Raw genomic sequence first — 46885 nt, 5'->3', positions numbered from 1 at the left:
AGTCAGTTACCACGTTGTCTAGTGATGTATAAGTGATAGACAGCCCGGCCACTGGTTTTCCTCCGAACTGACTGTCCAGCGTTGCTAGGTTAATGTCTTCTTTTGGCTCATAACTAGGAATCTCACTGTAAGAAGTAGCCCGTATACTGCTAATAGCCTCAGACACGGTGTACTTCTCTGTGTATCCCACTACCCAGGCCTGAACATCGTCCGTAACGGTGCCGTATGCCGAGTCAGCTACAGTTATCGGATCGCGGGGTTCCATTATTGGGATCAAAGTGTGAGTAAATTCAGGTGCCGGAGCTGGCGCACACTGGCGTACCAACAGCGTCTGTGCTACCCAGTCAGCGTAGTCTTGATCAGCAATTTTATCGTCCACTATGATGGTTGACAGTTTGGTTCCTACGTAATTGTCGGTAGTAGGGTCCCAAATACTGCCGGGATCGGCTCCCACTGCTACTGCGAACTCGCTCGAAGGGTTGTTTGGGTTACGAAACTTCGCACTGTCGGTCACTGCGGACTTGCGCTTACCTATAACCACAACTCTATTGCGAGCGTCTGTTGCTTGAGAGTCGGTAACCAAGCTCAGTGCAGCCTTGTTGGTCTTAAAGGACTCCGCGTACTGGCTTGTTGCTGGGTCATGATCGTACAGCAACAGTGTATCCAGCCACCACTGCGTTCCCTCGCCTTCAGATAACTCTACAACGTAACAACGCCAATCACCTGTATGCAGCGTCACAATGGCAGCGTTGTCGCCGCTCAAAGTGAAACGATCATCGTACAAGAAGGTGCCTGTGGTGTCTCCAGCTAGAGATATGTCCATTGTACCTGCACTGGCCACCGTTCCAGAATTTACACCATCTCCGTAGTACACTGTATAGTCTACTTCACCCAGATCTTCGTGTCTACCTACAACCAAGTCGATTCGTGACGCATATACTTTGTTGGTCGCAGTGAAAGAACTGGTCAGATTCTGGTAAAATCCTCCATATGCACCAGCATTGAAAACTGATGAGCCTTCAGTGATTTCAGACGCACGGTGAGGATTGTTTCGTGAGCTCAACACAAAGTCACCAGACCCATTTACTCGGAAATCATAGCCCAACCCATCCGCCAAAGCCCGCACCCAATCAATCACCGTTTTAGCAGTATCGGGACCGTAAATGTAGGCTTCGTCAGCAGACTTATGCTCATTGAAGCCCAAGCCTGAGTTGCCGTATCGTGACTGTCGTTGAAGAGTGATCAGATCTCCACTCACACTGGTAGCGTTGAACAATTTGGACTTGGTTCCGGCGAATAAGTCTTCTTTATCAGTCAGCGTACCAGCATTGTTGTATTGTCGTACAGCAGCGAAGCGCTTTGGGTCCACGCCTGCTTTGTAACACAAATCTTTGATAGCATGTTCTAAAGGCCAGGCGTCATATGCTGGAATGTCTTGTACAGGCTCCGAAGAAGTCTCTTTCTTGAAGTAACCAAAGGTAAGATAGCTCATGCGATCTGGGTAGTTCTCAACTTGGGCCATCGCAAGACGACGATCTGTAGAGAAGCACTCAACTGTAATTTTGCCATCACTCTCTTGGAAGTTGTTCAAGTACCCCGTGAATCGGTCATACAGCTCACCCTGAAATCCCCCACTCAAAGTGACTAAGTTGTACCTTCTTAGTGTGTGCGTATCAGTGCCGTCGTAGTGTTGTATAACCCGAGGTGAATTGCTTACTGACCAACCCAGTGTCTCATCACTGGAGGCCAATGGTACAGTAAACTTCATGGTTGAAGCGTCGTTAGGACTGTTTACCGACAAGTCGGCCGACGTCACGCGCGGCAGTGTGACACCAGGCGTCTCTGCCTCGTAAGGCAACAAGGAAGCCGAGATAACCGGAGCTTCACGGTACATAGCTGTGGTAGGGGTAGTGTCAGTCACAGTTGGTTGTGGAATATACTTACCTACGATGCCGCCCCATGCTTCGTTTAGCTGCCAGTAATAGATCTCTATGACATCGTCTTCAGTTACGTCGAGAAGAGAGGTGTACCGGATCGAATCAGTATCCAAAGGAGCCCCAGCAAGTACGATGGTACCGTCATGGATCACTTTGACAGAACCGCTACCGGCGAAGCCCAGCCATATGTCGCCTGTTCCTTCTAACCAGGAGGAATCCGCTGCTATCTTGCCCCTCCAGTAGAGTACTGCTCGTCGGGCCGTAGTGATACCTATAGGTGCACCAGATTCCCAGTACTCTGACACTAACGGAGCTCGTCCCCAGCCATCAAAGACTGGAGTAACGTTGTCAGTAAAGTACGTATCAGCACTGATCGCTGGCTCAGCCACCATATCTGCATGTGTAAAGGACGCATCAGGAGCTCCTAGTTTGAAGCCAATACCGTCCTCAGTGACAGTGGTGCTGGAGTTTGTCCAATCCACCTGCCAGTCTATTAATTGATAGGTATTATATGTTCCCGAATCAAGTAGCGCTAGCATAAAATTCCACCTCTAGAAAACATTCCAGGTATTATCGTCTATCACAAACGACAAACGAGTTTCGTCGTACTTGACATTCCCACCCTCATGCGCTACATTCTGCGTGACGTCTACTACTTTGACACGAATGTAATCTTCATTCAACGTCCATACTCCAGCTGCAAATTCCAGTTTGCCGAAGTTGTTGCTGACATCCTCTTTGAGGAATACCCACGGGGATTTGGGGGTATCTTCCTGTAAGCGCAGCTTGTAATGCAGCTGTAATAGCTGACTAAACAATGCTGGATACCTATTGACCGTATAACGGTAATTTTTCCAGACCCAATGGCGAATACGCTCGTCTTTTAGGGGTGCCTGAACTACCACATTTCCGTCTTGGGAAACGTGTGTAGTAGTTTCAAATCTATTGGGGTAATCAGGGTAGGTAGGGCCCGGAGTCAGCAGACTCGCAGTTCCAAGATTAATCAAACCGGCCGAATCGGCCTCAGCAACATAAAATCCCACAGCTACCTCCTAACACTGCAGGCAGGCAGGATACGCTCTAAAATGCCTGTTCCCGCAACCGCGTAGTAACTACTTCCTGTGAGAGCGCCCTATAAATAAGTCCTCTTGACCGAGGGTTTTACGCAAAGAAAAAGCGTACTTTGTTCAAGTACGCTCATTCTCCAGGCAGTTTCCAATTATTTAGTCTCCAGGTAGCCAAAAACGCTGTCGCTAAGCGGTCATAGATGTTCTTGCCTGAAGGTTCATCGTCAATGTCCTTGTCAATCAAGGTTAGATCGGCATCATCCTCTAGTTTGTGCAGTAATTCGTGAATAAAGACCTGCCACTGGGCATGAGTTGGCAGCCAGTTGCCGACATAAATCACCGGCGGCTCTTGGCTTGCATCATACAGTCCTCGTACTTCGAAAGCATCAGCATCGAAGCCTGGAGGTGCTACTTTTACTGTGGTATCAGTTATTACGCCTTTTATCTTGGAAGGAATCTTGGGCCAGGGAGCGTTCATTCAATCTCCTATGCATGCATACCCAATATTTCCTCAGCCAGCTGTAGCTGCTCCGCAGATAGCTTATTCTTGCCCCGAATGACCCACGTTGATGGTGCGGTCGGTCGTGTTAGTAGTTTCAAACCGGCCTCGGCTGGGGTACGGTTGTTTTTGTCGTGATTACACGTTGAACAAGCAGTAGTTACGTTAGTCCAGACGTCAGGACCTCCACGATCGCGCGGGATTATGTGGTCCCTGGTCAGTTTTTCCCAACTCTCGAGATCAGACTTATACCTGCCGCAGTACTGGCAGCGATGGTTGTCTCTTCGGAAGAGGTTCGGGTTGGCCAGCTTCTCTGACTTGAACTGAAGACTGTCAGGCTTGACGTAGTGGTACAGTATTGCTACTAGAGGAGCGTTAATGGTTTGGTGCACCGAACGATAAGGTCTTGAGTCATCTTCCACCCACACCCACGCCTTTTCTTGGTACACCAACGCGATAGCTTCTTCAGGTGTGATTACCCCTAGAGGTTGGTACGCCGAATTTAGTACTAAAGTACTCCTGGACATCGTTCATCCATTCTGTCAAATATTTTAGGATTTGCGTCCCTGTCTGCGACCTTTTCCTAGGCCTCGTCCTTTATTACTAGCGCCTTTACAGTTTCCTTCTTTTCTTCCGGTCTTTGGGCCCTTTCCTTCTGGACCTGTTCCGTCTTTCTTGGGCATACTGCCTCCTTTTAGAGTCAACGGAAACAGTGGGAGTCGAACCCACAAGGCCTGTTAGGACCGGCGCCTTTCCAGGGCGCTGCCGTCTCCGATCGGCTGGTGCTTCCAAGACCGGAAGAGGCAGAGGGCTGTCTGTTTATCCTCTAGTGTCACCTTTGTATCAGTATTACGCCGTCGCGCAACCCGTTACAAGGTCTACCAACCTGCCGGTTTACGGAGAATGAGGGAGTCGAACCCCCAAACCTTTCGGCTGTCTGGTTTCAAACCAGGTGAGCCCACCTATGCTCAGATTCTCCAAGAGGAAGTGACAGGACTTGAACCTGCAAAGCCCGTAGGCCGTACCCGCGTTCGAAACGGGCCCCTCAACCATTCGGATCACTTCCGTACGGATGGTGCAGGATTCGAACCTGCAAAGGGCGGTAGCCCTGACGGTTTAGCAAACCGCTCCAATACCATTATGGGAACCATCCAAAGATTCCGCAAGTCAGACTCACGGAACCCGTGATCTTAACTTACAAGTACTAACTGTTTCATCTGCTGCGACAAGATCTTACCTTGACGCCGTGCTTGCAATAACACCCGCAGATGCATTTTGTTCACATATCGTTGTCCCTGTAGCCAACCTGATTTCGCATCGTGCGGCTTAGACAACGTAATACGTAACTTCTTCTGCTCTTCACTTCGTAGTTTCCAAACACGTTTCCATTCGGCTCGCCATAATAGGTATGAGCTTTTACTATCGAATTGTAACAACTGTCCTCCAGCTGCCATCTCACCAGTCTTAGTATTCACAGCCCTCCAAACACTATTACGGTACACTTCTCTTAGCCGTTCATCTGAAAACAAATCCTTCTACGTCATGTTCCCTCCTGGTTTGGTTTATACTGCACTGCCAATGCCCCGATGGGAGTCGAACCCATGATTCACCGAGTTAGAAACGGCTGCCACCCTCGTGGACGGGGCAGTGTCGCTACAGTTTCTTAACAATCCAAGCCTTTAGTCGGTGCCACCAGTACCAACGTTTCATGTACCCATCAAACCTGACGTTTCCGCATTTAGGACACCCTCCTACTATCTGAGACGGCCGGTACACTTTGCCGCACAACACACATTTCATCCTCATTACGAATCGTGCCATCTTTACTCCCCTTTTCAGGTAAGCCGATGAAGGGATTCGAACCCTTGACCTTTCGCTTACGAAACGAATGCTCTTCCAGTTGAGCTACACCGGCAAAGGGATGCGGAACACGCCGCTGCCTGGCCTTTAGGTCAGTTATTCAGCATTGTATCGTTGGGGATCGGTCCAACGCCCGCATCCCAAGCCTTCCGAGGGATTCGAACCCCCATCTAATGCCTTACAAGGGCATCGCTTTAGCCATTAAGCTAGGAAGGCTAAAAACTCTTTCCTTCTTTTCGTCGTAACCGACGCATATATCGACCGTTACCTTTATTCATAATTCCTCGTATAAACCAGCGCTCTGCCATTGAGCTACGTCGGCAAATGTCTCTGGAGGGAGTCGAACCCTCACCCCCGAAAGGACTAGCTTTTGAAACTAGCGCGGCTGCCGTTACGCCACAGAGACATTACTTCTATGAAAACTGCATTTTCTTAGCGTTCTTCAACTTCTGTACGCCGTCATGAGTTAAGGCTACCTCACCAGACTTGGGCGGCTTTCCTGCTGAGGCTTTGAACAGCTTATCAAACTGCTTACCTACATTCTCCCATTTGTATTCAGGTCTCTGCGTAACAGCCAAACAATCCGCTCCGACCTTCGCAAGTTTGAGCCTATCTTCGTACAGCTCATTCAACAACGAAGCAGCATGCGAAGAGTCGATCACTGCTTGCATGGTGTTGATCATCGACATCTCATGTCGCACTTCAGCAACATCAATCAGCAGGCCGGTACCTTCCCAGATCTCTTTTGTTGCTGACCAATCCGGTACGATCTGTGCTGTTCCGCAAGCTGCGCCTTCGAAGTTCGTCAATCCCCAACCCTCACCACCACACGTATTAATCTGAACATCAAAGCTGTTGTAGATATAGTTAAGCTCTTCTTCTGTGGCCCGTGCACCATCGAACAACGCATGCGTCATTATAATCTTATCATCCACACCGTAGTATACGCCTAATTGATGTAGATCCCATCCGCGAGGATCATTTCGCACACAATGTAAGATCAATCGGGCATCAGGTTTGTCTTCCGCAAATTTAGCAAAAGCTCTGATAGTCAGATCTTGACGTTTCCGGGACTGGTTGCGGTTTACATTGCCCACAACAAACCAATCTTTTTGTATCTTCAATTTCTCTCTAGCGTCAGCTGTCGGCACTGGGTGGAAAATTGATACGTCCACTCCGTGAGGTATGACCGTGTATCCTTCTGGTTTGCACAGCTGACGTAATCGTTTCACCGGCACAATCACCTGGCCTCCACCAACTTTGTCACCAACTTTATCATTCATTCCGCCGATCTCCACAGTTATGAAGTTCAGCAGATCCAAATCAGATTGAGCAGCCTGCTCCTGCACTGTCTTCCAGGCTTCTTTAGCTGCCCTCATTGACTCTTGTACGCCGAACTCTGTGTAGCATGCTGTCGCTGTTGTAGCGCCCATACCTAGCATGTACTGTCCTTTAATATTCGGCGCATCTACTGGGTAATATGCAACTACACCTGGAGCGTTCTGAGGAAGTCTCGGTAGATATTGTGAAATGTTCCAAAAGTCTTGAAACAAAAACAACACGTCCGGTTTCACTTCTTCGTAGAACTGACTGACATAGCCTATTCCAAGAAAGTCTCCGCCCAAACGTGCTGGCCACATTGACAACTTCTTTGACCATTCATTTGGTTTGCCGTCGAAGTTGATTCCTAAAATTTCTATGTCGTACTCACCGGATTCTTGCAGTGCCCACGCTATGTTATGTGTGACTGTTGAAAATCCTGTCGGCGATCCTGCATCCGCCACTATTCCTAGCTTCAACTTCGCCATGTTCTTCCCCTTGCAAAAGGTATTGTGTACCATGCCCCTGGAGGGATTCGAACCCACACGCCCGAAAGCAGCAGGGCTTAAGCCTGCCGTGCCTACCAATTACACCACAGAGGCGCAAGCTACCGATGGGAGTCGAACCCATATCCTTCCGCTTACCAAGCGAACGCTTTACCGTTAAGCTACAGCAGCGATAATGCCCCTGGAGGGAGTCGAACCCCCACACCCTTGCGAGCAACAGGGCCTAAACCTGTCGTGTCTACCATTTCCACCACAGAGGCATAGTCCGTCTGGAGGGACCCGAACCCTCTATTCCGGTTTATAAGACTTATCTTACTAAAATACGCCGAGTAGGAATTGAACCTACGACCTGAGCCTTATAAGGACCCTGCTCTCACCACTGAGCTACCGGCGCGCGTTCCTAATCCGTAACTTACGGCCCACTTCTTGACTGCGTTCCCACTGACGTCGAACATTCTACCCAGTTGCGACCAACCATTTACTGTCATCAGTAACGCTAAATTGTGCTTCGAAGGTCTTTCTACTTTTCGTGCCGCTTTGCCCGAGCACTGCGTGCTACAGTATTTAGCATCGACACGTCTAGCATGAAATAATTTGCCACAAGTCAAACACTCTTTGTTAGGCAATCTTGCTCTTTCTTGGTACAGGTGTTCTTCTTTGTCTAACTGTTCGTGAACCTCCATATGACAGTTCATACATAGTAAATCGCACTTGTCCACTTCAGCGCAGAAGCTCTTCCACGAACGACAATGGCCTCCGCTTATGGAGAAAGACTTTTCTTCTGGGTTGCGATGATGAAACGTTAATGCCCTCTCGCATTTGTCATACCCACACAGCTCACACTTACCGCCTTTGTAGGCTATAGCTCGTCTTTTATAGACATAACGTCGTATGTTAGACATTTCTAAATCCTCTCGGCGTGTATAACCACGTTCACCACAGACGGTTAGCTATTCCATGTACCTTCGAGCTCAGCTGCTTTTCGGGCTGCTGATCTGCGTCTGAATACAACAAAAGAACCAACCGGTATACCAATAGCTACTAGAACCATTAACACTTTTAATGCAGTCTCTAGCATACATACTCCTTGTTTGTGGTTTACTTATAGTCCATAGGAGAATCGAACTCCTGTCTTCAGGTTGAAAACCTGATGTCCTCGGCCACTAGACGAATGGACCTTAAAGGAACCGAACCCGCATTACTGGTAAGAAGAGCTACGCTACGACGACTTACAAACTTTCTTACCGACCGACACTGTGAGCCTATTGTAGCGGGCACCGGGGTGCAATCGGCCACATGCAGTGGTGTGACTTGGGGCCACAGGCCATATTGACTCACCTTATGGTGCTGCATCACTTCGGTTCCTAACTAGTAATATAACACATTGTACTACGTTTGTCAACCCCTGAGTTTAGGCAATTTCCTAGGTTCGTAGGGACTGCGTACCGTCGGCTGGGATCCAACCGTTCGCAACAGTTGGTCTACCGTAGCTTCCAATTCTATGATTCGCATCTCTAGCTCGCGTATCCTGTCTTCCACATTCCCTCCTAAGAGTAGTACAATGGAGGCGGCGGGATTCGAACCCGCGTCCAAGCGACTGTTCCACGACGACGTCTACTATGCATAGTCAGTTTGGGCTACTGACAGCCGTGCCTATCTACGTGTTAGGCCAACGCTGCAGTGGTTTTTCTTGTAGCCGATCTGCAAAGCGACTCCGAACCCGTTACAAAGCTGCGGGAAGCTCCCTTAATCGACACGAAACGGAACGTAGGGCGAACCGCGCGTGTGCCAAGGCATGTAGCCTCAACAGTTTCTTTCGTGTTTGCACTTATGGTTTTTGCGCTTTAACGATGCAGCCTTCGGCATAGCAATCATTGTTTCTGATGTTCACCTGTCGATTCCAAAGTTCGCCCCCAAAACCTTACTTACATGCCACGTCACCAGGTCCTAGTTTGAACGTGGTCGGCAAGTTGTATTTCGTTATCAAACGTCTAGCATTCCAATATGTGAATCCACCAAAAACCACTATGAAAGGGACGGTCAACCATGTGTTAACAAAAGCTAATCCTAACATACCTAAGAAACCACCAACCCACCATAGTCCTGCGTATCTCACAAAGGCCGGCCAATGTGTGTCCTCTACCCATTTACCATCCACATACACCATACGCTTTCCGTCTACTACTGATCGTGCTGCCATGTTGTCTCCTTTGTTAATGCGTCCGGAAGGACTCGAACCTTCTACTCAACTGTATCAGAGTTGTGTGATAACCGCGTTCACCACGGAGGCGTATAAGTGATCCTACCACCCGATATTTTGCCAAGCGCGCCAAGTTGCGTCGGAGCCGTACTGTTTGCCAGACATCCTCGGATCACTACTGCCTTACTAGGATTCGAACCTAGAGTCTTCTGGTCCAGAGCCAGACGTGTTGCCGTTACACTATAAGGCATTGCTTACGAACAAGGGGTCCACCAACGTGGACCTATGGCGTCAAACGTAATTCGTTATTCCTTTGGATAATCAAGTTAGACACCTTACTAGCTTCATTCAACAACCAGCTGTGGTAGAGGCACCAATTCTTCAGTTGCTTGTCGGCAAATTGTTCGTCCGAAATAGTGCCATCGTTATTAGCACAACATAGACACCACAACTCGTCTATTAAGATAAACTGATCCAGTAATAGCCCGCAGTGCTCACAAAAGATAGGCTCACTCATTTCCTCGATCTTCATGGTCACTCCTCTATGAATTATAGCACCGGTCAGATTCGAACTGACGCCCCCACGGTTCCAAACCGTGTGCTCTTGCCTCTAAGCTACGGCGCTATGATACTCCCGGATGGATTCGAACCACCGTCCCTCTGCGTGTAAAGCAGTCACTCTGGCCAGCCTGAGTTACGGGAGCATAAGATGTGGGGCTCATACGCTTCTTGTGCCGTTAGGGTTTCCACCGGTCCGGTACCACCGTCACGATGCCCCCACATCTAAGGTTTACGTCTAAGTCGTATTGGTCGTCGTGCTCTACTACGTACGTTAGCAGGACGTCGCCTGACCGCTGGTCGTGCTTGTCGGACAACGGGCTGTCGAACTACTACCGTCGGTGTTCGATACATGTACGGGCTGTATATCCACTGATCGTAGTACGACGCATTTCGATATACCGGGACATACACCACTCGCGGCCCAACAACACGAGCTCGTGCTGCAGTGTATGGAGCCATACAACCGAACGAAAACACTGCGACGAATAAAAGTAACAACATACGAAACTTTTTCATGTGTTCTCCTAGTTAGCGTATGGAGCATGTGGGAATCGAACCCACCACGAGGACCTTGCAAGGGTCCATCACTCCCCAGAGCTTACATACCCCATGTGACGCCGATTTTAATTAAAGGCTCGACGCCGGGCCCTGTCCTCAGGAGATCGTTATGCACTCCCTTAATATAACACCTTTAGGTCTGTTTGTCAACCCCTACATTGGTAATCGTTGTTGCGTCTGTTACTATAGAGTCGCCTGTGATAGTGGGCGAAAAATAGCACGACTTAGACGTCTCACCGGCCGCTCTAGCACCTAAATATGCTGATGTACTTGTGCACATAACATCATACACATATTCAGTACCTTTGGGCGTGTATTCCCAACTCAACACGTTGTTCTGACCGAAGAACTGCGTTACCTCGAACAGATTTTGATTAGCTCCAACATAAGCAAACGTCCATCGACCTGTATTTTTGAGTGCATTGATGCGATTCGCAATGCCAGGCTGATTCCACAATCTAGAAGCATTCTCTTGACCGTCGCTAATAACCAACACCAAGAAACCTACATCAGCTTCCTCCACGTCGAACTCTGCTAGCTCGTCTATAAGCCTTCCTACTCCATCGTACATCGGTGTATTGCCGCTAGGACGATAAGCACCTTTGTGTAGTGAGCGAACTTTCTTCGGATCGAGATTCAAAAACTCAGTGGTTACAGTGTTGTTACCGAACGTCACCAACGACATCTTGGTAGTTCCACCTTTGAGAGCGTCTGATTGTATCGTCTCCAGATGCTCGTTAAACCCACTCACAGTGGAGCCCAACAACTGCTGCATAGATCCACTTCGGTCTAGCGCGATGCCGATGTACGTGCGCTTGCCCATGCTCTTACGAGCTTTACACAGATTTCCGTCTCTACTATATAGTCTCTTAGCCATGATACTATCCTTTCATCATTCATCATTTCCCGTTCCCTTTCATCACAACCCATGACTGGAGAGGGAATCGAACCCCCGACGCCTAGGTCTTCAACCTAGCGCTCTACCCGCTGAGCTACCCAGTCCTACAGGTGGTGGAGGAATCGAACCCCCGTTGATCGGGTTGGAGCCGATCGTGTTACCACTACACCAACCACCCTTACGCCCTTACGCCCTTGGTAGGATTCGGACCTACGCATTTCGGCTTAGGAAACCGGAGCTCTGTCCACTGAGCTACAAGGGCACTGTCTTATTCGCGCATGAAGCCAGGAGGTGGCGGAGTTTTCACTTTAGGCTGCTCAACAGGCGCCTCCTCAACTACCTCTTCGTCTGGGACGAATGTGTTAACTTCGTCTATGATTATGCTGTTAGCTTGTTTACCGCGAAGCTCGTCGTCTTCAAGAGCTTCAATCTCACCAGCCTCGGCAGTGACATCTTCTTCAGACTTAAACCAGTTCATCATGCTATCTCCTGTTTCTCACCTAGAAACTGTTTACGTAACTGAGGTATATCTATTTCATCTGGCAACGAGCCGAAGATCTCCACAAACTTCTGTCTATTCGCCTCGAACCGCGCACCGGTGCATACGCCACCAGGTACCTGATTTTGTGACACAGAGCCAAAATGGATATACGGCGCCGCAGTAGTGCTAACTGCAACTAGGTCATGTATCTTTAGCATCGTGTGAAAGTGGTTATCCTCGAAGTAACAAGGAATAAACGCTTCTGAGAATCCTCCCACCTGCTCCCACGCTGCTGTACGCAACAACATACAAGAAAAATCAGGGTGGGGTGCCTCTGATGCCTCCTCCAGGGAGGGCAGAACCAACCCATTCAACATCGCTACTTGCATACTATCACGAACGTTGTGTGCTGTGACCAGCGCTTCGTCTCCCGCATGCAACCGTTCAACCAAGACATCTACCGTCTTTGGGTGGAACACAATATCGTTGTTGCAGAGTAGCACCGCTTCACACTCCAGATCCTTGAAATACTCCATCGCTAGGTTCCATCGGGCACCTAAACTAGGAACTGGAGGATCTAAGATCATAGAGAAACCCTGCATATTTCGATCTTCGGCAGGTACGTCAGCTGCAAAACCTGAAAACGCTTCGGCTGTCTCTGCTAAGAACGACTTTGTTCCATCGGAAGAGAAATCGTCCACTACTAGCACGTGATATTTGCTACTCACTTGCAAGGAGGCTAAGCACTCCTGTGTGTAATGAAGACAGTTTTTCACAAAGAATGCTACTCCTATGGTCATACGTCCTCCTTTATATAAGTCCCTTTATACCAGGCATTTACGCAACTATTAAATATAACACATTCTCACTCATTTGTCAACCCCCCAAAATACGGCATTTAGGAGCTCTTCCTGAAATCTTGGTGCTCGTGTTTCTTCGTGTGAACACGGCGGCGGATACGCAATCTCCAAGGTATTGGGCAGATGTAGACCGTGCTGCTCTCCGCACCCCTTTGACGTAAGTGTAACGATACGTTGGAGTTCCGGAAAGCCATTTGCCAATACCAATAGCCCAGAATAAAACCCTACAAACAGCTTAGCATGTGCCAGCAGAGGCAACACATCAAGCAGGTCGAGCTCTGCCATGTTATCTGAGGGGCTGTCAATATAATCTGCCATCGTACCCGTTTGCACTACCTGTATAGGACAATTCTCAATCATATATCTGTATGCGTCCCACATCGGTGGGTACCCTCTGGAGGCACAGTACCCCACTACTACGTAAGGATCGCTGTAGAACTTCTTATTTGGATACTTGTATACAGGATCAGGTACAGTCTCCAATCCTGCACAGCGTGCTGAGAACTTGTGTAAAGGCCCGCGCGGACATTGTGCATACCCCAGTTGGTATACTTTATCGTACTCCCCCACGACTGGCATCTCCCAAGGCTGTACTCCCTGCCCCTCTCCCATGATAATATACTCAGGAGGAACTACAAAGTCAACTATGTAATCTTGGTACAACAACAAACGCTCTAGAGGACGACACATCTCACTGGTGATGAAGGTAGCTTCAGCATCGTCCCGTTCACATATAGTCTGGATTGTGGGCAATGTGTACAGAGCGTCCCCTATCTTTCCAGGCATGCAGAATGCGTATTGCTTACTCATGATCGCGACCATTCATGTATGTCTTAAAAGACACAGAGTCATCCGAAAAATCTAATAATGTGTCGATACTACGCATTAGTTTATTGCGTTTACCATTCAATAGTTGAGTTTCTACGCCTAATGTGGCTTTGTCACTGTCCGATTTTGCCGACATCAAACGTTCCTGCAGATACCACAACTTCATGTTAGTTGTAATCAGCTCATCCAGCAAAACCCCTGGAGTCTTGTCGGACACTTTATGAAACTGATTCCAATAGATACGTTTGATCCAATCCCTGAACTGGGTTTCAGTTAGTGCCTTTTTTGCCGAGTTACATACAAAACAACACGGAACAAGGTTGTCTTGCACGTACCCTACGGTGTTATCCACCCTATCAAACCCAGAATACATAAACACTCGATCTTCGTCAGCGTCCGGCCTGTATCTTGGTGGTTTAGCTATGTTTGCGGGTTCTGAACCGCAGTAATGACAGGGCAGCACTATATTATCAAAAAACCACGGTTCTGGCACTGTAAACAATAATCCTTTGTGAGCGGCTGTGCTTTTATACTGACGTAGAACAGAATTCTTCGCAGCTTGATTGCCTTTCAGTTTACGAAACTCCTTAACAAAACAACCACAACTTTTTACTTTACCAGCAGTTAGGGTGTTTGAAAGATGATAAACCACTCCACCACAATCACAAACACACTCCCATAAGCGAATGTTTTGTATTTTGTGTTTCTTATTAGACAGACGCACAACCACTAACTTGCCGAACCGATGGCCTTGTATATTAGCCCTTTTCATAGCCACTCCGTCAAATCATCACTGCATACCCCAGCCACGCCAGCAATATTCGGTCGAGGTCCGATAGTCTGCTCTGGCATCACTGCTATTGAGTTTTCAGTTAGTTGTTGATTGGGTGATGTCCAGATGTAGCCCTTAGAAGTCAATGTACATGCACTACTAGTGTCTATGTAAAAACAATGTACACCCATACGTTGTAAAACATACAAAGTCTGAACGTCTTTAGCATGACACCATAGATTGTTGTGCTCAAAAAAATCATCAAACACCAAGTATTGGGAACCATAGTGCCCCAACCACAGGCCTCCGTCTGGACCTTTGAACCACACATCCACCTCTACATGTATCCCGAGTTGCAGCAATCCATATACTCTATTCGGATCGTTCTCGGTTCTTTCGTCTCGTCCTTTGATGTTACCTCTATGTGCAATCAGGATCATAGTAGTATTTATCCTTTGGTAGTGAGGGAACTTTGACCACGATTACCTGTGTGTCTCTTAGTATGATCGGTTCTACTATCTCGTTCGGCTCGACCACGAAGATATCTCCAGGGCCGAACATATGTATATTGTGCGTTGTGTAGTTGTACATCACAATCAAACCGCTTATCACTGCTGTGATTTCCGGAGCCTCTTTATGAAAATGGGCCTGTGGATTTTCACCGGCCTTATGTGTAGCGAAGCATACCTCAGCTTCGGAGGTGCGAAACGCCGTTGGCGCAAAGTCTCCTACGAACCATCCATTTTTCATGTCACCCATATGATAGGTTTTCACTGAGACCCCTGCAGTCTGTTCTGATGGCGCCCGCCGTCGAATGTATTTTGCTGCCAAGCACGAATAATATCTCCGACGTTGTCTGTGTACTTTGAGGACACGCTAAAGAAGTTTGCACAGTTATGACGGATAGCATGCTCCGCTGTGTACTCATCAAATACCAGTGCTGCTCGTATGCCCGGCACACTGTTAGCTGTGATGTTCACTCCTTGTCCTGTGCGACAAAAGCCCATCCCGAATAAGGTAGGATCACGAAGCACAAACTGACAGGCTGATCGTACAAATGCACTGTAGTCACAGTCTCTGAACGAGAACGTACCACAATCAATGGTTGATATGGACCACTCGGCTAGTAGCTCTTTGGTTCGTTCCTTGAGCTCGTATCCTGAATGATCTGCACATAGTACCACACGCTGCTCTGCGTTCGACATCGTACGTGTGCTCGCTGTCACAAAGAAGTCCATCTCCTCTGGAGTACCGAACAGGTGAATCTTAGGTACCTCCGAAGTGGTGATGAAGTGTCCTTGCGCCATTAGCTCATTGTACACAGGGCAGATGTAGAACTCGCCATTTGTACGAGTGTCTTCCTCTATCATCTTGGTAGCTGCTGCCACGAACGACTTCCCTCTAGCAAAAGCGTACACACCAGCTGCAGCGTTGGTACTGATCACACGCTTTTCGCGCGTTGTTGTCACTCGACCAACAGGGTCCTTTGCTACGTAGCTGTACGCAGGGTTGTTGGCCTTGAACGTTACTATGTGACCGTCCGCATCCCCACATATATCCTCCGACACTCGTAGGTGCGGCTCAAAATATGTATCAGGTGTGTATATGACTAGAGGATCGTCGTTGTCTATAAAACTCTTTGCAGCTAACACTGTCTCAGCTGCTCCACGAGTGAGCTCAGGTACGATAACCACTCTGCAATCTGCTCCGAACTTGTTCCTCAGCACTTCATCCATTGCGAAGTTTAGCCGCTGGTCTTCTCGCATGATAAAGATTGTACGAACGCCTGGTCCACGTTTGAGACAGCTCATAGACCACTCGATGTTGGTCTTGTCTCCTACCATAATCAACTGCTTGGGCATGTCGTAGCCTACTTCTTTGAAACGACTACCAGCTCCTGCAACAGGGACGACTAGATTAAGCATTGTTCCTCCAGCAATAGGTCCTCAGTAATACTGCATAGCTCATCTAGAGGTAATTCGCCATCCAACTCGATAAGATGTTTGATGGCTACGGCAGCTAATATGTCGCCTGCCCCTAGGGTGAATTTGATGTGCGGATTCTGCGGAACGGTGTAACTAGCGTTGTTCCATGTTGTGTAAACTCTGTCTGGTCTATGTACAATAGCCTTAAGGCCGTCTACGTTATAGTTGTCTTCTTCTGACACGAACACGTAATCAAACAACTCAAGCGGTGTATTAGGTGCGCGCACTCCAGCTAGATCGGCCGACAAGATACATCCAGCATCCTTCAGCTCATGAAGACTTCGAGGTAGTGGTTCCAGCGCGTCGATGTAGGCAAAGTGATGCCAGTGTGTATTGCCTGCATACATGCCGACATTAAACAGCTTGTTGCTGCCCTTCCAGTCGACGATGCTGGTACGAGTACTGTTAGCTGTGTTGATCAGTATCACTATCTTGTTTATAGCGATCGCCGGATTCAGTACCACCTCGCACTGAGGCATACCCAAGCGACATAACGCTCTCTCTAGATTGTGTATTCCTCCAGGTCTCGAGAACGCCTTGCTAGCTAGATTGTTAGCGCCCTCTACTGGGTAATCTTCTACTACATAGATATAATCCTTCGTCGCGTTACCGTGCAGCGTGACTCCATCCCTCATGGCTGTCTATCTCCACTAGAAGTTTAATGTCTTGTTTGGTTATCGGCAACATAAAACGTTCAACTATCTCTTGCACTAGTCCTTCTCCGCCATACGACTCTAGTACCACTGACACAGAGCTCTGTACTAGAGCGGCCGCGTCTACAGGACAAAAAGACTTGTCACATAGCTCTAGCCATTCAATGTCAAAAACATCGTCCCCGACTCCCCACACCACATCATTAGCACTAAGACCGTAATGCTTACGTACTACCTGAAAGGCTTCCTTCTTGTTGATCCGGTTATAGGCATCACGAGACACGAAACAATCAATGTTGCGGTCCTTAGCCAAAGCTGCATTACCTGCATCGGCCGTCAGGAAACATACCTTGCTGCCCTTGGATTTCAAGATCTTCATAGCCGTGAAATCCTTGTCACTGAAGGACTTACTTACTGGTTTGCCGTTGACATACTGCTTAGTCCCGTCCGTCAACACTCCATCCACATCCAGTACAACTAGCTTGGGATATATGATCATGCGTGGTACTCCGTGAAAAGGTTTAAGTACGCCTGCTTTATCCAGGCTAGGAATTGCTCGTGTAACATCTGACCTTTTGCGTAATTACATGTCTTGCAACAAGTGACCACATTGTCGAGTGTATAACCGACAGCGTTATTTACTCTGTCCAGACCGTTATACGTGTACGAGTCTTTCCAAGATGGATTCCTAATAACCTGATTAGGTTCACAGCCGCAATACGAACAACGTTGCTTAGTCAAGTCGTACATATCAGCACGTGATAATCGAAACTCTAAACCGCGTCTCTTAGCACCCTTACGATAGTCTGCATATAAACCATTAAAAGCGGAAGGGTAGCCGTTGTTTTTGTAGTGCGCACACCCGCACGATTTGTTGTGTCCTGTTGTCAGTTGGTTCACATCAAGAAAGCATATTACTCCACAATCACAGAGACAGGACCAAACAACACATTTACGAGTCTTGTACGGCGACCGCATATCAGTAGGTGCAATAGCCACTAGCTTACCGAAACGTTGATTCGTTAGGTCTTTACGTTTCATGCGTGGTATTCCGAGAACGGCGCGCCCCATTCGTAGGGATACGTGCGGTGATGTTTGCCCCACCACACATCAAGCGGTGGAAAGACTTTGAAAATCTTGTCTCGAAACTCCTTGTCGGCAGCCAGTGCTTCTTCTCTACACACTGCCTCATCCACTATGTATTCTTGAAAGTTGTCTACCATGTGCTGTATATGTTCGTCGAACCGCGCATAGTAATGCATGCCGATATATGCATTCGGGCGCAGATCTTGGTGTGCCCAATCACTATAGGTACCGACGTTGTCCGCTGGGTTTTCTATGTTGACTGGCAACACTGGATCTAACGGCAAACCGAACAGCGCATCCATATCCTCACGGAAACCCATGAACAGGTGGTCCTGAGGATGAAATACAAACTTGGTATATAGCCCGATAGCAAAGATAGCGCCTTTAGGTCCCGTTCCATCTAGAAATTTCTCTTCAATCTTGTAGTTGGCCATGAAGTAACGCTTCATCGTCTCCCAGCTGTGCCCACGGATATGCTGATCGGTACGAGTCTTCACTACCAGAGTATCAAAGTCTGAACACTGCTCTAATCCTTTTTGAGTAGAAAAGATCTGTCTGTTGCGATTGTTCTGTCCTGGATTTGCCAGGTCGTCTGAGTAGATCACCTTTAAGCGATCGGTCTCCTGCAACTCAGGCTGCCCCTTCCAGGTCGAGATGATAACTCGCTTAACATCCGGCACCTCTAAGTACGACTGAGCGTACTTGTATGTGTCCCCTGCTATGGGTCCCTGTAGTATGACATCTAATGTCAATCCTGCCATAAAGCATCTATTACCCTTTCATAGTCCTTACACAATTGTTCTGGGGACCACTGGGCGTACAGTGGAGCTAATGGTGCTGTACCTCGATCCAGAATGTCTCGGAGAGAATTAGTTTCTATCAATACTTCAGGGACTTGTGACCACACATGCTGGAACATCAAGGAACTGGTGATGACTAATGGCCGTGGCACGGACAGTGCAAAATCCAGTACACTAGCAATACCTCGATCCATATTATCGTACAAGAATGCATTCAAGTCGTTTCCTGCCAAAAAACTCAACAGCTCCTCAGTCGATAGCCAGTAGTGATTCACCTCTAACATGACATCTGGTTTAGTCAAAGCCTCAGCAGCGCGTGTTGCCCAGGCCTTAGCCTGTACTCCTGAAGCATCCCCGAAATGAGCAAAGGGGATATGCATTCGAATCCGTGCTACGTCAAACTCTTCGCAGACCTTAGTGACTAGACGGTCAAAGCCCTTTCCGGCCATGCCAAAACCGAACGTACCGATCACTGGGATGTCATTCTTTGGAACATCCTGGTTGAACGGGTGGAGAATGCGGCCGACGCTGAATTGAGTGGCCGTCTCTGGTTCAATAGGGTTTTGGCTAATAGCTGCATCCATCCACGTAGGTAGTGGTTGGTGTGGTTCATGATGAATCGCGACGTGCTTCGGTGAAACACTGCTGCGGATACTAAAGTACTCACGAACCCAACCTAACGTACTAACGTGATAGTTGTATATAACAACTGCCGGCTCTAGCTCGTCGATCGCTGCTCCTAGTTGATCCATGTTAGTACATTCACGATACTCAAAGCAGAATTCCTCTGAGTCTACTAGGGCTGTATGGTAAGTGTTATAACCATACTGGTACACACCACACTTCTTATCTGTATGATTGACAAACAACACAGTCCACATTAGAGTAGTTTCCTCTCTATTTCAGAACCGTTCCACCAAAAAACACAAGGTACCGGCAACGGTACCACGAGCTTGCCACCGCGGAGCAAGTAAGCCTCGTGCACACCGATAAGCATATCTATAAAATGCCAAGGCAATACGAAGAAGTAGTCTGGATTCTGGGCCAGGGCTTCCTCCTCCGAGATGATTGGGATGTTTGTACCAACTGTACGCTTGCCAAACTTGTCAGCATTCACCTCAGCTGCGAAAGGTAGATCGTCTACTGATAGATCGAAACACTGCAATAGTGTGTTGCCTTTGGTGGAGGCGCCCATGACGAACACAGATTTGTTGAGTTCTTTTTGCTCAGCCATAAACGCCTGTACGCGCCTCTTGGTGTCATCGACTCTACGCGCAAACGCAGTATACTGATTTTCACTCGGCATCCTATCCAAGGACCTCATATAATAGTCGTCTTCTTTTAGCAAATACTCCAAGACTGCTGGCTGCAAATCACGTTCTCCCCTGTGACCTACATACAGGCGTAGGCTGCTACCGTTTACACTGTTTACGGCTACGTCGAACACCTCCAGGTCGTGCTCTTCGAGTAGCGTCATAATCACGTCCAGTGAGTAGTACTCCAGATGTTCATGGCATATGTTATCGAACGCCGTAACCGTAAGCATCGACAACAAGTCTGTCAACTGGATTACCCAAATTCCGTTCTGCGCTAGAGCTCTTCGTATCAGTTCCACAAACGTGTGTGGGTCCTCTAGGTCGTAGAACATAGCAATCGTAGTTACCACCTTTGCTTGTGGGAGTACCACATCAGTGTCACCAAAGTATGTGTCGTAGAACCTATCACAATGTTCCCGTGCCTCGTCAGCCAGGTTCAACGCCGGATCAAACCCTATCCTGTACAACTTGTCAGCTAGTGTGTATTGTGACAACATGGTACCGTCATTACATCCAATATCTATAACCACATCACCAGGTACCAGTGTCACGCGCTGTTCAATGCTGTCAACTATGTCTTGTAAGGCAGCAACCATGCTCTTGTTGAGACTGGACTTGTACCAGTACTGCCTATACAGTCTGTCTAGATCAGGAGTATCCTGTAGCTGTACCAGGTCACAGCTGTCGCACACCGCCAACGTAAGAGGTGCCTTGACGATTGTATCCCCTTCATCCACAAAATCATTTAGGTACACATCACCTAAGGATAAAATTGTGGTCAACGGATGCCCACATAGCCGACACGTTACTCTAGGTTTAGAAATTGCGTTAGGCATGGTACCTCTCATCACATAAAGTTAGATCATTCTCCACCATCTTACGGACCAGCGCGTCGAACTTGGTTGTAGGCTCCCAGCCTAGGTTAGCTTTTGCTTTCTGTGCGTTGCCGCGCAAATAGTTCACTTCAACAGGGCGCATGAAACGTTCGTCTTGCATGACATATTGTTTCCAATCCTCAACACCCAACACAGCGAACGCAGCCCGGACAAAGTCTGCCACAGAGTGTGACTCTCCTGTAGCTAATATATAATCGTCGGGACTTTCTTGCTGAAGCATACGCCAGATGCCTTCAACATATTCTGGAGCATACCCCCAGTCACGTCTAGGCAATACATTGCCCAGCATAATATGACTCTTACGCCCCGTAAAAATGTTTGCCACTCCGTGTGTGATCTTACGGGTGACGAACTGAATGCCGCGGCGCTCTGATTCATGATTAAAGCAAATGGACGCACAGGCAAACAAACCATACGCTTGTCGGTAATTTTCAACCATGTGATGAGCGAATACTTTTGAAATCCCGTAAGGACTCTGGGGCGCAAATACTGTAGACTCATCAGCGATATCGACCTCCTGCTTACCAAACATCTCCGATGTCGAGGCTTGAACAAATCGTGCACCTGGTGCTATCTCATTGATAACCTCTAACAGACGCAGTGCACCAAGACCTGTAACGTTACTCGTAAATTCTGCCATTCGCCAACTATCCCCAACAAAGGACTGAGCAGCGAAGTTGTATATCTCATCCGGCTCTGCTTGCTCCACTACCTTTATCAAAGAGGCAGTATCGGCCAGGTCACCTTTCAGCAATGTTATCTGGTTCAGGATGTGACTAATGTTGGTGTAATCACTTCCAGAACTCCGGTGGCGTTCCATACCATAGACTTCATAGCCCTTCTCCAGGAGAAGGTCAGCCATATGGCTGCCGTCCATTCCAGTGATTCCGGTGATTAATGCTCGTCTCATGGTCTTCGTCCTTTTGTTTCTACTCGATAGTCGGGCAATACGTTGAAGGGTACAAAATGTTTTTCATCTCGCCACTCATCCAAGAACCTATGTTCCGCTATCAAGTAAAGAGTTCTATCATAATTACCGTCTGCTGGATGCTCGATTCCGCGCTCATCTAACCAACGTTTTGCTAGGGTATAGTAATTTTCCATCCCTACTTGTGTTCCTTTAGCGCCGGAGGTATGATCGCAGTTTACGTCTAGTACAGCACAATGATAGCCGTAGTAATTGGCTGCAGCTGGTAAAATTCTATCCTCAAAATGAATCGGCGGCGGGTCAGGAAAGAACGTGCGTAGCAAATCAAATTCTGCTACTTTGTAGATCATAACACAATGATCAAAACACGCAGCCGGTATAATACCTTCAGTCTTAGACCCATGCACACTGAATGGTGATCCATTACCTGTACGATACTGGTTTCCTACAAAACCTAAATAAAGCCCATGTGACCGTCCTCCGTTGGACCCTACTCCTCTGGAGCCGACGAAGCTAGCTAGAATCAACTTTTCATCTCGTGTAAACGCGTCACTTACCACCCTATCCCAATCCTTATCTAAGATGAAAAAATCGGCATGGCAACACACCAGCACATCTACTTTATTCTCCGCTAGGTAATCCTTCATCTTATACCAAACACCAGTTACCCCATCATTTACAGGCAACCTAAGCGTCGGGTAGTCAGGATGATCTTCTGGCGGTTCGATGCTACCGTTATCCGTTAGAAACACAAAAGCGTCTTCGGATGTGTTGTTCACTAGATACTCCATTGCCTCACTAGCAGCATCTCCACAATCCATGTTGACAACGGTGACGCCTATGCGTAACGGTCTACTCATGACTTGATCCAAAACTGAAAGGAGAGTCTTCGTCGTCCTCGTGTCGAATTTCATCGACATCCTCGTTACGACCGTAACCTGCATACAAGGACGTCGGAGCATTCGCAATCATCACGGAGTCGGGGCCACGGTTCCGGTAAGCATGGACCACTCCAGGTGGGACTATTACTTGAGTACCTGGCGCTGTGTCAAGCAATATTCTATGCATCCCGTACGTTTCACTGTCAGGCCTGTTGTCCCATAGCAATACGTCAGCAGGACCGAGGAATACAAAAATATCTGTCTGACTTACATGCTCGTGAGGCCCGCGTGAACGATTGGGCAGCGTAACCGACAGATAAGCCATAGGTGGGTACAGCTCAGGCAATTCGTCTGTCCTGAAAATCTCCATCAGGCTACCTCTATCATCTGCAGTCACCGGAAGCTGATTCACATACACTCCACTAATATCAGTTAGGCTCATCTGATAATCCTCCTTCTAATAGGCAAGTTTCTACGTACTCCAGTACACGTTCCCGTCCACTCTTAATCACATACAGCGGCTCCGGCATTCTGAACACCGAAGACAAAGGCGACCAAGCAGGTCTAACGGCTCGAGTAGGAAAATCTTCTGTAAGACACGCCTGTAAGTATTCTCCTTTTCCAGCGGCATTGAACACTGAATGTGCTACGTCGTATTTCGAGCATACTCCTGAATTTGCAAAATGCAACAACCCAGTTCTGTGTGGCTGTGCCAGCATACTAGCAGTAAAGATTGCGAGATCCTGCACATCTGTAACCTTGCCGATCTGATCAGTCACTACTTGAGTATGCTGCTCTTGTAATGCGCGACGTACCATTGTCCCAATGAAATTCTGTCCAGCGAACCCAAACAATCCTTGAGTACGAATGATAAGATGGTTTGGGTTGGAGTCCTGTAACTCCTGTTCTCCTAACAGCTTAGAGGAACCATAGGCATTCACTGGGTCCGGTACAGACTGCTCATTCCAGGGGGCAGCCATTCTCTTGCCATCGAACACAAAATCTGTACTGTAGTGGATCACCCGTATTCCTCGGTCCTCTGTAATACGTCCAAGAGTCCGTAATGCCCAGCCGTTGATTTCGAATGCTTGCGGCATCTCATCCTCACACCCATCCACATCTGTATACGCAGTAGCGTTAATCACAACGTCGCAATCTTTTACCAGGAGTGATACTGCGTGTTCTTCTCTAATATCTAAGAGCTCCCTAGGATAGGCTTTCAATTCTATGCCCTCACTCCCATACAGCTCAGCAACCAGCTGAGTTCCCAACATACCGCCCGCTCCTAGAATGATTACTTTCATAGAGCAGCCTGCTTGAGCAGTGGGCGCCACCACATGGGGTTGTTAACATACCACATGTATGTCTCTTCTAGACCGGCCATGATAGCGGTACGAGGTCTCCAGCCGGTGTCCTGTCGGATCTTAGTGTTGTCGATCGCATATCGAAAATCATGCCCCTTACGATCCTCGACGAACTCGATTAAGCTGTCAGGTTTGTCGGCTAACTGCAACAACGCACGAACTATCTCTAGATTTGTACTTTCTTGTTCGGCACCTATGTTGTACACCTCACCTACACGTCCTCGTTCCATCACTCTCATAAGCGCTTCAGTATGATCAGCCACGTGGATCCAGTCACGGACATTCATACCATCTCCGTACACAGGAATTTGCTCATCTGCGTGTATCTTAGCGATAATCAGAGGAATCAATTTCTCCGGCATCTGGTACGGACCGTAGTTATTAGAACATCTTGTAATCAGTGTTGGCAGTCCATGTGTCTCGTGGAAAGCCGAGACCAGCATATCAGCTCCTACCTTACTAGCCGAGTATGGACTGTTAGGGTGTAACAGCGTTGTTTCCGTAAACGGCGGATCAAACGAATCCAATGAACCATACACTTCATCAGTAGAGATCTGCAGGAATCTGGGGTCCTCCGCATCTACTCCTTTGTCTAGGTGTTCTAGGAAGCAGCCCAACAGTACTGACGTTCCTACTACGTTTGTCTGTACGAACGGTGCAGCGCCTAAAATTGAGCGATCAACGTGAGACTCGGCCGCAAAGTTCACCACAGACGAAACGTTATGTGTCTGCATGAGGTTCGCCACTAGACCGGCATCACAGATGTCCCCCTTACAGAACACAAAGTGTCCCTTGCCCAGCACCTTGGCCTGCTCTTCGAATGTAGACTCGTGCCCTGCATAGGTTAGCGAATCCAACAGCACCACCTTCGCATCAAAATCACCCTCTGCCACGTTACGCTGTATAACACGCCACAAGAAGTTCGAACCTATGAATCCCGCCGCTCCTGTAACTAGCCATGTTCTCATAACAATTCCACCTCCGAATCCTCTCCTAACGACGCCCGCACTTTGACCGCCGTACCTGAACCGATCAGCGACACACCTTTAGCGAACAAACTAGCATCCAAATCACGCACGTCTCGTAAGGTGTTGTCTCCCATAAGTACTGTATTTTGGATGTGAACATTTCGCAGGTAACACCGCTCACCTACACTGGTGTAAGGTCTAATAACACAACCATCTATCACGGCCCCTTCTCCTACCACACATGGGCCGTACAGAACAGAATTTACTACGCGAGCTGTTTTGGCCACCGCCACTCGTCCATGAGCTACAGAAGAGATCCACGTTCCTTGAAGATCCAACTTCGCTCTGTCATCCAGGACAATCAAGTTAGCCGTTAACAGGTCCTCTTTTTTGCCTGTATCCAGCCACCATCCATGCAAGGTACTACTTTCAACAACAGCTCCCTCCGTGATCAGTTGCTGAATAGCGTCCGTAATTTCCAGTTCACCTCTCGCCGAAGGTTTTAGTTCGTCAATAATGTCATGAATGTAGGATTTGAACAAGTACACACCAACCAAGGCCAGATTGGATTGCGGTTTCTTTGGTTTTTCTTCCAACAGTACAACCTTACCATCAGGACCAAGCAATGCCACGCCGAAAGACTCTGGATTATCGACCTCTTTAAGCAGGATAGCAGCTTGTGCTTTGTTGTGTGGATCTTGAAAGGCCTCTACCATATGGCTGATACCACTCTGCAACAGGTTGTCCCCTAAGTACATAACAAAAGAAGACTCCCCAAGGAACTTTTGGGAAATCTTCACAGCATGAGCCAACCCGCCTGGATGTTCTTGTACTATCCAAGTGAACTTAGCATCAAAATTAACAGCCTCTACGGCCGTACGAATTGTCAACTCCTTCTCAGGAGACACGACAATTCCTATATCTGTAATACCTGCATCGACTATGTTTTCTATCACATAAAACAAAATAGGCTTATTCGCTACTGGGACTAATTGCTTTGCACCAGTATGCGTAATAGGTCTAAGACGTGTTCCTTCGCCGCCGCTCAGCACTAGAGCTTTCATACTACCCCCTGTATTAAGGTACAGTACCTGACGTCCTCGGTAGGATTCGAACCTACGCTCTTCGGCTCCGCAGGCCGACGTCTTATCCGCTGGACCACGAGGACATACACCCTTGGCAGGAGTCGAACCCGCGCCGCCTGGTTCCGAAGACCAGCGCTCTGTCCACTGAGCTACAAGGGCATGTTGTCTGCGGTCGGTGCGATCCGACACTCTTGCATCCGATCCGGAGAGAGGAGTCGCATTTCTAGTTATCAAAACCACGAGATCCGGATAGCATCGTCACTTTAATAACTGCACAGACAACTACGGGGCTGAAGGGATTCGAACCCTCACTTTCCGCCTTGACAGGACGGCACTCTACCAGTTAAGCTACAACCCCAAACACGCTGATTAAGTAGGCTCAGCGGGGGCCTTTAAGACAAATTGTGACTCTTATAATATAACACATTGTCGCCCGTTTGTCAAGGGGTGACTTTTGATAGCCCCAAGGGGAATCGAACCCCTGTTTTCAGGTTGAGAACCTGATGTCCTCGGCCACTAGACGATGGGGCCACGGGCCCCGATATTTGAATTTAACGTACCCGTCGGGGACGTATCAGCGGGCACAGCAGACCAGTCCTTGTCGAGTAAGGCGAACCTACACTCACTGGCCCAAATTACACAACCACAACAGGCAGTACGGGACGACCGTCTGCGTCGTACACGTAGTTAGGATCCGCAAGAATCTTCTGACCTAAAGCGATCGACAAAGGTCCAATCTCTGCCTGTGTCAGTTCAACATTCATCTCTTCGAGTGTGACCAACACAATCTGCAGAGCGGCATATTCTGGGCCGTCTGTAGCGAGAGTTGAAGGATCGCTGGTACCAAGCATAACCAGGTCATTGCCGACATCATGTACATTAAGCACTGCGCCCGCAAAGAAGCCGTTCATCATGTTCTGTAAAACACGAGGATACAACCAGTTAGCTAGATACTGAGGAATACGACTAATTAATGCAGCTAAGAAAGCCATAGTTAACCACCTTGTTGGTTTGAATTTCAACAACACTTTACCTGACCATAGGCCGGCTCGTACAAAGAATTTTGTCATATGGTGGATCAGGGAATCGAACCCCAAACGCCCATTACAGGACCAGTTTTACAGACTGGTGCGGCCAAACCAATATCCGACCTATCCACCTTAAGAGCGACTAGCGGGATTCGAACCCGCGACCTTCGACTTGGCAAGCCGGTGCTCTACCAACTGAGCTATAGCCGCAAACACAACATCCTTGCACGTACATCCCCACTAGGAATTGAACCCAGATCCGCGATTTAGAAGACCGCTGCCTTATCCGTTAGGCTATGGGGACTTAATTACTACTTGGTGTTGAAAAAAATACAGTAACAGACGGCTTGCTAACATTGCCTGCTGCATCGGCCGCTCGAACAAAATACGAATACTCCGTATCTGGTGATAACAAACTATCTATCGTAGACAACGCAAAAACAGTACGTAGCATGTACCCATCACGATATACATAGAACCGTGTTACTCCGACGTTATCAATGGCAGTAGAGTCTCTATATCCCCACGCTAGATACAAGGAAGTCGCAGATTCCGGCCTCAACAACATGTCACTAGGTGGATTAGGTGCAATTGAATCAGTAGAAGCTGCTCTAGCTGGTCCTGGTACAGGACATGACTGCTGAGCTGATGTTACAAACACCAAAGCTGCTAGCAAAAACAATATCTTTAATCTGCGCATCTACGCCTCCGGAATGCAACTGGTGGGAGTCGAACCCACAGCTTCTGATTGGAAGTCAGACATGTTGCCGTTAACACCACAATTGCGTAAGAAGCAAGAACAATCCACCGATAACAACCGGACCTAGAAAATCACCTAGATGATCTATCTTGTTGCCCCAGCCCTTTTCAAAAATTTCGTTACCTTCTTTGAAAGCGTAACCACCAACGCCGAAGATGTATCCAAACTCAGGTGCCTGGAAAATAGAAGCCACCAGTACACACAGAGCTGTAATAAGTCCGTGACCTATCCAAGTAGACTGCATATGCCATTTAGCTGGTATCGTTCCGAACCAAATCTCTTCTAACTTGTGCCACCAATCCACAGGTTTCTCCTTTGTTAGGGTGACTGACCAGAGTCGAACTGGCGTCCTTCGGACCACAACCGAATGCTCTGCCATTGAGCTACAATCACCACGCGAGGCCGTTCTAGGCCAACTGAACTATACAGCACCTTAACGGTTGCGCACGCTGTATTCGGATTTGAACCGAAGTCTGCCTCTCTTACAATAACAGAGAGTGGATTTGAACCACCATCTTTCGGCTTATGAAACCGATGCTCTGCCGTTAAGCTACTCTGTCATATGGCGGAGGCAGGATTTGAACCTGCGACCTCGAGGTTATGAACCTCGCGAGCTGACCAGACTGCTCTACCCCGCTACGTTACAAACTGTCTCGTATGTAATCCGTATGCATATGAAAACCAGTCTTTACTCCGTTTCTCGGTGGTACAAACCTTATATGCATGCTGGCCTTATGACTACATAGTTCTTCAGATTTTACCCACAAAACTACGTCTAAATCGTAGACATACACTCCAAACCAATCTACATCTTCTGCATTATAAACAAAACGATAACTAGGGCCTCGTTTCCTTCTCTCTAAGTTTACAATGCCGTCTCTAGTTCTAGCTGCTTTGACCTGAATTTTATAAAGCCTTCCTTCTCGCTCGGCAATTAGATCAATTCTAGATAAATCCCCCAACTCTGTAAACACGGCATAACCACGTTCGAGTAGCCACTTAGTTACAGCCGCTTCGCCGACATTGCCTTTTGCTTTAGAGTGCAACTTTTCTATATTCATATGGGTCTTCTGGGAGTCGAACCCAGCCATTCTGTTTAAAAGACAGATATGCTGCCACTAACATTAAAGACCCTCATGGGTTGCGTGGGCCACGATCCCACAACCTTCCGCTTAAGAGGCGGGTGCTCTGCCAAAATTGAGCTAGCAACCCAATACTACTTAGTTCGGCCGATCTTTTCCGCCGCCAGCTACACCACCGCCACCGCTCGGGCCTGCACCACTAGACTTTTTGAATCCAATTTCCTTCCAAACTACAAACGCTATCATTACTGCCACAACTGCTCCAAAAATAAACCAACCCATAACTCCTCCTTGTTAGAACATCTGGCTGCTACCTGAACTGCCCCACTAGGATTCGAACCTAGACTATCCTGCTCCAAAGACAGGCGTGTTACCATTTACACCACAGGGCACTAAGCGACTGGTAGGATTCGAACCTACGAATTAGTGTTTTGCAGACACCACCCTTGGGCCTCTCGGGCACAGCCGCGTATCTACAATATAACACCTAAACTGCCATTTGTCAACTCTGAAGCTCCGAGAGAGGGATTCGAACCCTCGACCAAGTACTTAACAGGCACCTGCTCTGACCGCTGAGCTACCTCGGATCAAGTTTTCCACAAATGACTAAATAACTCACGTACTCTTCTAACTTTATCAGCATATACGTGGTGTTTTCGGCACAACCAAGTGACTTTTAGTGGTTGTTTATAGTCCCAATGATGTGCTTCGGTATTCGTTTCACCACAGAACACGCAGTCCTGTTGAATTAGTTCTTTTCTGTACAGTGCTTTTGCTACTTGTTTTCGTGCTTCTTCGCGCTCCGGGTACTTGGCAACACTTCGCCTCTTGTATATTATTGCCTTGCCTGATACGCCGCCCCGCCAGTTCGGATTCTTCGCTCCCGTCCTGCTCTGATTAAGAAGAGTCATCTTTACTGAGTTAGCGCAAGATCTGCAGCAATAACGTCCCTGACCTTTCTTCAGATTGTAAACCGGAGCCCAAAATTCTTTGCTGCATTTTGTCCGTTCACAAACACGCCGCTCTACGCGTATCTTTCGTCCCCACTTAATTACAACACATTGCTCTGTCATACTATAATATAACACATTCGGAACCGTTTGTCAACCCCCCAAAAATTCGGATAGTTGCTCACAGTTCAAACATGACAAGTCCACAATCAAAGCCTTATTGGGCGGTCCGTAAATAACCACATGCGTACGCTTCTCCCTCAAGATATACCTACTCTCGGGATCACGCAAGGCGTTAATGGCATCCACTGTGTCTGCAACCCGCCAAGTACCTACTGGAACGGCCTCCCAATAACTCATACTGGCTCCTCATGTCGATACTCCCTATATATAAGTCTATATCTAGCCTCGAGATACGTAAACTCCCGACGTATTAACTTGATTTGAGAGCTCGGCCGTCAAACTACTCGCAATTTCACGACCGACCGCAATCGGATCATCTACCGGAGCTGTAAAGTTAACAGTGATATCGCCTGTTATCAAGCCGCTGCCGTATCCGGTTGGTGAGTAGCCGGGTAGTGCGAAGTTGGTAGGCATGTTGAATGACACGTTATTCGGATTCAACAACGCATTAGTGTTCTCTAGTAGCTTGACCTGCTCAGCTGAACTACGTTTGATAGCTTCTAGAGCTTGGAAAGGTTTGTCGTCACCCCCGAAAATACCTCCGAACAATCCGCCGGCTAGACCTCCCAATGCTGAACCTATTGCGCCGCCTATTGGTCCACCTAAGGAAGTACCTATAGCGGTGCCTGCCATTGAGCCTATCTGTGAGCCTATCTGAGCACCCTGGTTGCCTCCCCCCAACGCAGAACCACCAACAGTTCCTACCAGTGTTCCGGCGCTTTGTGCGATTTGCTCTAGTTGTTGCTTCTTAAATACTGCCTTCCGTTCTTCAGGAGTCATTCCGGAAGATTGTGCTGACGGTGTATCTAGCTCCCACGGTCTTAGGGCGGCAGTCCAGTTCTGCTCTAAACGTGCGTCTGGACTCAAAGCCGCACCCGCAATCCGACGAACCCGTGGATTGTAGGTCGCAGATCTTCTAGTGGTCGTTTGCGGAGCAGTGGCCTGATGACGAGATCCACGGACGAAGTCAGCTTGTTGTTCTGGCGGCAGACTGTTTACTATATTAGCAATAGCGTCCGCGCCTCCTGGAAAATGCGTACTAGCAGCTCGTTGCCTTTCTAGATCCAGCACTTCTTGTCGTAGAAGAGAACCTGTGCCTAATGCAGAGCCTCTTTGCATAGCCATAGTCGTCTGCACCGGACGCTCGTTCATCAAAGCACCTAGGTGTGCGGTGATAGCCTCAGGGGAAGTATCGCGTACAGCTATTGTTGCTGCCGTTGCTGCTCCTGCTACAGCCGCTAGCGTTTCAGGGGCACTGACTTTTTCGATTGCCGTACGTAGCTGGAAGATCGGCGGCCTGCCGTCTTCTTTGGCGCCTACTAGACCTGACTTTGTATCAGACTTGCTAAAAGAGTATTTGGTTGCTGCGCCTGCAGTTTGTGCGCCATCAATGATAGCTTGGCGCAACAGCACGGCACCTTGCATAGCACCTTCGACGTGTGCATTGGTGATAGGCTTGTAACGTTCTCCTACTGCACCCAGCGCTTCGCCTAGACCTTTTAGCAAACCTGCCTTCGAATTGAATAGACCCTCAAACAATAGATCTACCTGTCGTGACAGGAAGGCTTTACCTGCAGCTTCAAAAATACGTTCCGGACTGTTGCTTAGTGTTTCGTAGTTCGAAAGTACTTCTTTTAGCCCCGCAAGTCGTGCCGTAGTATTATTAACGCGCGCGCTAACTATCTCAGAGATTTGCTGTTCACGGCTCTGGATTTCAGCAACAATAGAGGCTTCGTTGCTCTTAACCATAGCGGACTGTAAGTCTACCTGGAGTTTATTGTTTGCGGCTTCTCGTTCTTTGCGAGCTGTGTCCTCTTCATAATCAGGTGTAAACAGCTCCATCTGTCGAATACGTGACAGCTCTAAAGCATACGTACGTTGTGCAACGCGCTGTTCTGCAGTACGTGTCCCAGCGATACGTTCCATCACTGCCTCTAATTTAAGCGCAGTAGGCATGTATTGGTTTTGCAGAGCTTCAGAGCTCTGAAGCTGCGCATCAGTAATTGTTTTCTCCATTGCAACTAGGCGCTGTCGCATAGTAATTTGTGTGGTGATACCAGAAGTGATGGTTCGAATTCTGGCGCCTTCTATCTCTAGTATCTGGCGTGCGGTCTCTGCCTGCCGTGCCGCAAACGCAGCTTCTTCTCTACGCAACGTAGCAGCTTGACGCGCACTGATAAGCATCGTTTTCGCTGTACGTTCTGCTTGAATAGCCATCATCTCTGTGTACCCTACCGCCCCACGCATGTTCTCAATTCTATTCAACTCTGTGTTGTAAATAGCATTTGCCAGATCCAGTTCTACAGTCTTGGTCTGGTTGATAGACGTTAGTGTAGGAGCCAAACGCTCAACCTGTGTAATGTACTTGGTGTGTTGCTCTAACTGTGAGGAAATTCTAGTTCCCCATCTATTTTTCTCGGACTGAGCTGCGGCGTTTGCAGCAGTTGCGGCACGCTTGTATGTTATCACCAGGCGCTCGTTCTCTAGAACCTCGTCGCGTTTCGCTTGTGTCAAGATCGGCCACAGGCGCATTAATTTAGGGAAATCCAGGACTAATGTTGCTAGATTTTCTGCTTGACCTTCAAACGAGTCGCTTCCAGAAATTTCATCAGCTGCTCGTGCCAAGTCATCATAGAAACCACGCAACTCGTTAATAGATCGTGCTGCTTCTGGATGCTTAGAAACATCAAAACTCGCCAGCATGTCTCTGCTTTCGAATGATCCTAAGATATTATTGAGTGCCTGAATCTCAGTTCGCATGCCTTGGATGCGTTTCATTCCACTGGCGCTTTGAGTAAGAACATCTTCATTTAGGCCAGCGTAAAGCGCCGATCCGAGTCCTTCCGAACCAAGAGCCTCCATCTGCTGCAAGTTCCCTAAACCTCCTACTAGGCCTGCAGTGTTCTCTAGCTTCAGAACATCCGACAGTACTCGTGCTGTCGTGTCGAGCTTAAGACTGTGGAGCTTGGTACCGTAAGTTTCAAAATTCTTCAAACTACTTGCTGCCAGGTTGAACGAGAATCCCAACGCATCGGCTGCAGTCGCTGTATTCACAAGACGTTGTTCAGCTACGAAGAAATCTCTAATAAACTCGTCTAGAGGGTTCTTGATTTGAGTAAGGGCCTGAGCTAAGGTACCCATGTCTACAGCAGTACCTTCACCTAGAATTGCGATTGCTGCTTCCAGCTCTTTTGCTCTGCCTACAGTTACATCGCCACCGGTTAACTCCGCTATCAATCGTGTTTCGAGCTCTTTGAAACTTTCAGGAAGAATCGTGTTCATTGCTTCCAAATATCCAGCGAACGGATTGTCTGCGCTGATACCTATATCAAGTAAGCCAGCGTTTTTGGTCTCTAGAGCGTTACCAAACGCATCAGCAGTTGCACTCACTATCGCTGCGCGTCTTGTTGGATCTTGTACGGCTTTCAGATACTCGTCACTAACATTCTTAAAGTACTCGGTCCAGTTGGGGGATTTCTTCAGAGCTGCCTGCGTAAGGACGTCTGAACTACCAAGCAGCGTCTCTGCCACTAGATCTGGTATTCCCTCTGCACCAGGGAACGACTCTCGTATTAAGGTCCTGGCACGTATGTACTGTCCTCCGCTTCTGTCGTCACGGCGATTCGGACCGACAGCAGCCCCATAAGCGATAGCCTGAGCATCTGGCGCAAAATCTGCTCTAAACCACTTAGACTTAAACAAATCGCCCTGGTCTGCAGCCATCGCTGCATCCCGAATACTCGCACCCAAGTTCCTGTACGCATCACGTGTCTTTTCTAGGGCGTTAGCAGAGATACTAGATGAAACGTATGCACCTTGCGCTAACATCGTCAATGCTCGTTCAGCCTTTACAGCCTCAGCTTCTAAATCAGATAGACCATCAGTGCCTTCCGCTAAATGCGCAGTGAATCTAGGAAGGGCGTCGTCGTCTAGTATCTCTCCCATAGAAGTGACGAAGGATGCCAATCCAGTAGTCCTGGTCGTGCCTGAAGCCTGAAGCGCAGTTATATTATCTACTAAAGGCAGGTCTCGTCGATCTTGAATTGCCTCTGATCGCGCCGAGGTAAGCGCCCTAGCGTCCTCGTACGCTTGAGTAGCTAAGGTTGTTCTATCTGCACCGGAAGTAATCCCTAGGTCGTGTAGACGTAATCGAGTACGCGATCGTTTGCTAGCTTCCTCAGCTTGTTGTGTATCATAGAACGGATCTGTTCTAAAGTCACCATCTTCGCGAACAGCTCTATTGAACTGCTTTCTTGCTGCTGCCTCTAGATCTGTATCACGCAAGCCTGCCCTAGCCGCGTCTCCAGTTGCTGCAGAAGCGTGCTCTACGGCAGCCATCAGTTGGGTAACACCTATGCCTATCGCGTCCGCAGTTTCACGAAACGCTGTCAAACGAGGCATCTGGCTTGGATCAAGGTCTCCTTGCTTTAAGTAATCTATAGCAAGCGGACCGCCTTTACCGGCGTCCGAAACAGTTTTAGCGATAAACGCTGCTGTGGCGATGGCAGCTACAGCCGCGATGACTATAGGAATAATAGTACCACCCGACCATGCAGCACTGCTGGCCAGGCCGACTCCAAGGCGACCTGCTCCGCGCACCTTGCCTCTGGAGGCAAGTCTGGCCGCTTTCTTACCGTACCGACGCTCACCTTCTGCAGCAGACATTCCTACATAACCAAAGCCTTCGGCTCGTTTTGCGATAAGGGCGGCCTCGGTAGCCCCTGCACCTAAAGCCTTTGTAGCTTGAAGACCTATCTGAAGTGCAACTACAGATTTCATAGCACCGTGTAAAGCAGCGAACCCTTTGGTCAAACCTAAAACAGCTCCCAATACGGTAACTAGTTTAAGCGTAGCATGATCTCCAAAAACCTGGAACACGTTAGTTAGCCCATCCATCGTGCCTTTGAGAAGTATGCCATATCCCGAAGTCTCTAACATCTCGACGCCGAACGTACGCATCTCCGTCTTCAGACGCTGTGATGTAGCAACAAACGTTGTCTGTTGTAGATTCAATCGTTCTTGAGCATCGCCGTATGCATAAGCACCGAGACGTGCAGTTTCCATTGCCTCGGATACACTACCCAAGATCACAGCAGCAGGGTTAATCTGACGAGCTCCTGCTAGAGCCACCAAGAACCGTGTAGCTGACGCACTACCTCTTGTCTCTTTGATACGCTCGTAGGCATCAGCAAGTTCGTGCATGATTTCGACCAGTGGTCGTAACTGCTTACCACCAGACTCTTTTGTTCCCAGCTTGACTTGTCCGATTTGCTCTAGTTGCTTTAGAACCTGAGGACGACCTAGACGTGCAAGAATGAACCGCATGCTGGTAGCAGCTTGCCGTCCACTTACACGTGTCTGTTCAACAATCTGTGTCGTTGTGCCGAGTACCACATCTAGTGCTGTAACAGAGCCCTGGAAATTACCTGCAAGTTGCGTGGCCATCGGGCCGGCTTGCTTGAGTGCATCAGCTAGAGAGGAAGCATCAACTGCTCGACTCTGTTCGATCTTGCTGATTCTGTCCAGTACTTCATAACTGCTCATCTGTTCTTCTGTGATATTCCGCACAGCAGTGAGCATTTCACGTGCCTGTTGGGTTTGCAGTCCGATACCCTGCACTGCAAGCATCGTGGCTCCCAGCTCTTCAACTACTTTCGATGCAGACAAACCTTGCTGAGCGAAAATCTTCGCTGACTCCGCTACTTGTAGAAGATCCACAGAGTATTGTCGTGCGATATTTATTACTTCACCCTTAAGCTGTACACGTTCGGCGAAAGAACGAGTAGGTAACACACCTTGAACACGAGTAAGGGCATCTTCGAATTTCAGTGCTGAAGAGAATGCGTCTCTAAACGCTGAAGAAACGCCATAAATTATGGTCGAAGCTCCTGCGTACTGGGCAATAGTACGAACTGCTGTACCGAACCCACGTGACTTAGTAGGATCACCTGGAGCGAACTGAGATCGAGTCTCTTTGCCGCCCATAAACTTCTTGGTTTCTTCCTTTCCTGCTGCTTTTGCTTGTTTCCTGGCCTTGACATCTTCAACTAGTCTGCTACCTGCAGCTATAGCAGGCTGTGCTATCTCACTTAGGCGCGCTCTCGCTCTGCCTAATACGTCACGCGCACGACCTGGGTCTATGAACCCAGCCTCGCTCTTGAGTCTTCCTGGAATCTTTTCGGTGATCGCGCGCGTAGCGGCGGTAGCCTTGGTCTGTTTAGCTGCCGCTTTGGTACTTGCTACGGCTGCGTCGGCACCCATCTTACCGTCTTTGGCTAATGCACGTAAAGATTTTGCTCGTTTAGCAGTCCAATCAGCTTCTACTTTAGCAGCATCTGCAGCTGCTTGAGCTCGACTTATTATCTCTGTGGACGCTCCCTTAGCTGTTTGTGTCTTTACTTTTGTGCTAGCTCGCTTGGCCTTCATAGCAGCGGCTTCGGCTTTGGCCTCCCCCGCGTCAGCCCTACGTTGACGCTGTTGGTGACGACGCTTCTCTTTCTTCGCGGCCTCTGCTGCTTCCTCACGTCGTTTATACGTAGGTCGATCTCTGTCGTCGTCCGACAACGCTCCTGTCAGTGGGTCGCGAGTACCCGAAATTACACGCTTCGCCTCTGTGGGCGATAGCGTCCTGTGTGATGGTACGGGATCTGGGGGACGTTTTCCGAAAAATCGGGCTACACTCTCAAACATAGAAGGACCACCAGTGGATGCGCCGAAATCTAAGAATCCACCTTGGCTCTTCAGACGACTAACGTGCTTTCTCCTGGCTAGCTTCTGCCTGTTCTGAGCTGCCCGTCTCTTCTCTGCTTTTGATTGTGCTGCAGCCGCTTTCTTTTCGGCCTTAAGCTGTTTCTCATCCCTCTCAGTTTCTAGTGCAGACTCAACCGCAAGTCCGGGCTTTGTGGTAGCAAAACCAGCTTTGGCTTCTCTGCGTGCGATCTCTTCTTTGATAGTGGCAGTTGGGCTAGGGAGTGCTGTACCTGCTCTCTTCGCTGCTGCAGTTTCTTTACGTAACGCGTGGTTAAGCGAACGTGCTTCAGTCTCTATAGCCTTGCGCCTTCTAGATAGAATACTGTCGGCTTCTTTTTTGGTGGAAGTCTGAGATATATACGAGTCGTCTGCTGCATCTTCCGCCCGTTGGTTAATAATAGCCTGTCGCTCTTTCTTAGCAGCACGGGTAGCCGCAGCCTTCTCAAGGCCAGCTTTCTTGTTAGCTATTCTAGGATCTGGACGCTCTGGCAGATCGGCCGTAGCCTCTCTAGCTTTCCTACGAGCTGCTACACGGTCCGCATAGGAGAGAGGTACTGAAGGCTCAGCCGGTTGACCAGGAATTTGAGTAGGCGTAAACACACCACCAGGTGCCGCAGGATCACGGCGTATGAGATCTGCGTTTTCTTTTATTCGTGCATCGCGCGCACGTCGTTCAGCTCGGAATTTTTTAGCTTCAGCAGCGTCGATCTTCTTCTGCTCGGCCGCACTGATCTTCTTCTCCGACGCTAGTTTCTCTTGAGCGACAGGTCTAAGTCCTGCTTTGCGTGCATCTTGTTCGGCCCGATCTTCTGCTACTTCTTTGTACGCCTTCTTGCGTTTTGCTCGGGCGCGAATAGAACTAGGGTCTTGTAGCAGTTTGTCGGAAATAGGTCCAGTTGAGGGAACTACTCCAGCATGCATCATGTCCCAAGCACGTGCAGATATGGGACGACCAGAGATTATCTCGTCCGACGTACTGTACGGACGACGTGTGTCTCCGGTACTGGTTATTCTCTTGCGCTCTGCTGCCCTCTTCGCTACGTCTGCTCTAGATTCAATACGCTCTCTATCTTTGCTGAATCTCTTGTTTGCTGCGTCTTCTTCTCTATCGGCCCGCTTCTTGTCGGTTCGGTCGATAGCCGCTACTTCTTTAGCATGCTTTGCCTCCGCCCTCGATAGGGCAGCATCCTTAGTCTGTTCTATCCTAGCACGGGTGGCGTCTAAGCCAGGTGCATCTGTACGAGATCGGCCGCCTGCCTGCAGTCGTCTGTTTGCTAGGATTCGCGCATTACGCTGAAATTTTGTTTTCCCTGGAGCTAGTACGTCATCAAAGAGCTGTTCTGTTTCCGGAGTACTCTGGTATCCACGCGCTTTCTTTTTGCCCTTCAGGTCTTTGAAATGCTTATCACCAGCGGACTCTAGGGTGCCTCTAGCTGCAGCTGTTGTAGCAGATAAAATCTTCTCTACATCAGCAACCGTTATATTGCCGGTCATCGCCGAGATTGCTTTTGCCTGCTTTGAAAATCCCGAAGACGGTGTTCTAGCTGCTGGGGGGAGGTAATCTCCACTTGAGCCGTAGCCCTTCAGTGTCTTAGAAGAAAGAGCTTTACCGATGTCTCTTGGAAGAGCACCTACCTGTTGGGCGAACTCCCTATCAGAGATAGTTCCTGTCCCACCGCCCGCCTTGTCTGCGGACAGCTTTTTGTGAAGCTGTGCAAGATTACGATTCATCGCCTCTTGGGCTTGAATAGCTCGTTCTTCGCCCCTCATTGTCCTTAGTGGACCGCCATAAGCTCGTCTTTGACTGCGATTCCGTGGTTGTAATCCACCGGAGGCACTGGCGTTAGGAGTCTTTATGACTTTATTTTGCTCAACATTAACGGTTTTGACTGCGGCTGCTGATTTTATAGCTTGTAATTCTATCTTGGTAAGACCATTAAAGACGCTATCAATCATAGTGTTGACTTCTTTTGCGTCACCACTAAACATCAGTTTGATTTTTTCGTCTGCTGCTCTGCCTTTTTTACCGCCTTTTTTCGACTCACCGGTAAGGTGCTGCAGAACGGCAGCTTGCTTGTCGTCTATCTTTATTTTTACTCTAACTTGAGCGTCTACATTGCCTTTTTTAGCCATTGTCAATCCTCAGCTATAATGATAACCTTAGGTCCAGCGATTTCTTAACGGACATCAAACCTTCATCGCCCATCGTTAATACAAACATATCCTCACCAATAAACTCTTGCTCGTCCGTAGTGAGTTTTTTGAATACCTGTTTACCAAGGAGCTCTAGAAATACTCGATAGATGGCAGCAACTCGCACGCGTTGCGTATCTATATCATTGCGTCCCTTACCGAAAAACACTTCTTGTGGTTTACGGCCTTCATGTGCGGCATTAGCGAATGCCAGCTCTCTGCGCTGCTGTAGTTCGGGAGCGCTGTGGTACTGTTCTGGTCTTTGTCTGGTTCGCCTGGCCCAGTCCAGATATTTGCGCATATTGTCAGCAACTACTGGATGACTTACCCAGCGGGCGGAGTCTGGAACTTTATAGGGTGTGGTTTTAGGGCCGACGTAGGGACGCTGAAATGCTGGGTCCGCACGTTCACCACTACCAAACTCGATCAGCAAAAATGCACTATTGAACTTGGACTTGGTGCCTGGAATTTGAAACGCTCGCCTACGAGCAAACCATGTCAGGGGTCGAAAAAATACTGTATGACCTTTTACCAGGACATGTGATGGCTTTGTCATTTCGGCGCCGATCTCTCGTCCGATCTGCCCTAATGTAACACCACGTGTCACGGTGTTTAGATGAGACTTGCTATGCTCATTGGCTTGCTTGACAGTGTCTTGTTTGAAATTTCCTTCCATCCATTTGGTATGGATTCCCTCATTGGGCTCCATTACAGCACCAGCATAGAAGGCCAGTCTTAATATATCCCGAAGGATATTAGGATGGGAACCGTCAAGAATACTTCTGGCGATCTGCCAGGCTTTGATGTAAGCCTTCGCGCCTTCTAACCCACCCTCTTCTCTGTTTACGAAGATCACGTCATAGCTTATCTCTACAGGTTTGAGCGAGCCTATATTTTCGAGAGTCTCTTTCTTCATCCCTAACTGCTTAGCAAACTTACCGAAGAAATATTCACGAGCTTCATAGCGATTTTTGAACGAGGAGCGCCTATTTATCCAGATGCCGGTCTTCTTCTTAGCCATTGGCGCCCCTGCTCAAGTCTTGTTGATGTCGTACCTTCTTGTTCTGCGAAACCATTTGTTGCATTTTCCGTTCGTAGCTCTCCATCCAGTCATCGAATTGCTTATCGCTGTTGATCTGTTCTGGAGTTGCACGATCCTCAGGCATCACATCAGAAAGCGCCCATGCATACAAGCTGATCCAGTTAGCAAATTCTATGTGGTTTTCGGTGAAGTCTCCGTCGTATCCGAATCCTCTGTAGAAGAGATCAACTCGCTTGCCGCAGGCTCGCCATCTGTTTTGGACTCTTGGAGATCGGGCGAGTCGTCTGAAGATTCGGGTCTTCCGCTCCGTCCGTAGATAAAATCATACTTCTTCATCCGTTCTCGAGACTCGTCGGTCAAGCCCTGCCAGTACGCACTCAACTCGTTGAATGCCCAGCCGATAAGCTCAGAGTCTTCCTCTAATTCCATTGCCTCGACAGAGGGCCACAGACTCTCGCCTGTCTCTACACGCTCTATGCAATAATGAACCTGCGCTAGACGAATGTAGTACTTGAGCTGCTCTTGCCAGGAGTCCATAAATAGTGAGGTATGTTCAGACTGTATTGCCAGTAAGGCGTTATAGGCCTCAATCAGTTCAACATAGGCATGATACATTTCGCGCTGCATGCTCAACTCCTGTAGGATGTCGTCTACTTCAGTAGAAGGTGCGGCCGCTCTAACCTCGGTTTCGGCCTCCACGTCATATCGCACTCCTACATCAGTTACGATCGCCAGGGCAGCTTCTAGCTCGTCTGAGACCCCTTCCTCTTCGGCTTCGAAGATCTTGAACAGTTGCACACGTGCCTTGTCAGCAACTGTATCGCATTCTTCTTCCGACTCGAAGCCTAGTGATTCCAAATATGCTAGCTTGTCGACGTGAAAGTCTGATGCCTCATCCATCTCCTGCTCACGCTCCTCTGTCCACCAGCCTGCCTCAAGATATTGCTTTCTGAGCGTCTCGTGAGACGGGTGTGCAGGCATGCGAACAGTCTCACCGTCAGAGCCTGGAATCTCGTCAAACGAGTTCAACAGCATCTTCTTGCGAGATCGAGAGATAGCGTCTATTTTTCGCTGAGTCTTGAGGGTGGGCATGCTAAGACGAACCTCTCCCCATTGGGGATGAGTCACTAAACGCTCATTTAGCACGGTTTCTTCTAGGATTTGGCTATCTTCGGTAACTTCTTGGATCTCTTGCTCGTCCATAATAGTGTTCCCCTGTATTAGGTTGGTTCCGTTGTGGGACATTGTCCCTTATAGTAAGTCCTTCTGTAGGTACATTATAGGAAAAAGAAAAGGCCGCCAAAAGGCGACCTTATCTCATTTCGGCTCAGTGAGGATTAGAGATCATCCCCATCAATAGTAATGTTAGACCCGATAAAGCTCAAAGTCCGTTCTCCACGGCCCTGAACAACCTGACGCTCACTGAATGCTGTGATGCCGAGAGTTGTCATAGTTACTGTGCAAAGCGGGTTATCGTTGCCGGTCTTGTAGTACTTGACGTACAAGTCCAATGCCGGATCAAAGTCTACCAGATTCATCACGTTGTTGGTGTCGATAGTCACATCTCCAACCATTGATGCCGCTGAATCTAGTGTCTTATTCTGCAGAGCTGCGTACTGAGCCAGGCCTGTTTCCAAAATACTGACATTCACTGTGATGTCTAGTGGGTAGTTGAGTCCTCGGAAGTAAGTCGTGCTGAGGTCGTTATTACGACGGATCTCAGACAGCTTGTCCCGTGACAAGTCAATAGAAATATCCACCGATTGGCAACGTAACAGTCTGTTGGAGTCAGTCAAACCATCTACACCCACAGTACCGCTGTTGATCAACCAGATATCGGCGCGATCACCCTTAACAAAACGAGCATCCGTGGGATATGTAATTGTCGGCATAGTGCCTGGAGTACGCTTAGCCAGTACGGCTGAGACACGCTCAAACGGAGCAGCATCAGACATTGCTGAGCCTACTAATGTAACCGTGTCATCAGAGGTCCAGTCAGCTACTGTGTCATCATACTTTTGGTTATCGACGAACACGTACACGATCGCATGTGTACCTGAGTCGATCGTATTAAACGCTGTTGGGATAGTTGCTGTCGTTCCATCAGTGGAGGATGCATCCAGCGGAACCGTTACTAAGTCGTGATACGGTGTTGCTAGGGATTCTTGCAAGTCGGCCTCAAACGAGAACGTCTCGCTGCCGACCCCAGTCGCATCTAGACGAAGCGTCATTCCGGTCAGCTGTGCATTAGGAACCAGGACTGCCTCGTCAAAGGTAGTACCAGGTGCCTTGAGGTTGATTACGTCAAAGATACAATTTTCGAAATCCGCTTCAGTAATCGTGTAGTTGTTATTAGTTCCTGCCGTATACGCGTATTCCTGAGTCGTGTAACTGTAGAGCATCCTTGCCAAGATCGAAGCGATCGACCCTGTGCTGGTAACTTCGAAAGAACCCGAAGTCTCGGGCATCCGTGACGTTGCAGTATAGTTAACATTCCCTAATTCAGAGAAGTTTTCCTCGTTGAACGTCGGATCCAGATTCAGGTTCTGAACTGCGTTAATAGTGGCGAAAGGCCCAAATGCTAGTACTGAGTCTTTAGCCTGAATTTGGAAGGCCATATTATTCTTCCTCCTGCCTCAATTAGTCAAAAAATACTAGATCAATTTCCATGTTCAGATAGTATCGAGCATGATGTGGAACATCGACCAGCTCTGCCGTATGTAACTCCCGATTCTCAAACCAGACATCGGCATTACCTGAATCTACGAGTGGTGGGTTCGTTGGGTAATTCTCAAAATCCAGTATAGGAAGAGAAAACCCCTCTCTAAACCAAGTTCTGAACAACGTAGCAAAGCTAAAGTGCTCAGCTTTGTCTGATGCAAACCCATCCACCAAGAGCATCGCGCGTTGCTTAAACAAATCTTCGCCTAACCCTGCGCGGACCTCTTCTTTCGGTTCTTTCACAAGCGTTACAGCAAACGCTGGAATGATCACATCTTGTGCTGTACGTGCCTGAATCGGACTCTTTGGCGCCACCAGAAAATTGGGTTCTGCCGGAAACTCTGGAACAAGTGTTACTTCTCCCACAGTGGCCGTGCCCGACGAAACTCCTGTTGCCTGCCAGTATACCAGCCAGCCCGCGTCTGTAAACTTCTCCGCCAGGAACTGTGCTGCTGACGTCGTAATGTTCAAGTCCGTGATCTGTGTCGTCATGTCGACTAGTTTCCTTCTCCGTTGTATCTAGTAAGTAGACCTATCCTGTAGGCTCCCCACGACACTCTGACAACTGCGCGACGTACTTTGTGGATAATCATCGGAGGCATATTCCTCCAGCCGGGGAGACTCTCTAAGTTCTCCATCCACCCTTTAATCAGAGACTGAACTTTCTTCTGTGCCAACTCCTCAGTCAGCGTTTCCTCATTGGTCTCTCTACTCAGCATAACCCACGCCCCCCTTCAAAACCACCATCAAGATATAAGGAGTCGTTGTGGCTAATCCTAAACGTACGTTGCCTAGAAGTTGAAAACGTTTATTACCATTAACCATCTCTTTAGCGAGATCGAGCCATGTTTCACCACTAGCGTCGGTGAGATCGACTAAGACATCGTCTAGCCAAAACTCAGCAAACGCTGTTGCATCACGGTACTCGCCGGACAACCCCTGGACTGTTTGTTCGAATCCCGTGCCGGTAGAACTCATGCTTCTAGCGCTGAGAGCGTCGTACCATAGACATCTAAACGGGCCTCGTGTCTCTCCAGTTGAATCTGTTTCTCTGTCAAAATCGCCGAACAAGGGATTCACTCCCTCACTCACGCGATCGACCGGCAATCTAATCAGAACTTCTTGGCCCGAATGCCTAATCAGGTCTTTCGTATGCTTCCTATGTAGGCCAAGCGCACCAGAAGTTTGTATCATTATTGAAACCGTTCGATCACGGAGTTCGGATCGCCTGACAGATATGCAACTAACAACGTCTCGTAATCTCTGTTGATCCTATGAGCCGATGCTTTAAGTGTGATTGCAGCTTGATTGGTAGTTATTTCGCTTGCGCCGGTCTTGAAGGAAATACCTAATTCACCGTTCTTCAAACGATTCACCAGATCGTCTGCAATCAAACTAGATGCACATTGATAGGCTAGCAGAAGTCCTATTGCGTCCGCTGGGTCAGCACTCAACGATACAGCATCCGTATCTACGGTAACACCAGTTGTTATGCCGTACGCTGCCAACAAGGAATTGGCTGTCTCTATGTAATGAATCAAGAAGGAGTTGAGCATTTCCTGCTGTTCTCCGTCTATCTCAGCTAAAGACTGACCAATCTTCTGCTTAATAATCTTAAAAATCACAGCAAGAGTCAATTTAGTCTCCCATCGGGTCTCTAGAAACTACCCGCACCTCAGTCAGTTCGAAAATTCTGTCTCGTACTGTTGAAAGCAAGAGCATCTCTTTGCCTGATAGATCATCGCGTATCCCTAGTGGGTCGTTGAGCTTGTATAGTACATTCGCATTAGCGATCTGTGTCACTCTCTCGACCACTTGGTCCTCTGGTAGCTCGGCGATGAACCGATCAATATCTTCAATTACATTTGGGTTGTCGGTCGGAACATCTGTACGTGCAATGTATCCCAACTCAACCAACTTGCTGCCGCGTTCTAGGTCCATCCAACGGTCTAGTGGTATAGATCCTACACTCTTCAAACCGTCGGGCTCTAGCAGTACCGCACGTTCAGTGCCTAAGACATCAAACACTACTGATACAACTGTGCCGCCATAGTTCTTGATCGGAACCATCTTTGTTCCGACTTGCGCAGACATAAAACCTGCTGCTGCCGCCTGCGTCTGCTTGTTCAATTGCTCACGTAGCTCGTCAAGTTCTGTTGTAAGCTGCGCTTTAGTCTTGTTAGTCATACTACCTCCCCGAAATAATTCGTGTGTACTACTTTCCGCCGACTTTACGACAATCTTTACAATAACACTTGTAACCGTCTTTTTCGGCTTTGTTTTTACCAAAGTTTTTCTTGTTCTTTGTGAGCCCGCATTGAGGACATGTCTTACGATCACTCCGCAACTGCTTCGGCGTTCTCTTGTATCTGCCTCTGCGTCCATCCCCACCAAGCCAGTATTGCTTTACATCCGCCATTAATTCTTGAATACGCTTTTTCCTTCTAGGACTCAAATGTGGCCAAAGTATCGCTACTGTTGCTTGAAACTTCTCAAACCCATGAGCATGCCAGGTGTACATTGTTTTCCAGCCGTACTTCGATTTATCTGCAACTGTCAAAGTTCCAAAACCCATAATCTGATGAAACTTGTCAATAGTTTCCTTATCCGTACCGCAAACCGAAGCGTCTGGGGCTGGCCGCTTCCCGCCCGTAGACGAGAAGCAGCCCTCACCCTCAAAAAATCCCGCTGCCCATGCTATATCAACAGCGTTGTAAGTCATTGTACCTCAACAGTTTAGGTAATCTCGATGACCCTGTATTTCCAAGGCTGAAGCACATTCACGCTAAAGTCAACGCGGAATCCGCTCTTCAACCATGCTTTTTCAGTGTCGATGCTCTGATACTGGAGCGCACTCACGTCACGCTCATAAAGCAGTGTACCCTTCTTCGTACCACCGAGATAGATCTTATCATCGGCGATGCTGGCAGCATTATAGAACCAGTTGAAATCGTCCCTAAGCACGATCACACGAGCTCCCTTGTACGTACCAATCATCCCAGTACGACGAATCTCTTCAAGAGCCGCATCGGCAAAGCCTGTGAACCCAAGAAGAGGGAATAGGGTGTAGTAACGACCGGCGATGAACACATCACTGTTAACATCACCGAGGGACCGTAGAACGGCGTCCAAGGTGTTCTGGTCAACAGCTGTTGCTACCGAACCACGCTGGGCGCGGCCGTAGTGGTCATTACCAGTTGCAGATGCGTCGATGGCCGACAGAGTCGTCTCGACGTAGAGCCTGCTAAGCGCTTCAGCAGCGTGATCGACATAGACTGCCGGATCCAGCTGACGACGAAGAATCTTTTCCAGATCCATCGCGAAAGGCAGGTCATACTGCATGGTGTTAATAGGATACTTGCGCTTGGTTGGCGTGAAGGCCAACGGATGCGAAGCAGGGTGCCTACGCACCGCTTTCATAGTGTTTACAGTCTCTTCTAGCTCGATCGTGTCACCCAATTGGGCGGAACGACGCTCAGCAAACAACGGAGTCGGATCTGTAAGGTTAAACTGCTCTTCAGACAGTTGGCGAACCAACTCAGCTGCTTCCAGCTGGAACTGGGTGTCAGCCATTATCTGACCTACAGACTTAAACTTTAGAAAAGCCTCTCTAAGAGCGTCTTTTCCTTCCGCAATCTCGTCTACCGTGCGGCTAGCTGTACGTAGTCCAAAGTCCATAACATTCTCCTTTTTATTTACGCAAGAAGCACGACGATGGACTGACCATCGTTCTGCACAACCATAGCGGTTACTACGTCAAGGTCGTCATCAGCATCAAGACAGATATTGCCGTCCGTATGCAGCTTCAGCTTCGTGCCGTGCGTATAACTCGTCAAATCTGCCGGGTTATTGTACACGCTGTAGCGG

At 48.4% G+C, this 46885-nt stretch carries 38 protein-coding genes, 37 tRNA genes and 1 other RNA gene; all 76 read right to left on the bottom strand.

Annotation, left to right across the window (positions count from 1 at the left end; genetic code table 11):
- The coding region (locus tag KOO63_04230) for a hypothetical protein (GenBank protein MBU8921011.1) at positions 1-2476 on the bottom strand (2476 nt) is incomplete at its 3' end.
- Between the two features lie 12 nt (positions 2477-2488).
- A complete protein-coding gene (locus tag KOO63_04225; GenBank protein MBU8921010.1) occupies positions 2489-2980 on the bottom strand; it encodes a hypothetical protein in 492 nt (163 codons plus the stop codon).
- Between the two features lie 154 nt (positions 2981-3134).
- Complete coding sequence (locus tag KOO63_04220) at positions 3135-3482, bottom strand: hypothetical protein (protein MBU8921009.1); 348 nt, start codon at positions 3480-3482, stop codon at positions 3135-3137.
- 8 nt (positions 3483-3490) lie between these two features.
- The gene (locus KOO63_04215; GenBank protein ID MBU8921008.1) at positions 3491-4030 is read right to left on the bottom strand and encodes an HNH endonuclease; all 540 of its coding nucleotides are present in this window, start codon (positions 4028-4030) and stop codon (positions 3491-3493) included.
- 24 nt (positions 4031-4054) lie between these two features.
- Positions 4055-4186, bottom strand: coding sequence for a DUF5320 domain-containing protein (locus tag KOO63_04210; GenBank protein MBU8921007.1), 132 nt, complete (start codon positions 4184-4186; stop codon positions 4055-4057).
- A 21-nt stretch (positions 4187-4207) separates the two neighbouring features.
- Positions 4208-4293, bottom strand: a tRNA-Ser gene (locus KOO63_04205).
- A gap of 107 nt (positions 4294-4400) precedes the next feature.
- Positions 4401-4482 (bottom strand) — tRNA-Ser (locus tag KOO63_04200).
- A gap of 3 nt (positions 4483-4485) precedes the next feature.
- A tRNA-Ser gene (locus tag KOO63_04195) sits at positions 4486-4569 on the bottom strand.
- 3 nt (positions 4570-4572) lie between these two features.
- Positions 4573-4656, bottom strand: a tRNA-Ser gene (locus tag KOO63_04190).
- A 425-nt stretch (positions 4657-5081) separates the two neighbouring features.
- A tRNA-OTHER gene (locus KOO63_04185) sits at positions 5082-5150 on the bottom strand.
- Positions 5151-5345: 195 nt separating this feature from the next.
- Positions 5346-5418, bottom strand: a tRNA-Thr gene (locus KOO63_04180).
- A gap of 88 nt (positions 5419-5506) precedes the next feature.
- Positions 5507-5579: transfer RNA gene (locus tag KOO63_04175), tRNA-Thr, on the bottom strand.
- A 109-nt stretch (positions 5580-5688) separates the two neighbouring features.
- Positions 5689-5769, bottom strand: a tRNA-Leu gene (locus tag KOO63_04170).
- A gap of 7 nt (positions 5770-5776) precedes the next feature.
- Positions 5777-7171: a glycosyltransferase family 4 protein gene (locus tag KOO63_04165; GenBank protein MBU8921006.1), complete on the bottom strand. Its 1395-nt coding sequence runs from the start codon at positions 7169-7171 to the stop codon at positions 5777-5779.
- A gap of 32 nt (positions 7172-7203) precedes the next feature.
- A tRNA-Leu gene (locus KOO63_04160) sits at positions 7204-7285 on the bottom strand.
- 3 nt (positions 7286-7288) lie between these two features.
- A tRNA-Thr gene (locus KOO63_04155) sits at positions 7289-7360 on the bottom strand.
- Between the two features lie 5 nt (positions 7361-7365).
- Positions 7366-7449: transfer RNA gene (locus KOO63_04150), tRNA-Leu, on the bottom strand.
- A 61-nt stretch (positions 7450-7510) separates the two neighbouring features.
- Positions 7511-7583: transfer RNA gene (locus KOO63_04145), tRNA-Ile, on the bottom strand.
- A gap of 711 nt (positions 7584-8294) precedes the next feature.
- Positions 8295-8367 (bottom strand) — tRNA-Glu (locus tag KOO63_04140).
- Between the two features lie 381 nt (positions 8368-8748).
- Positions 8749-9104, bottom strand: a transfer-messenger RNA (tmRNA) gene (ssrA, locus tag KOO63_04135).
- A 302-nt stretch (positions 9105-9406) separates the two neighbouring features.
- Positions 9407-9479 (bottom strand) — tRNA-Ile (locus tag KOO63_04130).
- Between the two features lie 88 nt (positions 9480-9567).
- Positions 9568-9639 (bottom strand) — tRNA-Gln (locus KOO63_04125).
- A 302-nt stretch (positions 9640-9941) separates the two neighbouring features.
- Positions 9942-10014: transfer RNA gene (locus KOO63_04120), tRNA-Pro, on the bottom strand.
- A gap of 4 nt (positions 10015-10018) precedes the next feature.
- Positions 10019-10093, bottom strand: a tRNA-Val gene (locus KOO63_04115).
- Between the two features lie 393 nt (positions 10094-10486).
- A tRNA-OTHER gene (locus KOO63_04110) sits at positions 10487-10559 on the bottom strand.
- An 82-nt stretch (positions 10560-10641) separates the two neighbouring features.
- Positions 10642-11385 carry a VWA domain-containing protein gene (locus tag KOO63_04105; protein ID MBU8921005.1) on the bottom strand — a complete coding sequence of 248 codons (744 nt, stop codon included), beginning with the start codon at positions 11383-11385 and terminating at the stop codon, positions 10642-10644.
- A 52-nt stretch (positions 11386-11437) separates the two neighbouring features.
- Positions 11438-11510, bottom strand: a tRNA-Phe gene (locus tag KOO63_04100).
- Between the two features lie 3 nt (positions 11511-11513).
- Positions 11514-11584 (bottom strand) — tRNA-Trp (locus tag KOO63_04095).
- An 11-nt stretch (positions 11585-11595) separates the two neighbouring features.
- A tRNA-Arg gene (locus KOO63_04090) sits at positions 11596-11668 on the bottom strand.
- 6 nt (positions 11669-11674) lie between these two features.
- Entirely contained in the window at positions 11675-11887 is a 213-nt protein-coding gene (locus KOO63_04085; GenBank protein ID MBU8921004.1) for a hypothetical protein, read from the bottom strand.
- Positions 11884-12687, bottom strand: a complete 804-nt coding sequence (locus KOO63_04080; GenBank protein MBU8921003.1) for a glycosyltransferase — start codon at positions 12685-12687, stop codon at positions 11884-11886. Before KOO63_04080 ends, KOO63_04085 begins: the two co-directional genes overlap by 4 nt.
- A 69-nt stretch (positions 12688-12756) precedes the next feature.
- Positions 12757-13557 carry a hypothetical protein gene (locus KOO63_04075; GenBank protein ID MBU8921002.1) on the bottom strand — a complete coding sequence of 267 codons (801 nt, stop codon included), beginning with the start codon at positions 13555-13557 and terminating at the stop codon, positions 12757-12759.
- Positions 13550-14347, bottom strand: coding sequence for a hypothetical protein (locus KOO63_04070; protein ID MBU8921001.1), 798 nt, complete (start codon positions 14345-14347; stop codon positions 13550-13552). The genes KOO63_04075 and KOO63_04070 overlap by 8 nt, the downstream gene beginning before the upstream one ends.
- A gap of 420 nt (positions 14348-14767) precedes the next feature.
- The gene (locus KOO63_04065; GenBank protein MBU8921000.1) at positions 14768-15121 is read right to left on the bottom strand and encodes a hypothetical protein; all 354 of its coding nucleotides are present in this window, start codon (positions 15119-15121) and stop codon (positions 14768-14770) included.
- Positions 15118-16272 carry an RpiB/LacA/LacB family sugar-phosphate isomerase gene (locus KOO63_04060; protein MBU8920999.1) on the bottom strand — a complete coding sequence of 385 codons (1155 nt, stop codon included), beginning with the start codon at positions 16270-16272 and terminating at the stop codon, positions 15118-15120. The genes KOO63_04065 and KOO63_04060 overlap by 4 nt, the downstream gene beginning before the upstream one ends.
- Positions 16260-16967: a hypothetical protein gene (locus KOO63_04055; GenBank protein ID MBU8920998.1), complete on the bottom strand. Its 708-nt coding sequence runs from the start codon at positions 16965-16967 to the stop codon at positions 16260-16262. The genes KOO63_04060 and KOO63_04055 overlap by 13 nt, the downstream gene beginning before the upstream one ends.
- Positions 16939-17484, bottom strand: coding sequence for a hypothetical protein (locus tag KOO63_04050; GenBank protein MBU8920997.1), 546 nt, complete (start codon positions 17482-17484; stop codon positions 16939-16941). Before KOO63_04050 ends, KOO63_04055 begins: the two co-directional genes overlap by 29 nt.
- A 538-nt stretch (positions 17485-18022) precedes the next feature.
- On the bottom strand, positions 18023-18832 hold the full coding sequence (locus KOO63_04045) for a WavE lipopolysaccharide synthesis family protein (GenBank protein MBU8920996.1): 810 nt from the start codon (positions 18830-18832) through the stop codon (positions 18023-18025).
- Positions 18820-19623 (bottom strand): hypothetical protein, encoded by an 804-nt coding sequence (locus tag KOO63_04040; GenBank protein MBU8920995.1) that lies wholly within the window; start codon positions 19621-19623, stop codon positions 18820-18822. Before KOO63_04040 ends, KOO63_04045 begins: the two co-directional genes overlap by 13 nt.
- 128 nt (positions 19624-19751) lie before the next feature.
- Positions 19752-20969 (bottom strand): class I SAM-dependent methyltransferase, encoded by a 1218-nt coding sequence (locus KOO63_04035; GenBank protein ID MBU8920994.1) that lies wholly within the window; start codon positions 20967-20969, stop codon positions 19752-19754.
- A 46-nt stretch (positions 20970-21015) separates the two neighbouring features.
- Complete coding sequence (locus tag KOO63_04030; protein MBU8920993.1) at positions 21016-21993, bottom strand: GDP-mannose 4,6-dehydratase; 978 nt, start codon at positions 21991-21993, stop codon at positions 21016-21018.
- Positions 21990-22871 carry a hypothetical protein gene (locus tag KOO63_04025; protein ID MBU8920992.1) on the bottom strand — a complete coding sequence of 294 codons (882 nt, stop codon included), beginning with the start codon at positions 22869-22871 and terminating at the stop codon, positions 21990-21992. The genes KOO63_04030 and KOO63_04025 overlap by 4 nt, the downstream gene beginning before the upstream one ends.
- Positions 22864-23334: an FdtA/QdtA family cupin domain-containing protein gene (locus tag KOO63_04020; protein MBU8920991.1), complete on the bottom strand. Its 471-nt coding sequence runs from the start codon at positions 23332-23334 to the stop codon at positions 22864-22866. Before KOO63_04020 ends, KOO63_04025 begins: the two co-directional genes overlap by 8 nt.
- Positions 23321-24196 (bottom strand): dTDP-4-dehydrorhamnose reductase, encoded by an 876-nt coding sequence (rfbD, locus tag KOO63_04015; protein MBU8920990.1) that lies wholly within the window; start codon positions 24194-24196, stop codon positions 23321-23323. Before rfbD ends, KOO63_04020 begins: the two co-directional genes overlap by 14 nt.
- Complete coding sequence (gene rfbB / locus KOO63_04010) at positions 24193-25224, bottom strand: dTDP-glucose 4,6-dehydratase (protein MBU8920989.1); 1032 nt, start codon at positions 25222-25224, stop codon at positions 24193-24195. The genes rfbD and rfbB overlap by 4 nt, the downstream gene beginning before the upstream one ends.
- Positions 25221-26288, bottom strand: a complete 1068-nt coding sequence (locus KOO63_04005) for a glucose-1-phosphate thymidylyltransferase (GenBank protein MBU8920988.1) — start codon at positions 26286-26288, stop codon at positions 25221-25223. The genes rfbB and KOO63_04005 overlap by 4 nt, the downstream gene beginning before the upstream one ends.
- A gap of 31 nt (positions 26289-26319) precedes the next feature.
- Positions 26320-26392, bottom strand: a tRNA-Arg gene (locus KOO63_04000).
- 3 nt (positions 26393-26395) lie between these two features.
- Positions 26396-26468, bottom strand: a tRNA-Arg gene (locus tag KOO63_03995).
- A 126-nt stretch (positions 26469-26594) separates the two neighbouring features.
- Positions 26595-26667, bottom strand: a tRNA-Asp gene (locus KOO63_03990).
- 100 nt (positions 26668-26767) lie between these two features.
- Positions 26768-26840 (bottom strand) — tRNA-Glu (locus KOO63_03985).
- A gap of 104 nt (positions 26841-26944) precedes the next feature.
- Entirely contained in the window at positions 26945-27301 is a 357-nt protein-coding gene (locus KOO63_03980; protein ID MBU8920987.1) for a hypothetical protein, read from the bottom strand.
- Positions 27302-27380: 79 nt separating this feature from the next.
- Positions 27381-27469: transfer RNA gene (locus KOO63_03975), tRNA-Tyr, on the bottom strand.
- Between the two features lie 5 nt (positions 27470-27474).
- Positions 27475-27547, bottom strand: a tRNA-Gly gene (locus KOO63_03970).
- 22 nt (positions 27548-27569) lie between these two features.
- A tRNA-Arg gene (locus tag KOO63_03965) sits at positions 27570-27641 on the bottom strand.
- A 410-nt stretch (positions 27642-28051) separates the two neighbouring features.
- A tRNA-Gly gene (locus tag KOO63_03960) sits at positions 28052-28123 on the bottom strand.
- Positions 28108-28401, bottom strand: a complete 294-nt coding sequence (locus KOO63_03955) for a hypothetical protein (protein MBU8920986.1) — start codon at positions 28399-28401, stop codon at positions 28108-28110. Before KOO63_03955 ends, KOO63_03960 begins: the two co-directional genes overlap by 16 nt.
- 18 nt (positions 28402-28419) lie before the next feature.
- Positions 28420-28490, bottom strand: a tRNA-His gene (locus KOO63_03950).
- Positions 28491-28585: 95 nt separating this feature from the next.
- Positions 28586-28657 (bottom strand) — tRNA-Met (locus tag KOO63_03945).
- A gap of 3 nt (positions 28658-28660) precedes the next feature.
- Positions 28661-28735: transfer RNA gene (locus KOO63_03940), tRNA-Met, on the bottom strand.
- Positions 28736-28738: 3 nt separating this feature from the next.
- Entirely contained in the window at positions 28739-29158 is a 420-nt protein-coding gene (locus KOO63_03935) for a hypothetical protein (GenBank protein MBU8920985.1), read from the bottom strand.
- Position 29159: 1 nt separating this feature from the next.
- Positions 29160-29231, bottom strand: a tRNA-Lys gene (locus tag KOO63_03930).
- 3 nt (positions 29232-29234) lie between these two features.
- Positions 29235-29309 (bottom strand) — tRNA-Lys (locus KOO63_03925).
- An 8-nt stretch (positions 29310-29317) separates the two neighbouring features.
- Entirely contained in the window at positions 29318-29461 is a 144-nt protein-coding gene (locus tag KOO63_03920; GenBank protein MBU8920984.1) for a hypothetical protein, read from the bottom strand.
- Positions 29462-29498: 37 nt separating this feature from the next.
- Positions 29499-29571 (bottom strand) — tRNA-Gln (locus KOO63_03915).
- A 3-nt stretch (positions 29572-29574) separates the two neighbouring features.
- A tRNA-Cys gene (locus KOO63_03910) sits at positions 29575-29648 on the bottom strand.
- A 45-nt stretch (positions 29649-29693) separates the two neighbouring features.
- Positions 29694-29766: transfer RNA gene (locus KOO63_03905), tRNA-Asn, on the bottom strand.
- A gap of 765 nt (positions 29767-30531) precedes the next feature.
- Positions 30532-39195 (bottom strand): hypothetical protein, encoded by an 8664-nt coding sequence (locus KOO63_03900; protein MBU8920983.1) that lies wholly within the window; start codon positions 39193-39195, stop codon positions 30532-30534.
- Between the two features lie 13 nt (positions 39196-39208).
- Complete coding sequence (locus tag KOO63_03895) at positions 39209-40276, bottom strand: hypothetical protein (GenBank protein ID MBU8920982.1); 1068 nt, start codon at positions 40274-40276, stop codon at positions 39209-39211.
- A 192-nt stretch (positions 40277-40468) separates the two neighbouring features.
- Entirely contained in the window at positions 40469-41500 is a 1032-nt protein-coding gene (locus KOO63_03890) for a hypothetical protein (GenBank protein ID MBU8920981.1), read from the bottom strand.
- A gap of 134 nt (positions 41501-41634) precedes the next feature.
- Entirely contained in the window at positions 41635-42915 is a 1281-nt protein-coding gene (locus tag KOO63_03885) for a hypothetical protein (protein ID MBU8920980.1), read from the bottom strand.
- A gap of 22 nt (positions 42916-42937) precedes the next feature.
- A complete protein-coding gene (locus KOO63_03880) occupies positions 42938-43510 on the bottom strand; it encodes a hypothetical protein (protein ID MBU8920979.1) in 573 nt (190 codons plus the stop codon).
- A gap of 5 nt (positions 43511-43515) precedes the next feature.
- The gene (locus tag KOO63_03875) at positions 43516-43737 is read right to left on the bottom strand and encodes a hypothetical protein (protein MBU8920978.1); all 222 of its coding nucleotides are present in this window, start codon (positions 43735-43737) and stop codon (positions 43516-43518) included.
- A 474-nt stretch (positions 43738-44211) separates the two neighbouring features.
- Positions 44212-44655 (bottom strand): hypothetical protein, encoded by a 444-nt coding sequence (locus tag KOO63_03870; GenBank protein ID MBU8920977.1) that lies wholly within the window; start codon positions 44653-44655, stop codon positions 44212-44214.
- A 1-nt stretch (position 44656) separates the two neighbouring features.
- The gene (locus KOO63_03865; protein ID MBU8920976.1) at positions 44657-45205 is read right to left on the bottom strand and encodes a hypothetical protein; all 549 of its coding nucleotides are present in this window, start codon (positions 45203-45205) and stop codon (positions 44657-44659) included.
- Between the two features lie 28 nt (positions 45206-45233).
- Positions 45234-45740: a hypothetical protein gene (locus tag KOO63_03860; GenBank protein MBU8920975.1), complete on the bottom strand. Its 507-nt coding sequence runs from the start codon at positions 45738-45740 to the stop codon at positions 45234-45236.
- Positions 45741-45754: 14 nt separating this feature from the next.
- Positions 45755-46696, bottom strand: a complete 942-nt coding sequence (locus KOO63_03855; GenBank protein ID MBU8920974.1) for a hypothetical protein — start codon at positions 46694-46696, stop codon at positions 45755-45757.
- Between the last annotated feature and the right edge of the window lie 189 nt (positions 46697-46885).

The organism is Candidatus Latescibacterota bacterium (genome assembly GCA_019038625.1).
Taxonomy (GTDB): domain Bacteria; phylum Krumholzibacteriota; class Krumholzibacteriia; order Krumholzibacteriales; family Krumholzibacteriaceae; genus JAGLYV01.
Note: the sequence above shows the minus strand (reverse complement) of the source record. Positions and strands in the feature narration are given on the sequence as shown.

Coding starts and splice junctions, on each gene's coding strand:
- KOO63_04165 (MBU8921006.1), bottom strand. CDS start 7,171: ATGGCGAAGTTGAAGCTAGGAATAGTGGCGGATGCAGGATCGCCGACA.
- KOO63_04025 (MBU8920992.1), bottom strand. CDS start 22,871: ATGAGTAGACCGTTACGCATAGGCGTCACCGTTGTCAACATGGATTGT.
- KOO63_04055 (MBU8920998.1), bottom strand. CDS start 16,967: ATGAGGGATGGAGTCACGCTGCACGGTAACGCGACGAAGGATTATATC.
- KOO63_04220 (MBU8921009.1), bottom strand. CDS start 3,482: ATGAACGCTCCCTGGCCCAAGATTCCTTCCAAGATAAAAGGCGTAATA.
- KOO63_04215 (MBU8921008.1), bottom strand. CDS start 4,030: ATGTCCAGGAGTACTTTAGTACTAAATTCGGCGTACCAACCTCTAGGG.
- KOO63_03885 (MBU8920980.1), bottom strand. CDS start 42,915: ATGGCCTTCCAAATTCAGGCTAAAGACTCAGTACTAGCATTTGGGCCT.
- rfbB (MBU8920989.1), bottom strand. CDS start 25,224: ATGAGAACATGGCTAGTTACAGGAGCGGCGGGATTCATAGGTTCGAAC.
- KOO63_03880 (MBU8920979.1), bottom strand. CDS start 43,510: ATGACGACACAGATCACGGACTTGAACATTACGACGTCAGCAGCACAG.
- KOO63_04080 (MBU8921003.1), bottom strand. CDS start 12,687: ATGACCATAGGAGTAGCATTCTTTGTGAAAAACTGTCTTCATTACACA.
- KOO63_03860 (MBU8920975.1), bottom strand. CDS start 45,740: ATGACTTACAACGCTGTTGATATAGCATGGGCAGCGGGATTTTTTGAG.
- KOO63_03935 (MBU8920985.1), bottom strand. CDS start 29,158: ATGAATATAGAAAAGTTGCACTCTAAAGCAAAAGGCAATGTCGGCGAA.
- KOO63_04045 (MBU8920996.1), bottom strand. CDS start 18,832: ATGGCAGGATTGACATTAGATGTCATACTACAGGGACCCATAGCAGGG.
- KOO63_03865 (MBU8920976.1), bottom strand. CDS start 45,205: ATGACTAACAAGACTAAAGCGCAGCTTACAACAGAACTTGACGAGCTA.
- KOO63_04050 (MBU8920997.1), bottom strand. CDS start 17,484: ATGATCATATATCCCAAGCTAGTTGTACTGGATGTGGATGGAGTGTTG.
- KOO63_04060 (MBU8920999.1), bottom strand. CDS start 16,272: ATGCTTAATCTAGTCGTCCCTGTTGCAGGAGCTGGTAGTCGTTTCAAA.
- KOO63_03895 (MBU8920982.1), bottom strand. CDS start 40,276: ATGGCTAAGAAGAAGACCGGCATCTGGATAAATAGGCGCTCCTCGTTC.
- KOO63_03855 (MBU8920974.1), bottom strand. CDS start 46,696: ATGGACTTTGGACTACGTACAGCTAGCCGCACGGTAGACGAGATTGCG.
- KOO63_03875 (MBU8920978.1), bottom strand. CDS start 43,737: ATGCTGAGTAGAGAGACCAATGAGGAAACGCTGACTGAGGAGTTGGCA.
- KOO63_04005 (MBU8920988.1), bottom strand. CDS start 26,288: ATGAAAGCTCTAGTGCTGAGCGGCGGCGAAGGAACACGTCTTAGACCT.
- KOO63_04075 (MBU8921002.1), bottom strand. CDS start 13,557: ATGAGTAAGCAATACGCATTCTGCATGCCTGGAAAGATAGGGGACGCT.
- KOO63_04020 (MBU8920991.1), bottom strand. CDS start 23,334: ATGAGCCTAACTGATATTAGTGGAGTGTATGTGAATCAGCTTCCGGTG.
- KOO63_04085 (MBU8921004.1), bottom strand. CDS start 11,887: ATGATGAACTGGTTTAAGTCTGAAGAAGATGTCACTGCCGAGGCTGGT.
- KOO63_04030 (MBU8920993.1), bottom strand. CDS start 21,993: ATGAGACGAGCATTAATCACCGGAATCACTGGAATGGACGGCAGCCAT.
- KOO63_04105 (MBU8921005.1), bottom strand. CDS start 11,385: ATGGCTAAGAGACTATATAGTAGAGACGGAAATCTGTGTAAAGCTCGT.
- KOO63_03900 (MBU8920983.1), bottom strand. CDS start 39,195: ATGGCTAAAAAAGGCAATGTAGACGCTCAAGTTAGAGTAAAAATAAAG.
- KOO63_04210 (MBU8921007.1), bottom strand. CDS start 4,186: ATGCCCAAGAAAGACGGAACAGGTCCAGAAGGAAAGGGCCCAAAGACC.
- KOO63_04070 (MBU8921001.1), bottom strand. CDS start 14,347: ATGAAAAGGGCTAATATACAAGGCCATCGGTTCGGCAAGTTAGTGGTT.
- KOO63_04040 (MBU8920995.1), bottom strand. CDS start 19,623: ATGGATCAACTAGGAGCAGCGATCGACGAGCTAGAGCCGGCAGTTGTT.
- KOO63_03890 (MBU8920981.1), bottom strand. CDS start 41,500: ATGGACGAGCAAGAGATCCAAGAAGTTACCGAAGATAGCCAAATCCTA.
- KOO63_03980 (MBU8920987.1), bottom strand. CDS start 27,301: ATGGCTTTCTTAGCTGCATTAATTAGTCGTATTCCTCAGTATCTAGCT.
- KOO63_03920 (MBU8920984.1), bottom strand. CDS start 29,461: ATGGGTTGGTTTATTTTTGGAGCAGTTGTGGCAGTAATGATAGCGTTT.
- rfbD (MBU8920990.1), bottom strand. CDS start 24,196: ATGAAAGTAATCATTCTAGGAGCGGGCGGTATGTTGGGAACTCAGCTG.